General features: G+C 38.5%; 41 protein-coding genes, 1 tRNA gene and 1 CRISPR repeat array. Of the genes, 9 read left to right on the top strand and 33 right to left on the bottom strand.

All coding sequences use genetic code 11. From position 1 onward, the window contains the following. Positions 1–30: 30 nt before the first annotated feature. Positions 31–539: direct repeats of the CRISPR family, unit length 47 nt; unit sequence GTTGTGAATTGCTTTCAGATTTGTATTTTTAGATGCTGATTCGCAGC. 70 nt (positions 540–609) lie between these two features. The 3 genes from cas2 to cas9 are packed head-to-tail and all read right to left on the bottom strand — an operon-like array spanning position 610 to position 5,990. Beyond that, positions 610–915: a CRISPR-associated endonuclease Cas2 gene (cas2, locus tag LVD51_RS17445; RefSeq protein WP_236972650.1), complete on the bottom strand. Its 306-nt coding sequence runs from the start codon at positions 913–915 to the stop codon at positions 610–612. A gap of 28 nt (positions 916–943) precedes the next feature. Beyond that, positions 944–1,843 carry a type II CRISPR-associated endonuclease Cas1 gene (gene cas1 / locus LVD51_RS17440; protein ID WP_236972649.1) on the bottom strand — a complete coding sequence of 300 codons (900 nt, stop codon included), beginning with the start codon at positions 1,841–1,843 and terminating at the stop codon, positions 944–946. A 1-nt stretch (position 1,844) separates the two neighbouring features. Further along, positions 1,845–5,990 (bottom strand): type II CRISPR RNA-guided endonuclease Cas9, encoded by a 4,146-nt coding sequence (cas9, locus tag LVD51_RS17435; protein WP_236972648.1) that lies wholly within the window; start codon positions 5,988–5,990, stop codon positions 1,845–1,847. A gap of 572 nt (positions 5,991–6,562) precedes the next feature. Here cas9 and LVD51_RS17430 point away from each other — a divergent pair. Then, positions 6,563–7,261 (top strand): DUF6438 domain-containing protein, encoded by a 699-nt coding sequence (locus LVD51_RS17430; protein WP_236972647.1) that lies wholly within the window; start codon positions 6,563–6,565, stop codon positions 7,259–7,261. A gap of 125 nt (positions 7,262–7,386) precedes the next feature. Here LVD51_RS17430 and LVD51_RS17425 read toward each other — a convergent pair whose 3' ends face one another. Genes LVD51_RS17425 through LVD51_RS17410 form a run of 4 tightly spaced genes read right to left on the bottom strand, consistent with a single transcriptional unit; the run spans position 7,387 to position 13,049 of the window. Further along, entirely contained in the window at positions 7,387–8,130 is a 744-nt protein-coding gene (locus LVD51_RS17425) for a TIGR02757 family protein (RefSeq protein WP_262912804.1), read from the bottom strand. A gap of 41 nt (positions 8,131–8,171) precedes the next feature. Next, complete coding sequence (gene infB / locus LVD51_RS17420) at positions 8,172–11,294, bottom strand: translation initiation factor IF-2 (protein WP_236972646.1); 3,123 nt, start codon at positions 11,292–11,294, stop codon at positions 8,172–8,174. Between the two features lie 53 nt (positions 11,295–11,347). Continuing rightward, the gene (gene nusA, locus LVD51_RS17415) at positions 11,348–12,589 is read right to left on the bottom strand and encodes a transcription termination factor NusA (RefSeq protein WP_236972645.1); all 1,242 of its coding nucleotides are present in this window, start codon (positions 12,587–12,589) and stop codon (positions 11,348–11,350) included. Between the two features lies 1 nt (position 12,590). Continuing rightward, the gene (locus LVD51_RS17410) at positions 12,591–13,049 is read right to left on the bottom strand and encodes a ribosome maturation factor RimP (RefSeq protein ID WP_236972644.1); all 459 of its coding nucleotides are present in this window, start codon (positions 13,047–13,049) and stop codon (positions 12,591–12,593) included. A gap of 93 nt (positions 13,050–13,142) precedes the next feature. Here LVD51_RS17410 and LVD51_RS17405 point away from each other — a divergent pair, with 93 nt between their 5' ends. Next, positions 13,143–13,967, top strand: coding sequence for a purine-nucleoside phosphorylase (locus LVD51_RS17405; RefSeq protein ID WP_236972643.1), 825 nt, complete (start codon positions 13,143–13,145; stop codon positions 13,965–13,967). 27 nt (positions 13,968–13,994) lie between these two features. On the opposite strand, the gene porU2 is transcribed toward LVD51_RS17405, so the two are convergent. Continuing rightward, positions 13,995–18,878, bottom strand: a complete 4,884-nt coding sequence (gene porU2, locus LVD51_RS17400; protein ID WP_236972642.1) for a putative type IX secretion system sortase PorU2 — start codon at positions 18,876–18,878, stop codon at positions 13,995–13,997. A gap of 63 nt (positions 18,879–18,941) precedes the next feature. Between porU2 and LVD51_RS17395 the strand changes: the two genes are divergently transcribed. The 3 genes from LVD51_RS17395 to LVD51_RS17385 all read left to right on the top strand — a co-directional run bounded on the left by LVD51_RS17395 (position 18,942) and on the right by LVD51_RS17385 (position 21,630). Continuing rightward, a complete protein-coding gene (locus LVD51_RS17395; RefSeq protein ID WP_236972641.1) occupies positions 18,942–19,505 on the top strand; it encodes a hypothetical protein in 564 nt (187 codons plus the stop codon). 162 nt (positions 19,506–19,667) lie between these two features. Further along, positions 19,668–20,834 carry a S1C family serine protease gene (locus LVD51_RS17390; protein ID WP_236972640.1) on the top strand — a complete coding sequence of 389 codons (1,167 nt, stop codon included), beginning with the start codon at positions 19,668–19,670 and terminating at the stop codon, positions 20,832–20,834. Positions 20,835–20,907: 73 nt separating this feature from the next. After that, entirely contained in the window at positions 20,908–21,630 is a 723-nt protein-coding gene (locus LVD51_RS17385; RefSeq protein ID WP_236972639.1) for a ComF family protein, read from the top strand. Here LVD51_RS17385 and LVD51_RS17380 read toward each other — a convergent pair. Continuing rightward, positions 21,618–21,875, bottom strand: a complete 258-nt coding sequence (locus tag LVD51_RS17380; protein ID WP_236972638.1) for a 4a-hydroxytetrahydrobiopterin dehydratase — start codon at positions 21,873–21,875, stop codon at positions 21,618–21,620. The genes LVD51_RS17385 and LVD51_RS17380 overlap by 13 nt on opposite strands. A 35-nt stretch (positions 21,876–21,910) precedes the next feature. Continuing rightward, entirely contained in the window at positions 21,911–22,960 is a 1,050-nt protein-coding gene (locus LVD51_RS17375; protein WP_236972637.1) for a M42 family metallopeptidase, read from the bottom strand. Positions 22,961–23,052: 92 nt separating this feature from the next. Here LVD51_RS17375 and LVD51_RS17370 point away from each other — a divergent pair, with 92 nt between their 5' ends. Next, entirely contained in the window at positions 23,053–24,549 is a 1,497-nt protein-coding gene (locus LVD51_RS17370; RefSeq protein ID WP_236972636.1) for a lipopolysaccharide biosynthesis protein, read from the top strand. A gap of 6 nt (positions 24,550–24,555) precedes the next feature. Here the strand turns inward: LVD51_RS17370 and rsgA are convergent, their stop codons facing one another. From rsgA to pelA, 10 genes are all read right to left on the bottom strand, one after another. Continuing rightward, positions 24,556–25,524 (bottom strand): ribosome small subunit-dependent GTPase A, encoded by a 969-nt coding sequence (gene rsgA / locus LVD51_RS17365; RefSeq protein ID WP_236972635.1) that lies wholly within the window; start codon positions 25,522–25,524, stop codon positions 24,556–24,558. A 3-nt stretch (positions 25,525–25,527) separates the two neighbouring features. After that, the gene (locus tag LVD51_RS17360) at positions 25,528–26,295 is read right to left on the bottom strand and encodes a geranylgeranylglyceryl/heptaprenylglyceryl phosphate synthase (protein ID WP_236972634.1); all 768 of its coding nucleotides are present in this window, start codon (positions 26,293–26,295) and stop codon (positions 25,528–25,530) included. A 216-nt stretch (positions 26,296–26,511) separates the two neighbouring features. After that, a complete protein-coding gene (locus tag LVD51_RS17355; protein ID WP_236972633.1) occupies positions 26,512–27,033 on the bottom strand; it encodes a hypothetical protein in 522 nt (173 codons plus the stop codon). Positions 27,034–27,807: 774 nt separating this feature from the next. Continuing rightward, on the bottom strand, positions 27,808–28,191 hold the full coding sequence (locus tag LVD51_RS17350; protein WP_236972632.1) for a VOC family protein: 384 nt from the start codon (positions 28,189–28,191) through the stop codon (positions 27,808–27,810). A gap of 179 nt (positions 28,192–28,370) precedes the next feature. Next, positions 28,371–29,183 (bottom strand): AraC family transcriptional regulator, encoded by an 813-nt coding sequence (locus tag LVD51_RS20160; protein WP_236972631.1) that lies wholly within the window; start codon positions 29,181–29,183, stop codon positions 28,371–28,373. A gap of 263 nt (positions 29,184–29,446) precedes the next feature. Continuing rightward, entirely contained in the window at positions 29,447–29,875 is a 429-nt protein-coding gene (locus tag LVD51_RS17340) for a DUF1330 domain-containing protein (RefSeq protein ID WP_236972630.1), read from the bottom strand. 193 nt (positions 29,876–30,068) lie between these two features. Next, a complete protein-coding gene (locus LVD51_RS17335) occupies positions 30,069–30,437 on the bottom strand; it encodes a VOC family protein (protein WP_236972629.1) in 369 nt (122 codons plus the stop codon). Positions 30,438–30,461: 24 nt separating this feature from the next. Further along, positions 30,462–30,962, bottom strand: a complete 501-nt coding sequence (locus LVD51_RS17330) for a DUF7000 family protein (RefSeq protein ID WP_236972628.1) — start codon at positions 30,960–30,962, stop codon at positions 30,462–30,464. Positions 30,963–31,066: 104 nt separating this feature from the next. Beyond that, positions 31,067–31,417, bottom strand: a complete 351-nt coding sequence (locus LVD51_RS17325; protein WP_236972627.1) for a TfoX/Sxy family protein — start codon at positions 31,415–31,417, stop codon at positions 31,067–31,069. Positions 31,418–31,543: 126 nt separating this feature from the next. Beyond that, positions 31,544–32,641 (bottom strand): pectate lyase, encoded by a 1,098-nt coding sequence (gene pelA, locus LVD51_RS17320; protein ID WP_236972626.1) that lies wholly within the window; start codon positions 32,639–32,641, stop codon positions 31,544–31,546. A gap of 466 nt (positions 32,642–33,107) precedes the next feature. Here pelA and LVD51_RS20050 point away from each other — a divergent pair, with 466 nt between their 5' ends. Continuing rightward, entirely contained in the window at positions 33,108–33,230 is a 123-nt protein-coding gene (locus LVD51_RS20050) for a hypothetical protein (protein ID WP_262912800.1), read from the top strand. 896 nt (positions 33,231–34,126) lie between these two features. Here the strand turns inward: LVD51_RS20050 and LVD51_RS17315 are convergent. From LVD51_RS17315 to LVD51_RS17305, 3 genes are all read right to left on the bottom strand, one after another. Then, the gene (locus tag LVD51_RS17315; RefSeq protein ID WP_236972625.1) at positions 34,127–34,555 is read right to left on the bottom strand and encodes a hypothetical protein; all 429 of its coding nucleotides are present in this window, start codon (positions 34,553–34,555) and stop codon (positions 34,127–34,129) included. Between the two features lie 130 nt (positions 34,556–34,685). Further along, positions 34,686–35,264: a hypothetical protein gene (locus LVD51_RS17310; protein WP_236972624.1), complete on the bottom strand. Its 579-nt coding sequence runs from the start codon at positions 35,262–35,264 to the stop codon at positions 34,686–34,688. 112 nt (positions 35,265–35,376) lie between these two features. Next, positions 35,377–35,898, bottom strand: coding sequence for an RloB family protein (locus LVD51_RS17305; RefSeq protein WP_236972623.1), 522 nt, complete (start codon positions 35,896–35,898; stop codon positions 35,377–35,379). 82 nt (positions 35,899–35,980) lie between these two features. On the opposite strand from LVD51_RS17305, the gene LVD51_RS17300 reads away from it, so the two are divergent. Then, positions 35,981–36,169 (top strand): hypothetical protein, encoded by a 189-nt coding sequence (locus LVD51_RS17300; RefSeq protein ID WP_236972622.1) that lies wholly within the window; start codon positions 35,981–35,983, stop codon positions 36,167–36,169. A gap of 280 nt (positions 36,170–36,449) precedes the next feature. Here LVD51_RS17300 and LVD51_RS17295 read toward each other — a convergent pair whose 3' ends face one another. From LVD51_RS17295 to LVD51_RS17250, 10 genes are all read right to left on the bottom strand, one after another. Beyond that, positions 36,450–37,742 carry an AAA family ATPase gene (locus LVD51_RS17295; protein WP_236972621.1) on the bottom strand — a complete coding sequence of 431 codons (1,293 nt, stop codon included), beginning with the start codon at positions 37,740–37,742 and terminating at the stop codon, positions 36,450–36,452. 80 nt (positions 37,743–37,822) lie between these two features. Then, a complete protein-coding gene (locus LVD51_RS17290; protein ID WP_236972620.1) occupies positions 37,823–38,686 on the bottom strand; it encodes an SDR family oxidoreductase in 864 nt (287 codons plus the stop codon). Between the two features lie 51 nt (positions 38,687–38,737). After that, positions 38,738–39,319 carry a Crp/Fnr family transcriptional regulator gene (locus LVD51_RS17285; protein ID WP_236972619.1) on the bottom strand — a complete coding sequence of 194 codons (582 nt, stop codon included), beginning with the start codon at positions 39,317–39,319 and terminating at the stop codon, positions 38,738–38,740. A 158-nt stretch (positions 39,320–39,477) separates the two neighbouring features. Further along, positions 39,478–39,551, bottom strand: a tRNA-Arg gene (locus tag LVD51_RS17280). 94 nt (positions 39,552–39,645) lie between these two features. Further along, positions 39,646–40,713 carry a T9SS type A sorting domain-containing protein gene (locus tag LVD51_RS17275; protein ID WP_236972618.1) on the bottom strand — a complete coding sequence of 356 codons (1,068 nt, stop codon included), beginning with the start codon at positions 40,711–40,713 and terminating at the stop codon, positions 39,646–39,648. A 55-nt stretch (positions 40,714–40,768) separates the two neighbouring features. Beyond that, positions 40,769–42,592: an ABC transporter ATP-binding protein gene (locus tag LVD51_RS17270; RefSeq protein WP_236972617.1), complete on the bottom strand. Its 1,824-nt coding sequence runs from the start codon at positions 42,590–42,592 to the stop codon at positions 40,769–40,771. A gap of 48 nt (positions 42,593–42,640) precedes the next feature. Beyond that, positions 42,641–43,993, bottom strand: coding sequence for an acetyl-CoA carboxylase biotin carboxylase subunit (gene accC / locus LVD51_RS17265; RefSeq protein ID WP_236972616.1), 1,353 nt, complete (start codon positions 43,991–43,993; stop codon positions 42,641–42,643). A 37-nt stretch (positions 43,994–44,030) separates the two neighbouring features. Beyond that, positions 44,031–44,543 carry an acetyl-CoA carboxylase biotin carboxyl carrier protein gene (gene accB, locus LVD51_RS17260; RefSeq protein ID WP_236972615.1) on the bottom strand — a complete coding sequence of 171 codons (513 nt, stop codon included), beginning with the start codon at positions 44,541–44,543 and terminating at the stop codon, positions 44,031–44,033. A gap of 4 nt (positions 44,544–44,547) precedes the next feature. Beyond that, on the bottom strand, positions 44,548–45,114 hold the full coding sequence (efp, locus tag LVD51_RS17255) for an elongation factor P (protein WP_236972614.1): 567 nt from the start codon (positions 45,112–45,114) through the stop codon (positions 44,548–44,550). A 44-nt stretch (positions 45,115–45,158) separates the two neighbouring features. After that, complete coding sequence (locus LVD51_RS17250; protein WP_236972613.1) at positions 45,159–46,157, bottom strand: beta-ketoacyl-ACP synthase III; 999 nt, start codon at positions 46,155–46,157, stop codon at positions 45,159–45,161. 323 nt (positions 46,158–46,480) lie between these two features. Between LVD51_RS17250 and LVD51_RS17245 the strand changes: the two genes are divergently transcribed. Beyond that, the gene (locus LVD51_RS17245) at positions 46,481–50,764 is read left to right on the top strand and encodes a T9SS type B sorting domain-containing protein (RefSeq protein ID WP_236972612.1); all 4,284 of its coding nucleotides are present in this window, start codon (positions 46,481–46,483) and stop codon (positions 50,762–50,764) included. Positions 50,765–51,111: the final 347 nt, after the last annotated feature.

Here is a 51,111-nt window from a genome sequence, read left to right as displayed (position 1 = left end):
AATGTAGACTTTGGTTCTAATTTCACGGACGTTGTGAATTGCTTTCAGATTTGTATTTTTAGATGCTGATTCGCAGCTGAAGATGGAATACAACAAGCATCGTCCATGTTGTGAATTGCTTTCAGATTTGTATTTTTAGATGCTGATTCGCAGCTTTTTTTACATTCTTAATCCATTGCATGGGGTTGTGAATTGCTTTCAGATTTGTATTTTTAGATGCTGATTCGCAGCAGCTGTATTGCTGGCGGCAATTAAATATGTGTTGTGAATTGCTTTCAGATTTGTATTTTTAGATGCTGATTCGCAGCTTGCAAGATTATAGGAAGCTATGAGAACCGGTTGTGAATTGCTTTCAGATTTGTATTTTTAGATGCTGATTCGCAGCCGTTGCCTTTGATTGCCGTCAAGATTATAAGTTGTGAATTGCTTTCAGATTTGTATTTTTAGATGCTGATTCGCAGCGATTGAAGGCAATAGAATCCATGCCAGCACGTTGTGAATTGCTTTCAGATTTGTATTTTTAGATGCTGATTCGCAGCAGAACCAATGTAAGTCATTGATCTACTGCGAATTAACATCTTGTTCTAGAAATTAAATTCCAACATAATTTTAAAACATTTCTAGCTGCTGAGGAGGATTTTCAACTGCTGTAGCCCTTTTACCAAAAAACAATTCCATATTACCAAACTGTTTATCCGTCACGGTCAAAATACCTACATAGCCATTAGAAGGTAGGTTTTTCTTCGTCCGCTCTACATGGACTTTAGCATTTTCAATGGAAGGACAACAGCGTAAATAAATACTAAATTGAAACATCGTAAAACCATCAGCCATTAATTTTTTCCTAAACTTATTAGCAACACTGCGTTCTCGCTTGGTCTCCGTCGGCAAATCAAAAAATACAAAAACCCACATAATTCTATATTGTCCTATTCTCTGGAATTTAGTCATAAAGGCTGGGATAAAGGATTTTTCGTTTCTTCCCTTCATAACATCGATAAAGAGAATGACAGGTGCGCAACATGGCGTTCATTAGTGGACTACGCTTTCCATCTATCAACACATCCATCATAGGGATTTGTAACAGCTGCCGCTTTATACCAGTATCCAAAATAAAATTATACCCAATTTCATCCACTAATTCGGTGACCAAGCGATCCACCATGGGCCGATAAGGCTCCATAATGTCGTCCGCCAAACAATAAGCATTGTATTTATTTTTATGAAAAATACCTAAACCAGGGTGTAGACCAGTAGCTACCAAAGATCGAGCCGCAATCGCCCTTAAAATCGCATACCCATAATTTAGCAAATTATTAGGAGGAAGACCATCACGGTCTCGTTGAAATTCATCTATACCAAACAAATGCTGCCAATAATGAGCCGCTGCAAATGCTTCGTGGTTTTTCGCATCACCGCTCTGTACTTGCTTAGACCAATACTCCAATGTTCGACCATCTTTGCCTAATCTTTCTAGCACCAAGCCTTGATTCCGAATCTTCGTCCTCACCGTCTGCTGCCACAACTGTTTCTTGAGTGGCTTACTGACTTCAACCTGAATTTGTAAACGCTGACTCTGTTCACTATGTCCTTCCACCGCGAGCATCAAACCACAAGGCATATGGCGCTGATCACAAGTAATCAACACTACCTTTTGCGCTGTTAATCGCTGCATCAGTCCATGGGTCAAAGTAATCTGTGGATGTTCTAATACGATAATGCCTATATCTTCAATAGGCAGTCTTGCGGCCTTCTTTTTTGAATCTTTATAATCTACGACCATCTGCTGTTGCTCAGTCCGCAAATAGACGGGATTCCCAAAAAATATGGTGCGCTTTATCATATCAATATTCCCCGATTTGAACGATATCTCCTAAATGGTTTGTTCTAATTTTAATAATATTGCCAATATTGACTAATCCTGTTCTAATCCAAGTTTTCCAATGTAATTCTTTTATAGTTTCAACATTAGTTTCTAAATGATGCCTAAAAAAATAATCCTTACTAGTTATCTTCTGAACTCGAAATAAATGTGGACTTATCAATCCATAGTTTTGAGGATCAAATAAATCCACTTCGTGGGGATCAAACTCCTCCGTGGGAAAAAGAAACATCTCGTTTTGCTTCAATGTAAATAAAAACTCCCAACCTTCATCTGCCTTCCAATCCCGGTCAACGACAGGTAATCCCTCATTTACTCGAGCTACAGCCTCATACAATGAAACCACCTTCTCCTGGAGTTTTCCTTTATCATCTCTGTAGATGGCTACATGGTGATTGTTGCCTGTACTCACAAAATCTACTGGCTGTGGTCGCTGATCTTCATCTAAGATCAATTGACCCAAATGATCTTTTTTCTGATGCAATGATTCAACTTCCTTAACTCCAGTAATCGTTACTCGTTTAATAGCAATACCTTTTTCTTTATTCTGCCAAATGGGGTTCTTCTCTAGATCTCCAAAAGCTAATTTGGCATCGTTATTACAAGTGGCTAAGTGATCATTCAACAATTTTTTAATCTTATCATCTACCACCTTATCTATTTTCAAATCGGGTGCCACTTCCTTTCGAATCGTATAATAGGTTTCCATACTAACCGTCTTCACTTTTTCAGGTATGACTTCATTATTCTCCGTAACTATTGGTTTTTTTGTTGGTGAGTTTTTACCACCAAAAGCTTTCTTGGGATTCTCATCATTTTCAAATAAACATCGTTCTAAAGCATTTCGATAAACCGGATTGGTTACTTGCGAAATTTTTTCCATATCCCACTTAGTCCCTATTTTCTCTTCCTTGACCACAGGTCGCAACTTACGTCCGTAGATTGTTTCTTTATGCAATTGCCCCCGTGGGGTAAGCGTCAGCTGGTCTTCCTCGCATCCTTTCACCCTGTTAAAATTACGTGTTACCACCTTATTCTTAGTTTTAAAAGATACTAGGACACCTTCTAAATGGCGTTTGGCTTCTTGTCTAAAATTTTCCATCGGAGGAATAAACTTCCGTTTTTGATGCCCCTTACCATTTACATAATTTTTTGTGATTATATTTTTTTTACCCTCAAAACTATGATCCCTATTAGAGTCAGCATTTAAATTGTTAATATATTGCACATGGTTGTATGTCGTAAATGCCACGGTTAAAGCATCTAATGCATGATGTCTATGATCGTTGCGTTTCGTCCAATCCTCGATTTTTTCTACTTTTTGACCATATTTTCTCTCCTCCATTGAAGTTCGACCTGCAGCGCGGTATTTTGGTAGATTTAATTCCTTCATTACATTGATCAGATTCCAATCTTCTCTCAACAAACTCGTTATTTTGCCAGTAGAAGTATTCACAGTGTCTATTACTTCCTCCAACATTTCTTTGGCTTTCTTTGCTATGTATTGGCTATTTCTCAAATCCCTTTCAATAAAATCTTTCGGAATGTCTTCCTGTCTCATAATCAATTTGCGATATTTAGTTCGACTAATTTTTTGAAGACTGTAGAGCAATTCCACCCTGGACAAATAGCCATCTAAGTTTTGAGTCTTAATTTTTTCGATATAATCTAAAGCTGTCATATTACCTTTCTCTCGATTAATTTTACTAAAGGCCAAGGTTTTATTGGCAAATGAATCATCAAATAATCGAGATTGAGGAATGATGTGCTCTATTTCCACGTCCTTGCTATACAACATCTCAGGTTCAATGTGTTTATTGGTGTATATAGTATAATATCTCAAACCACTCAATTCCAAATAAAGCTTATACTTTATTATATCGCCCCGTGTAGGATTGGCTATATTAAAGGGAGGTTTACGTAGGGTTTTGACATAATCTTCATGCAGCCTTTTAGCCGCATTGATATTTTTTGTCATTTCAGATCGCTCTTTCGCTGATTTTTTCAATTCACGAGCCAATTCTATCCTTACTTCGTCTGGTTTCCCATAAGTATCAATGACTTGATTGACCAAGTTTACCATTTGATTCAGTATTTTTTCCACTACTGGATTACGCAAACTATTCTTAGGCAATATTTCAAGATAATCAGATAATACTCGTTGCGCTCTTTCCTCTTTATTCAAAGAATTAGAATGATTATAACCAGCTAATTTTGAAGCATCGGAATACAACAACCCCTGCTTAAGACCAGGCAAAATTTTCCGAATAGCTTTAGAACTCAAATTACCATAATCATTTTGAAAAACCACTTGAGCCAACAAGTGAGTATGGTCAATCTTAAATCCAAATTTTTGATGTAATACTTTCTTTAATGCCACACTGGATTGTCCATATTTTTCAACATCCTCAACTGCGATCTTTCCCATATCATCTTCTGCAGAATATAACAAATGCCATAGTTGAAAACTTTTCTGTTTTTGATATTCTTTTGTTTCTAAACTAGAGTCATAATCTAATACAGAAGGATCAATACCAATCACAGGAAAAACAGCTTTTAATTCCTCCAAAATCTCTGAGGTTTTTTTCTTCGCCCAATCAAAACCATATCCCTCCATTTCAGCAATCGCTTGATATACATTGAAGAGAGCTTGATTGCTTCGATTGCCCTCTATGTCAGATTTTATATTTATTGTCCAATCCTTCTCTTTCCAATTAAAGAATTTAAATAATTGAGATTTCTTCATATTCCCCCTCAAAAACAATTCTTCAAACAAAGCTTCTCTTTCGCTTGCATTTAGTTTATACTTCTCCCCTGTAGTATTATTCCTTAATTCCAGCAGATTGATTTGTTGTCTTATTTTAAATTCTTGAAACAGCGGTGATGATTTTGGAATAGCTCTTGGGCCGATAATTTTCTTTTTCTCTTTTCCATCTTTTGTAATAGTAATCGTCTTTTGTTCAAATTCACATAAACCAATCAAACCTTTCTGAGATTTTAACCGACGTTGATAAAAAATGACTACATCTCGAATTTCCGATTTCAAATCCTCATTTAATTGAGGATAGTACTTTTGTTGGGTTGACCATATTTTTTCAAATTCATCGAGATAATCCTGCCGATAGAAAACTTGACCTTTTAATCGAGTATGAGAATCCTCACATACTTGTTGATATAAATACTGTCCAAAAGTTAAATCGTTAAAATACAATATTTTACTCCTATCACTTATTGCCCCAAGATAACCACTAGAACTATTAAGGTTATGATTTATCTCTGTAATGACATAGGCCACCTCCTCTCTTGTTAAAGCCATATGTAAAGCATCATTCCGCCACTTATAAGCTTGCAACTTTTTATCTTCACGAGATCCTACCTTATTCTCTGCTGTATTAAATTGATATTGATGCCACCACATAGCTGCCGTAGCTTTCTGCCCCTTACCAGCAATAGCCATTCTAAATTCATCAGTGAGAATATTTGGATGAAATTCCTTTTGAAATTCCCAGACTGCATCCAATTCACGTTGTAAATCGGATCTATAAAAATCAGGGATATATTGTTTTCCAGACTTTAATTGGTTATAAACATATTGTCCAGGCAAAAGATTATTTTCATACATTTCCTTAGCTACAGCCATTCCATCGATTAGACTTCCCTCCTCTTCGTTTTTGGCTTTACGGCTACTCTTGTAGCCACGCTTTTTATTAATAGATAGTAGGACTCTAGCCAATTCTTCTAGACTTACTTTTTCAGATGCGGCCTTAGCTCTTATTTTTAAACTCTCAAATGTGGTGTTCTTCCCCGTTTCTGCCCAATGAAAGTTAGAGTCTATCCAACCTGCATTTGCCATTACTTCTATGAGGTTTTTTCTTCGTAACTTGAATCGTTGAAGATTTCTGCGGGCCCCTCGTTTAAGTGTGCGATCAGCATTTAATGACAAAGGATTCCCTTTTTCAAAATCACTTTGTTCATCTGCACTCAAAGGATTTACCCTTACTCCTAATTTTATTATTCTTGAATTTTCACCTTCTCTATCGGCTTCTTCAACCAGAGCCCATCCAATAGAAGTGGTACCTAAATCTAAACCCAAAATTTTCTTCCCCATTATTGATTCTTTAATTATAAATTCATATATTTGGCTTACAAATCTTTAAGCAATTCACAATAAGGATTATTCCGTTGTGAAAACATTTAAGTCGCCTCGTCTTATATTTCGGGGCATTTTTATTTTGTTTACCTACATTTTTTTTTCCCTTTTTTTAATTCTCGTCTATATTTGACCATATTGACGAATTTTATTATCCCCAACACCGAATTAAAAAACTTAAAATATCGAAATAATATAACACACCCGCATTATCACTAAGTTATTAAACACTAATATAATTAATATCTCTACAGAAAGCAATTTTTACCAAATAATAAAAACATATGATTGCAAATTAAAACAAGGCTTATCATTTAAGGATTTTTGAAAAAAAATGGCGGTTAAACAAACTTTTTTTAATCATTTCCGGTTAACCTAAATACTAGATAGTGGTTTATGTCAGTTGGGTTGTAGGGATCTTAATTCGCCCTCTCCTATAAGATTCCGTTACTTTTGAGCTAGAAGTGCAAGAAAATGAAAGCGTCAGTTTTCGCTGACATAAACCAATTTTTTCATCCTAATATCCCCTCGTGCAAGCCTATACCATACTCACCATCACCCTATTGTCCATACTTACAGCCTGTACTAGTCAACGATCCATGCAAAATACATCAACCAAGGACACTGTCCTCCTTACCTATCACCGCAATGGCTGTTACGGATTTTGCCCTGTCTACCAGGTGGAAATCAAAAAAAATGGTCAAGGTCAGTTTATTGGACAACGATACGTATCCATCATGGATAGCATGGACTTCGAACTCAGTCCCCCCTCATTGGCGGAAATAGAAACCATTCGCCAATCTCAAGAATATATCGACCTCTCCATTACCGAATCTGATCAGATCATCGTAGATGCCGCCAGTCTCTATTTCAAAGACCATGTAATGAATAAAGAAGGATTGATCAAAGGAATAATCCCACCATCTATTAAAGCATTAACCGCCATCGTAGATCGGAGATTAAAAGAATTGGAATACATCCCCGGCAATGGAGAAACCGCCATCGTCCAAGAAGAAATTATCGTACAAATAAAACCCAACCAAGACTTGCATACCATCAACGGCGAATACAAAACCTTTTCACTGTTCTATCTAAAATCATTGGGCCAAGATATCGCACTATATAAAATGATACTGCCCAAAAATAAGGTGGAGGCTGCCCTAGAGCAGATCAAACAAATGCCAAACGTAGTGGAAGTGCAGAAAAACCATACGCTGTCCCCTAGATAATGAGGTAATTGAGTAGGGATAAAGCCATGATTATAATAGCCACAGGAAGATGGATCGAACCTCCAATACCGATGAGAATTCATACCCAATAGATTTCAAAATGAGGGCTATAAATGGACTTCGTATTACTGGTCGAAAGGTTTATTCTTTTGCTCCATACCCATGGTAAATAAAGCAAAATCGTATTTCACAGGATCATCGGCATCCATCTTTCGGAGCTCATCGGTGAGTAGCTCTACCGAGGTCCAATCCGCCTTGGTCCGTGTCAACAAACCCAACTGCAAAGCGATGCGGTGAACGTGTACATCCAGAGGGATATACAATTGCCGAGGAGAAAATTCTTGCCATATTCCGAAATCTACATTGTTTTCATTGGATCTGACCATCCACCTAAAAAACATATTCAGCCTTTTACATGCAGAATTCTTGGCCGGTGTTGGTACGTGCTTTTTCGTACGATCCAAGGCATATTCGGAATTAAAAAATCGCTGCCGAAAACCTATAAAACCATTTTTCACCCCAGTAAACTCATCGTTCTCATCTCTAAAAGCCCATTCCAAACTTTGATGTTCGGCGTAAAACTCTTTGAGAAAATGAATAAAATAAAGGGTATCAGCGGGCTGAAAAGTTCTGTGTTTAAACTTTTCCAAGGTCTGTAAATCGCCTTCTTCGTGATGTTTAATAAAATCATAGGGAGAATTGTCCATCATTTCCATCAACAACAGTGATTTATTGATAATAGTCTTGCGCAAACCCCATGATAGGATAGCCGTAAAGAATCCAGCTATTTCAATATCCTGCTTTAGTGTAAACCGATGCGGGACTTGAATAGGATCGTCGGCACAGAAACGAGATGTCTCGTAATGCAGTGCCGCTTGATCTAATCTTTGTTTTATATCTGTAATAGACCTTAGTTTAGAGTTTGTTTAACCTCGATTACTTCGTAGGTTTCCAAATTATCCCCAGGTTTGAGATCATTAAAGTTTTTCACGGTAACCCCACACTCGATACCGGTCTTCACTTCTCTAACATCCTCCTTGTATCGTTTCAATGAGCTAATCTCCGCAACCGCTCCTTCTTTGGACGGATAAACAACAATTCCATCCCGTATGACTCGGATAAAGTTGTTTCTGTTAACCGTACCTTCCAATACATAACAACCGGCAACGGTTCCAATTTTGGATACTTTAAAGGTTTCACGCACTTCGAGTTGAGCAGTAATTTTCTCCTCCTTCGTCGGCTCCAACATACCCTCCATGGCCATGGTAATCTCTTCGATGGCATTGTAAATGATAGAGTATGTCTTGATTTCCACACCTTCTTGTTCTGCCAATTTTCTGGCGTTCAAGGAAGGTCGAACTTGGAAACCGATGATGATGGCATCGGAAGCCGTCGCCAACAATACATCTGATTCGATGATTTGACCAACGCCTTTGTGTATTACATTTACCTGGATAGTCTCTACACTCAATTTGATCAAACTATCTGCCAATGCCTCTACTGATCCATCCACATCCCCTTTGACAATAAGGTTGAGTTCTTTAAAGTTACCCAAGGCCAATCGTCGTCCGATCTCATCCAAACTAATACGTTTGGAGGCTCTATTGGTTTGTTCTCTAATGATCTGAGCACGTTTGGCGGCCAATTGTTTGGTCTCTTGCTCCGACTCTAATATCTTAAATTTCTCACCGGCTTGAGGTGCTCCACTAAGACCCAATACCAATACAGGTCGTGAAGGTCCAGCCGTTTTAACTCTCTTTCCATTCTCGTTAAACATCGCTTTTACCTTACCAGCGTGTTCCCCAGCTACCATGGCATCTCCGATTTTCAAAGTACCATTTTGAACCAACATTTTCGATACATATCCACGTCCTTTATCCAAGGATGCTTCTATTACAGTACCGTAAGCTGGTCGATTGGGATTGGCTTCCAACTCGAGCAATTCTGACTCCAGCAATATTTTCTCGAGCAACAAATCGATATTGGTACCGTTTTTGGCAGAAATTTCCTGTGATTGGAATTTTCCACCCCAGTCCTCAACCAAAAAGTTCATTGATGCCAATTCTTGCTTGATTCGTTCTGGATCAGCTCCAGGTTTATCAATCTTATTGATGGCAAATATTATAGGTACACCAGCTGCTTGAGCGTGACTAATGGCCTCCTTGGTTTGAGGCATTATTCTATCGTCGGCCGCTACTATAATCACTGCAACATCGGTCACCTTAGCACCCCTTGCCCGCATAGCGGTAAAGGCTTCGTGACCCGGTGTATCTAAGAATGTTATTTTTTTATTATTTTCTCCCACCACTACCTCGTAGGCTCCAATGTGCTGGGTGATACCACCGGCTTCACCACCGGCAACATTTTCCTTTCGAATATAATCCAGTAATGAGGTCTTACCGTGATCCACGTGTCCCATAACAGTCACTATCGGTGCACGTGATTCTATATCCTCGGGATTGTCTATGAATTCGTCCTCAATATCGATCTTCTCTTCCGCATCCACAAAAGTCAACTCGTGTCCGTATTCCTCGGCAACCAATTCAATGATTTCAGCATCCAATCGCTGATTGATAGATACAATTACCCCCATATTCATACAGGTCATAATCACATCGGTAGCCGATACATTCATTAGGTTGGCCAACTCTTGAACTGAGATAAACTCAGTCACTTCCAACTTCACGTCTTCTTCTTGCAGTTGCTTTAACTCCTCTTTCTCTCGAATATTCTCCCGCTTGTCGCGACGTGTTTTTTGTCGCTTATTCTTACCAGAATTGTTCAACCTGGCCATTGTAGCCTTAATTTGGTCTTCAATTTCTTTGTGGGTAACTTCTTTTTGTTCTTCTTGTTTTGACTTAGATGGTCTACCTCCTCTAGTCGTCTTTCTGTTAGCACCTCCACCAGATTTGTTATCTTGGGTCACCACTTTAGTACGACGTCTTCTTTTCTTGCGCGTAGCTGCTTCATCAGCCTCTTTACTTCCCTCTTTAGCTGTTCCATCAGCCTTCTTGGTAGTATCTGTTTTTACATCTTTTTTGCGAGAATCCTTTTTGGATTTTTTAGGCTTTTCGAATTGGGCAGTATTTATCTTACCCATAATCTTCAATCCCTTCAACTGTGGAGCATTGGCGCGAATTAACCCTCCATCTTCAGATTTCTCTTCATCGGCCTTGGCAGCTTCTTCTGCTGCAGGCTTTTCTTGCTCGACTTTTTCGACTGGTTTTGATTCAGCTTTATCCGCTGTACCGGCCTTTTTGACTTCTGGCTTATCCGCTGCTGGTTTTTCAACCACTACGTCTGCCTTTGGTTTTTCAGACACTTCTTTTGCCGCTACTTCTTCCTTGGGTTTTACTGGCTCTTTGGCCACTTTTTCCTCTTTGGAATCCGGCTTAGCAGGCGGAGTTTCGACAGACTTCTCTGTCTTTTTCGCCTTCTTCTTAGGAGTGAGATCAATCTTACCTACAACTTTCAATCCCATTTTTTCTGGGCCTGACTCTACCGGTTTTTTGACTTCTTCCTCCTCTTCCTTCTTCTCTTCTTTTTCCTCAATAACAGGGGCTACCTCCTCTTTTACTGGAGCTACTTCTTCCTGCTTTACTTCTTCTACCACTGGAACCTCAGGAGCTTTTTCTTCCACGACTGGGACTTCTTGCTCAACTACTGGTTCTTCAGCTACAGGTTCTTGGATTACTTCCACAACTTCTTCTTTGGGTGGAGCTGGCGGTACTTCTTTTTTAGGTAGTACAGGATCCACTGGACTTGGTTTAGGAGCTGGTGGAGTTACTTTTGCTTCCACCTCTTTTTCTACTTCGTCTTTATGTTGTCTATTGGTCCCGATTATCAACTGATCAGCTTGTTCTTTCACGGCCATTGAGCCCTGAAATTCATGCACAAGCAAATCATACATTTCGTCGGAAACCTTTGCCGTCGGCTTATTATCGATATCAAATCCCTTGTTAGATAAAAAATCTACAATGGATCCGGTACCAACATTTAATTCCTTAGCAATTTTTACTAATCTTTTAGACATTCAGTTTGTTATATTTATCCTGCAAAATAATAAAAGTGGAAGCCAAAACCTATTTATTCTTCTTCAAATTCAGCTTCCAATATTTTAATGACTTCTTCTACCGTTTCTTGTTCTAAGTCTGTCCTTCTCACCAATTCTTCGGTACTTAAGTTCAATACGCTTCGAGCAGTATCACAACCGATGCCTTTCAATTCATCGATTACCCACTCTTCTATTTCATCTACAAATTCGTCCAAGTCGACATCGTCCACTTCAAATTCTTCGACATCTCTATATACATCAATTTCGTATCCGGTCAATTTAGAGGCTAATTTAATATTATATCCTCCTCTACCAATGGCCAATGATACCTGATCGGGCTTCAAATATACCGAAGCTCGCATTTTTTCTTGATCCAAATCGATACTGGTAATCTTCGCTGGCGTCAGTGAACGCTGGATAAACAATACCGTATTATTGGTAAAGTTTACAATATCAATATTCTCATTTCTCAATTCACGCACAATACCGTGAATTCTAGATCCTTTCATCCCTACACATGCCCCTACTGGATCGATTCTATCGTCATAGGACTCAACCGCCACTTTGGCACGCTCTCCAGGTAGTCTTACTATGTTCTTAATGGTAATCAAACCATCTTCTATCTCTGGCACTTCTTGTTCCATCAATCGCTCTAAGAACATATTGTCAGTACGTGAAACAATTACAGCGGGATTGTTGTTCCGCACATCCACTTTTTTTACAACTGCTTTTACCATATCGCCTTTTCGGAAGAAATCTCCCTTAATCATATCGCTCTTGGGTAATATCAGTTCATATCCTGTGGCATCGTCAAATATCAACAATTCTCTCTTCAAGATTTGATTCACTTCTCCGTTAATCATCTCTCCTACACGCTCTTGATATCTATTGAAAATATCATCTTTTTCGAGCTCCATAATTCTGGAGATCAAGGTTTGTCTGGCAGCCATAATAGCTCTTCGACCAAAATCAATTAGGTGAATTTGTTCATAACATTCTTCCCCTATCTCATAATCTTCTTCAAAACTTTTGGCTTCGGTAATAGATATCTCCGTTTGTTCATCTGTCACCTCACCATCGGGTACAATCTGTCTCACCCTCCACAGCTCTAAATCTCCTTTCGTTGTATTGACAATGATATCGAAGTTCTCATCAGATCCATATTTCTTTTTGATCAATGTTCGGAAAACATCTTCCAACACTCTGACCATCGTAGGTCTGTCTATATTCCTTCCCGTCTTAAACTCGGAAAAAGTATCAACTAAATTGACCATTTTATTTAAATTTAATTTGTACTAATGATTTTTGAATCACATCAAAGGACAAGGTCTCTGTCGCTACTTCTCGCTTTGATTTTTGAATATTTAAAACAATTTCCTCTGGCTGAACCGACACTAATTCTCCGATTAGGGTCCGTCCGTCCACTAAATCCACTTTTAATTCTCGTCCAATGTTCTTTTTATATTGTCGAACCATGGTCAATGGCCTATCTAATCCCGGTGATGATACATCCAAACCATAATGTTCTCCCAATAACAACGTATCGTCTAGATACGACTCAATTTGACGGCTAAAAGCCTTGCACTTAGGAAGGGTCATTCCTGAATCACTATCCATATAAACTGTTAGATAATTTCCTCCCGCATTGTATTTAATCTCTGTGACAAAACAATCTTGAAAATCAGGTTCCATTATCTTTTCTTCGATAACCTTTCTTATTTTATCTTCATCCATATTATATAATTAAAAAGAGGGAACACCAGGTTCCCTCTCCTACTACAGTGCAAAAGTACTGAAAAACAACGAAAAACCAAAAATAAAATATATATGTCACTGATTTCAAAACTTCAAATGGCTCAAACCATCATCCAAACTCGAATAAATCAATGGCCCAAGCAAGCAATTTGGCTAGGATCTGGCCTTTCAGCCCTCATTAAAGATTTTGAAATACATAAAAAAATTCCATTAACCGACCTTCCATTCCATGCTGTCGCCAACCTTTCACACATGGACAATGGCCTGTATTTGGCTACGATATCACATAAACTCTGTTGGATTGTCGGTGGCAGAATACACCATTATGAAGGATACAGTGGTGAAGAAATCACCTTTCTTATTCGACTTCTAGCCTATGGCGGATGTGATAGATTTTTATTGACCAATGCTTCGGGAAGTGTTGACCCACAAATCTCCAAAGGCAGCTTGGTATTGATCGATGATCATATCAACTGGTCCTTGCCCAGTCCTTTAATCGGAGAAAATGAAGCGACCTTGGGACCCAGATATCCGCAAATGTTGGATGCCTATGATGAAAAATATCGCAAAGTATTATTAAAATTTGCTGCGCATCACCATATCCAATTGCATTCCGGCATTTATCTTGGAGTGTCCGGTCCGCAATTGGAGACCAAAGCCGAATACCAACTTTTTCACAAATTAGGAGCTCATATCATTGGCATGTCCACCATCCCTGAAGTCATCGCAGCACGTCATATGAACAAATCCGTAACCGCTCTATCCATGGTATCCAATGATATCTCAGACATACAATCTATGCACGTCTTTTCCATGCAAGAATTTTTACAATCGATTGAAGATAAAAAATCAGATATCCTATCCCTTATCGATTGTTGGCTCAATTGTACAGAATAACCATTGTTAGGACATGGTAATGGTCCGCTATCTCAACTTAACAATTTTACCAATATTGTCTTTAAAATATTGATCCACTTCCGATATCTGATGTTCGGTAAAATTCGAATTTTCCATATCTCGAACAATCACCTTATACAAATAGATGCCTGGAGCCAGATTCTGATTGTAATTATCTTTTCCATCCCACACATAATTCGATAAATGACTGCCAATGTTCATCGTTCCAAACTCCTGCTTGGTGATTTCCTTAACCAAACGTCCACTCGGCGTATAAATCAATATTGAAAAATACTCGGGTTCTACAGTACCAGTCAAAGTATAGGCAAATCTCATGGAATTGACAAAGGGATTGGGATAAGGCAAAAATCTACTTATCCTACTTTCATTGATTATTTCGAATTCAATACTGTAATCTGCATCTTCAGAATTATTGTATTCATCCCTAGCTCGTAATTGTAGGCTATATATGCCATCCTCACTAAATTCTGAATAATATTTCAATACAACACGATCATCTAAATAGTCGACATCTAATTTGGGATCGGACTCCAATATATTGACTTGAGATCCATTGGGGTATTGAATGCTAAAATCAAAAGCCAATGGCTGACCTAAATTATTTTCCCCTATTTCTGCAATTTCCGCGACAATCACTGTTTTGGGAGATACTATATCGCGATTGAGTATATATTGATTGTCAAAAGTCACTTCAATTTTTGGCGCCAAAATATCTTTATTGAGCTTAACCACTGTGAGGATTGAATTATTATATTCCACCGCCTCATCAATCTTATTGGATGGATCTACCACTATCTTAAAAATAAAGTCAGAATTAATTTCTGAAGCTAAATCAATTTCAAATGCTCGATAGGGAGACAGCTCATCCGTGCTCAATACCAAGGTCTGTTCCCAGTGATAACTCTGGGTGATGATTTCATATCCAATTTCAATAGAATCAGCTTCTACATCCTCTATCCCGATTAGTTGATAAGCCACATATAACTTTCGCTTAGCTAGAGCTTCTTCACTATACAATGGGGTTTTGTCAACATTGCTGACACTTAAATCAATCTTGTAATCCCCCCTAACTCGCCAGTGCTGAATACTGGGAATAGACCGAAGGGCAAAATCACTTATCTCCGCAGCCCATCTGAAGCGATCAATATTTTCATATTCCAACTGATTCAAAGTCGTTGAATTTTCATAGTTTAAGGACTGCGGCTGTCCATCTCTTACCTCAATGACACCTGTGTATTTGACCAGATCACTCTCTTCACCGTTGGTATTCTGAAGAGATATTTCAGTTATATTATCCAGATAAGATACGTAAGAGGAGGACATACTGGCGTCGGTATGAGGTGCTTCGAATATCAATATATCATTAAAAGCCTCTCCGGCATTCAACAAACCTTCGTAAAGGACTTCCCCGCCTTCGCGATACATAAAAGTAAAAGTTTTGCGATCATCTTTTTCCAATTCTCTAATTAAATTAGATCCCTTGGATTCGAAAAAATTAAAAAGATTGACGCCCTGATGATTCACAGAATCCAATGCCCAAGTATTTCCTTGAGGGGAATCACCTTCTGTACTATTCCACACTAGCACCAGGTCGCCCGGTTGAGATTCTGTTTTGATTAAATCGATAAGTGAACTTCTCTGATCTTCCTCAGATACTATAAAGCAAAATGTTTTAAGGATACCATCACTCTCTAAAGGATGATAACTATTGTACAGTCCAGGGTGAGGATTCTCGACAAAATCATTGATGGACGGTCTAAAAATAGATACGTTGATTCCAGGACCTATCATTCGGGAATACGTCCTACTTATCTCGGCATTGTACGTAGCATCGGCCTTAAAAGGCCCGTGTATTAAATACAACTCATTTTTTATGGTTTCAAAATGAAAACCCTCATTGTCAATCGTCATTTGAAACAAACTATCCTCTGCAAATTGACCGAAGTGAGATTGGTTCCATCCCGTCTGTCCATTGATACATACAAAGGAATGAGTGGCACTAAAGAGCGAATCTGAAACTCCAGATACTCGCCAATAGTAAACTTTGTTTTCCTCAAATGTCAATGGATTGTCAAAGGATACCGTAGCCAAATCGGAAGACTTTTCAATTGATTTTTTAAAACTGGAATTAAAAGTTGGAATGCTATCTATTTCTAAAAGATAATTAACCTCTGACTGTCCTATATTCCCATTAAAAAATACGAAACTAGGACCGGTTGTCGGCACAATGGATTCGTGGTAGGGATACACCAGTTGTAGAGCTGAATTGCGAACATAGATCTCATACCCCAATTTATTTTCAACGTATAATACATTGTTTTGCTCTCCCCCAATACTGGGAAATTCAGCGATTTCCTTATTGGGATCTAGAGTTAAGAAAACCAAATTCCTTCCCTCCATATTATCTAATACCGGAATATCTATCGTCACATAATTATCGTAACCATCAGCCACAAACTTTACCGTATCTACTACTATTCGCTGACCATTGGGCAACTGGACTTCTACTGCCATACCGATGGAATCATTGCGATTGATTCCCAAATTTTGAACTGAAATCGTCAATTCAATTTTTTCGTCCAATAATGATGGGATCTCTGGCTCAATAGATGCAGAATTTTCATTAAAAGCATAATCGGGGCCTGTAGCGTGATAGGATTTGAGAGCTGGATCACCACAAAAAGTAAATACCGATATTAAATGACTATGGCTCAACCCCAGTTTGGAATGGGTAGTGGCCAATATTTCCCCCAATGATTGACCGTACATATTGCCGCCAAATTCGTCGTAAAAGACATTGGCAAAATTTTGAAGCGTATGTAAGTATTCTGAACTCGCCGTACTTAAGAATGCAATAGATCCAATATCTGGAGTGAGAACAAATAACTCAGATAAGTTTTTGGTCTTTAAAAATATATTTCCACTCGAGCATCCTAGGGCAACAAAAATGGGCAATTTCCCTTGATTTTCATACTCTCCAATATTGTCGATATCAAAATCCAGAGCGGATGAAGCACTGTGTCCCAAAAATGATATTAGAGCTCCTCCCCCATTGATTTGCTCATAGATTTCTTCTTGTTCCGGAGATTCATCTGTACCAAAACTACTCTTGTAATAGGAAACGACATTGGCAGCGAAAGAATCCTGTTCAATCTTTTCGCCCACAGTATCCATAGTTCTGGCTATCGTTGCATATATTCCGCGATCACCTCCATTGAAATGAAATATTTTTTTCAACCACCTTCGGTCTTCTATATTCTCTGGATGGTTGACTACAGATTCATACTGCTTTATCTTTTCGAGATAAGTCAATATCTCATCTGGACTCACTACTGGAATTCTTCCTACAGCATATAGGGGGATAGGATTAAACCGATCAGAAACCAATAAGTTATCCGAGCCATAATATCCAAAAGTAGGGACAAAGTGCACTGTATTTTTCACTTCCTTGTATTCGCTGGTCTTGCGAGCATAGCTATAGGTCACCCCTTTCCCAATAATATTGACAAAGCGCAGGGGTAGGTTGTTGTTGGAAATAGATTGAATAAAATTTCTAATCGCGTAGGGATTCCCTTCTATACCATATATAAACTGATCTCGCAACTGATCGATATCGGCAATCAACACTTTGTATCCCCCCCCAATGGTAGACGATCTATAATCGGCGTAGGCCTGAACAGCATCTCCACCACTGGTCTCTTCCCGCAACACGGAATTGGTAATGATTAAATAATCAAAATCCTCGATTAAATAATTTTCAAAATTTATTGGCTGTATAGATTCAGTTGTTACAGCATGGTTGCCAAAACCATATACTGCATTCGGCTGATTGTCGACAGTAAACACCACAATATCATCACTGATTCGACCTCTATAAGCTCGACCATTCACATAATCAAACAACAATTCATCGGCATATTCCATTCCAAAGGTCAGATCTTGTAAGCCCGCAATATCTCCCAATGAAAAGACTTGATGTTGACTACTCGAATATTTTTCTGAATCCATTTCATAATGGGCCTTAAAATAGGAGAAGCCAGCTCGTTCTGTAGAAAGCTCACAAAGCAATCGAAGTTTGGTAGTGGAGGTTAGTTCTGACGCTGACAGGGTTAAATTTACCTTTTTTACTTGCTGAGGTCTGTTGTTTTCTACCTTGGTCACCCATTTATCTTGTAAATACACATCGTATACACTGGTTCGGATATCTCCCGCAGTGCCTATTTCTATCCTTACACTATCGCTTGAGATATTGCTTACCGGGATGGAAACATTGACTGAATTGTCTTTTCGGAAAATACTGGCATAGCCTTCTAAATCTATAAAATCGGGTTCAAAAACACCGGAGTAGGCTTCGGTATAATGTCGATCAGAAAAAACGGTAGTAGAGATAACATTTACCCTAGATCGTTCCATGCCGCCATTCAATTCTGATATGGAATATCGACGCCCGATCCCTTGGCTTTCAAAACTCAAAAAATAAACACTGGTGTCGGAAAACAGACTGTATTCGGGATTGAGCAATTCGGTGGAGACATCCTCAAACATAAATTCTTCATTGTAGCCCCGGTTTTGCTGACCGTAAAACAATATATAATCACCGGGATTCAATCCCCCATCGGAACTGATAAATACGGGAACTTCCTCACCATTGTGATGCAATCGCACATTTTGACTTAATAGCTCATCTTCTTCTATCCCCAAATTGGAGAGGGCTTCGTAACTGATTTTTTTCCAACCATCTTCCCCCACAGGGATTCGGTAATAAGTCTGATCGTAGTCAATCCACTCATTGCCATACAAGGTTTGTTGGCCTGGACTAACAATTTGAGCATTGCCATAAACCACTGCGAACAGAAACATTGCAATACCAAAAAAATTCTTTATCTTCATCAATATTTCATTTGGAATATTCAAAAAAGTAATTTCATAATCCTTTGAAAGTGAGAAAGACAAATGATGTGGTTAAAAAATAAAATAATTCTTTCAGCCCTGGCTGTACTTCTTTCACAAATATGTTTCTCACAAAACAAAGATAGCGATTTTTATTTCAACGAATATTTTTCCAGTTTAGTAAAAAAAGTAGGCTTAAATATTGAAATAGATTCACTTAAAGGCTATGTTTTATCCAACCAAAATCAACTATTTGGAAATGAATGGGATCTTGTATTGACTCATGCCGGGGAACAAAACATTGTATATGTAAAATATCACCCCAACTCCAATCACCCTCCTATTCACTTTTCACATTTGGTGACCAATGTTATGGAAAATACAGAAAGTAATTCCACAGCCTTTTATACACTAGATCCCATCTTTATAGCAACCGTTCTCCACGCCAATTGGGCCAATGATGCAAGGTTCAAACCCAAAGAATACGAGAACCATACTGCCTATGCCAGAAGTTTTTACAACGAAACCAGGCAAGACCAAATAACTATATTGCTCATAGGCAAAGACATTCCCTATCTCTCTACACCAAAAGAAATTCAAGCCTTCAAATTCCAACCTGTTGAATAATAACAAATTACATTTTTCTAAAATCATTTTACAGAAAAAAATGTTATCATAGTATACCAAGACCATCGTCATTACCATTGAATGTATGGTATACTTTAATGTAATAATGTATCTTTGTAACAGTTGTATTATTTGAAAAAAGAACAAATAAATATGGTTTTTATGAAAAAATTTGGAGGATTTATTCTTGCCGGAATTTTGGGTGGTTTACTGGTATTGGCAGGTGATCACTATTTACACCCCAGTAAACCAAAACAAATTGAAGAAATAAAAAAAGATTTTACTTTCCCTACGACCCCTGTCAGTCAGCGGAGTCCTCAAAATATGGATCGAGATCTGACGGTAGCAGCGGCCAAAGCCATGCCTACGGTAGTCCATATCAAAGCGGCGGAGAGCGAAGACAAAGCCAAGCAGCGATACAACGAAAAAAACAGGCAGCGATACAACGATCCTTTTAGATTCTTTTTCAATGAACCTTTTAGAGGACCAAAGGTAGGTTTCGGCTCTGGAGTCATCATCCAAGAAGATGGCTATATCGTGACCAATGATCACGTCATAGAATTCGCCGACCATTTTGAAATCACCATGAACGATAAGATGACATATACGGCAACTGTCATCGGAAGAGATCCCGATGTCGACTTGGCGGTATTAAAAATTGAATCAGATCAAAAGTTTGATGCCATCGAATTGGGCAACTCCGACGATGTCAAAATCGGAGAATGGGTATTGGCCGTAGGCAATCCATTTGACCTAACCTCTACCGTAACCGCCGGTATCATTAGTGCCAAAGGGAGAAGCAACATAATAGAACGCGAAAACGCCATCGAGGATTTTATCCAAACCGATGCCGTAGTCAATCGCGGCAATTCTGGAGGAGCCCTCGTCAATGCCTACGGAGAACTTATAGGCATCAATACTGCCATAGCCTCTCCAGATGGACTCTATGCTGGATACGCTTTTGCCATTCCCATCAATATTGCTCGACAAGTAATCGAAGATATTATCTCCGGGAAGGCCCCTAAAGTGATAACCGGTGAAACCACTGGTCGTCCCTATATAGGTTTCGAATTGGAACCCGTTACCCCTGAAGTAAGTGCCTATTACAAGTTGCCTAGCGATTATGGCTTATTTGTGTACGAGGTAGACAAGGAAGGACCAGCAGATAAAGCAGGCATCCAAAAAGGAGATATCATTTTGGCAGCGAATTCCAATAAAATGGAATCTAACAATGACTTCTTGCGAGAATTGGATACTGTGACTGAAGGCAATTTAGAACTTATCATCAATCGAAAAGGAGATATAATAAAAATAAAAATACCGATTTAGATCCATACCGTCTAGTCTACTGAATGCTGGTCATTTGACCAGATATATTTTGTCAATTTTAATCTGTGTTCCAATGAATACTCCTTCATGGAATATATGGCGTGGCGTACAAGATATTTTATTTCCTCCTGTCTGTCTATTTTGCTCTGAAGATTTACAATACAGGAAGGAGGAAATTCTTTGCCCATTATGCAGGGCCCATTTGCGCTATTCCGACACCCACATTGTCCTACACCGCGACCTCATGGAAAGAATGAATGATTATTATAGTTTTGAATGGGTGTTTTGCAAGTATAGATTTCCCAATCTCAGCAAAGTAAAGGAATTGATCTACCATTTTAAATACAAAAATCTCAATTACATCGGCTATATCGAAGGCCTTCACTACGGTCACATTATTCAATCCAAATTGTTATCCCTTGAAATATCCCATCTTATCCCCATCCCCATTCACTGGCGCAAGCAACTGTCTCGAGGATACAATCAATGTATACCTCTTACTCAGGGCTTGTCCGAATCTACCAATATTCCAATGATCGTGAATTGGCTGTATCGAAAAAAGAATACGAAATCACAAACCAAACTCAATAAGACAGAGCGATTACAGAATATGAAAAACGCTTTCGGGCTTCGACGACGGAATCTAGCCATCACCGAACAGCCTCATTTTCTCTTAATAGACGACGTACTCACTACCGGCATCACTCTTTCCGAAGCTGCCATCTGCATTCATCAACGCTATCCCTCAGCTAAAATATCCGCCTGCACCCTAGCCTATAAAGACTATACCGACTGAGATTTTTCTTCGAGATATAGCTTTGAAATGGCGTCCGCAAGATCTCTATCCTTCTGGGTCACTTTATTACCAGCTTCATGGGTACTCAATTTAAATAAAACCTTGTTGTACACATTGCGCCAATCGGGATGGTGATTGAGTTTTTCCGCTATTATAGCCACCTTTGTCATAAATCCAAAAGCTTGAATAAAATCGGCAAATTCGAATGTTTTCGAAAGGTATTCTTCTTTTTCTAGCCAGCTCATCGTTATGGATTTATCGGTTAATTAAAATATTTCTTTTACACAAACGACCAGTCGTACTGATCCAAAGTCGTCAATGCTTGTTTTAGCAATTCAATGGAAGCATTGACATCGTCGATATGAACGGTCTCAATAACTTGGTGCATATTGCGAAGCGGGATTGATATTCCACCAGTAATGGCTCCCATCTTCCCAAATTTTTGAATAGCTGCCGTATCCGTTCCTCCTGCAGGCAATATTTCATTTTGCCATTTAATGCCTTGTGCATCGGCCGCTTCTTTCAAAAAGCTCACCATTCTATAGTCGCAGATCACACTGCCGTCTAATATTTTTATAGCCGTCCCTTTACCCAATTGAGTAACATTCTCATGAGGTTGAGAGCCCGGCACATCGTATGCAATAGTCACGTCTAAGTTGAATCCAAATGCGGGATCAATGTGACCTGCAGCATTGATAGCACCTCGTAAGCCCACTTCCTCTTGAACCGTAAATACCGCATAAACATCATAGGGCAATTCCCTACCCTTCAAAGCCCTAAGACATTGAATCAATATAAAGACCGATACCCGGTTATCCAGGGACTTACCATTGTAACAATCTCCCATCAAAATCAGTTCACGCTCCCGTGTTATGGTATCTCCTACTCTTATCTTCGCCTTGACTTCTTCTGGTTTAAGACCAGTATCTATAAAATAATCTTCAATTTTAGGCGCCTTATTGCGATCCTCTGGACTCATAATGTGGATGGGTTTCGTCCCCATTACCCCAATTACATCTTCGCGGCCATGGACAATTACTCGTTGAGAGGTCAGTGTCTTGGGATCAAAACCACCCAAGGGTTGGAATTTAATAAATCCTTGGTCATCGATATGGGAAACCATAAAACCAATCTCATCCATATGGGCGGTAACCATTACAGCCTTTGCCTCTTTTCCCTTTCTCTTCCCGATCACACTACCCATAGAGTCGACATATACTTCATCCACTAAATCGGTAATCTCAGCTATAATCATTTTCCGAATGGCTTGTTCATAACCCGGTACTCCAGGACACTCAGAAATTTTTTTTAAAATTTCAAAATCAGTCATCTATTATAATTTTTAGAAGGCTAAAGATAAGAATCCTTATCTTTTAAAACGAAATACTATCTTCGCATTTGGTTCACAGATCAGAAAATTCTATGGCAACAATAAAACGACTCGCAAGCGATACCATGTGGTATGGACTGAGCAGCATGGTAGGACGTGCCATCAATATTTTACTTTTTCCCATAATCACCGGAGCGCTGTCTGTTGCCGAGTTTGGGAGTTATAGTTATCTCTATTCCTTCGTAGCCGTTGCCTTTGTCATGTATACCTTAAGATTGGAAACGGCCTATTTTAGGTTTGAAAAAAATCCGAGCAAAGAAAATAGTCACTACAGTCAATCCCTTATAGTGATTGCTGGACTTTCGATGATATTGAGTGGATTGATATTTGTATTTGCTACACCGATAGCCGCCGTACTTGGACTACCACTGTCTTATAGTCCATTTGTCCAGATGTTGGCCATCATATTACTATTTGATGCCATCAATGAAATTCCTTTTGCCAAACTGAGATTGGAGAGTAGACCTCGTCGTTTTGCCTTTATCAAAATCACCATGATATTGGTCAACGTCTTTATCATTGTCTTTTTATTTAAGATCTGCCCAGCCCTCATCGATGCGGGATATACCGGATTTGAAAAAATCTATCGTCCCGAGCACAATATGGCTTATCTATTTGGCGCCAATGTCGCTTCTAGTTTTTTTGCCTTTATCCTGTTGTGGTCCCAGTGGAAGTCTTTTGTCCTAGAGCTGAATATCAGTATCATCAAGAAAATGCTTAAGTATTCCCTGCCATTGACCATCGTGGGATTGGCGGGTATCATCAATGAAACCACAGATCGAATATTTCTGCGCAAAATACTACCCTATGACAGTGAAACCGTCTATGAGATCATCGGTATTTACTCCGGAAATTATAAAATAGCCATGTTTATTGCCCTGTTTACCCAGGCTTTCCGCTATGCTGCAGAACCCTTCTTCTTCCAACAACAATACAAATCCGACTCCAACATTCTTTACGGCAAAATCACCACCTATTACACAATTTTTACGGCCTTTGGTTTTTTAGCCGTCGGTCTTACCCTTCCTTGGCTTCAGGATTTTATGCTGGACAAACCCGACTACAAATCCGGCTATTGGGTAACACCTGTCATCCTGTTGGCCAATCTGTTTTTGGGCATTTATTACAATCTCAGTGTTTGGTATAAATTAACCGATAAGACCCATTATGGAATGGTGATATCATTGATAGGAGCGGCCATTACCATTGTGGGCAATATTGTATTGATTCCCATAATCGGATATATGGGTTCGGCCTTTACCACCCTTCTTTGCTACGCCGCTATGACAGTCATTAGTTTTATTATGGGTAGAAAACACTATCCATTCGCGATTGAATTTCCCAAAATTGGCTTTATTCTGTTTCTCACCTTTGGATCGTATTTGATATATGAAATATTATGGCATCACTCGACATTTGACTCTGGATGGTGGATGGCAATGCGCATAGTATTTTTCTTCATCCCCCTCATCATCTACGCTTACTGGGACAGGGAACAAATTATACAGATCCTTAAAGGCAAACTATAGGATTTTTCAATAATGGGTATGTCGCTCCCAATAGTTTTGATCTTCTATTTCGTCTAAAATGGCCAAATAATTATCGTATCTAATGACAGAGATATAACCATTTTCTATGGCTTCTTTAACGGCACAACCCGGTTCTTGGCGATGGACGCAATTCGAAAATCGACATTGTTGAGAATAAACAAAAAACTCTCTAAAATTATGAGCTACATCCTGAACCTCTAAGTTGTTAAATCCCAAGGTCTTTATCCCTGGAGTATCGATAAATTTGGTAGAGCCCGCATGGGTATTTTCTTTGAAATCAGGGCTGTACATCTCTGCAAATGTAGTAGTATGTTGACCTTTGCCCGAATAATCGGACAAATCCCCCTCTCGCAGTGTCAATTCTGGGGCGAGATAATTGAGAATAGAACTTTTACCTACTCCGGATTGACCACTTATCACCGATGTCTTATTCAGTAGGGCTTCCTTCAATTGATCCATTCCATTACCTGTCTTTGCAGAGACGGCCATGGTTTGATATCCGATCTGTTGATAGACTTCTTCCAAGACTTCCAAGACCTCTAAATCTTCAGCAGAATACAAATCCGACTTATTGAATACGATGACAACTGGTATATTATGTGGCTCGGTTACCAATAAAAATCGATCGATAAATCCCGGCTTTAGTTCAGGATTTTTAATAGTTACGATAAGGATGGCTTGGTCAATATTGGCCGCCATCAAATGCATAAAATGCTTCTTTCGCGGACTTTGACGTAAAATATAATTTTTTCGTTCCAAAATAGAAACAATGACTCCACTCTCTTCCTCTACATTCTCTATTTCTATCATTACCTTATCGCCTACGGCCACAGGATTGGTCAATTTTTGTCCATCTAATCGAAACTTCCCTTTTATCCTGCATTGATACAATTCCTCATTCACTGAAACCGTATACCAGCTACCGGTTGATTTTATTACCACACCCTCCTTCATATTCTATTTTGGTAGTGAAATTTTATCGTTTAAAATTTCCATCGCAGTGGACATTTCCTTTAAAAACTCTGGATTACTTTCAATGGCATTGCCTACTACAATTATATCAGCTCCGGCTCTACAGATGTCAATGGCTTGTTCTGCACTTCGAATGCCTCCACCGACAATGATGGGCAGGTCGATTTCTTGTCTCACTCGCTTAACCATTGATACAGGGATGGAGTCCAAGGCTCCGCTACCGGCATCCAGATATATAATCTTCAAACCCAGTTGTTCCCCCGCCAGTGCCGTACAGGCCGCTATATCTTCTTTGTCTCTCGGGATGGGAAAAGTATTGCTCATATAGGATACAGAATTGGGCTTACCACCGTCAATCAACATATATCCTGTCGGTAAAATTTCTAGATTGCTCTGCTTCAGATATGGAGCAGCAATAACCTGCTTACCAATCAACAATTCGGGATTGCGTCCCGATATTAGGGACAACAATAAGACGGCATCGGCATGACGAGACAGCTGATAGGTATCTCCTGGAAATATAATAATGGGAATGGATAGTTGAGATTGGATCTTTTCTATACAAATATCCATATTGTTTTGAACCATTAGACTTCCCCCCATAAAAATATAATCAACTGGATATAATCTAATTTGACCGATCAATAAATCTAAATCTGAACTCCCCAATTTATCGGGGTCGATCAACAAAGCAAAGCACTTTTTATTATTGCGCCTATGCATGTTTAAATCTTCCAGTATCTTACTTTTCATATAAATCAAAGATAGATAAAAATGTGATTGTAAAAATAACTCCCCTATAATATATATTGAGGAAATTCGATATCGATATATTACACTGCACTGGTCTTGGTCTACTATGGTTGCAATTCCAATTTTCTAATTATATATTGATACAGTATAAAACCTCGACATCTGGATTTTATTTCAAAGACAGATTTATCTATATCATTCAAACAACTTCGAAAGCTATGCAGAAAGAATATCTTTTAATAGGAGAAAGTTTTTATAGTTTTTATTGAAATTAACCATAGAATACCATTTTGAATTATTAGTCAAACGATATAAGTATCCCTCATCACTTTGGGTTAGAAGATCTATTTTTATCTTTTCACCCCATGATTTCCATGTCGACTTCACTTTTAACTGAATTTCATTCTCGTTATCAATTATTTTCATGGACTGAGTTAGGGGATTAGATTGCAATTTTTCTTTTAATGTCATCAAATTGTAATGCGAACTAATCCGAAGCCCCTGATTGGCAGATAATTCTGCGGCCACTGGATCTTTCATACTCAATGATTTAATATCTGATTGATACACAAAGCCCAATATCAATGATAGTAATATTCCAAAAACGATAGAGGATATCATCAATACCAAAAAATTTATTTCATTGGCCAGCACTATGTCAAACAACCATGAAATGATAAAATAACTAACCGCAGTTAGGATAAAAAATTTGATATAATATTGCGTCGCATACTTCATTGGGTCAATGTTTACTAAAGTGATATAATAATTACAATAAAGTCGGTCTTGGACATCTAATACGAATGATACCTTATGCCTTTATTATTAGATTCGCCCTTAACTAATTCCAAAATTTTAGAATATAAAAATGGAAATCACCGAGGACAACTTCATTGTAAAATGTGCAATAAAAAATACTTTGTCTTCAAAAAGTTCATGGTTCAGTATACTTCGTAACCTTCGGTATAAGTCTTAAAATAACCAATTAAAATTACGAGGATAATGAATCCAACACATGACCGAATGAGACATATATAGAGTCGGCTTCACGATCACGGTATTCTATACGAAATGTATTTCGTATAAGTCTATTGGGGATAGATTTGATCGATATCTCTCACCGCAATAAAGTATTGGGATGAAAAATATTTCAATCCTAAATTTAATCAATATTTTACAATTCTACAAGTTGAAAAATGATTACCACCAATTCTATGGTCTGGAATAGCAACCTAATAATATGATTCCATCCATTGGAGTGTTAGGTAAAGGCTGGATCGGGATTTTCCACTAATCTCTATACCAGGTCAAGAAATAAATGTTAGCCTTGGGCCAGCTTGAGATTTTCCGTAGATTTACCGTAGATTTTCCCTACGTCCTAATTGGACCAGGCTGACTACAACCAATGAAAGTGTAGGTTATAAGTCGAGGGAATATTGGACTTCGATTGATCAGCCTTCCAATATTCCCCCAATTAAGATCAAAGATATTTAAAATGATTCATCGTTATATTCAGCTCTCTTCCGGCGCTGTATAAGACACAATATCAATTCCGATACCATTGGGATCGACAATGGAAAAATGTCGATCTCCCCAAGCTTCATCGCGCAAACTCACCTCAATGGGAATCCCTCTCTCCTGGAATTTCTGGTAATAGCGATCGACATCGTCGACTTCGATAGTCAAGAACATTCCTTGCCCACTAAATGGTTGTTGAAAAATGGGTTGTTGACTGGGATGGTGAGGTTTTAAAAAAGCGAGTTCTGCCTGTTTATTTTCATTGTGCAACAGCAAATAGAACTCATTTTCGAAGCTGACCCCAAAATTTAATTCTTTGATATAAAAATTCTTAGTTTCTTCTAATTTCTCGGTTACAATTCCTGCATTTAACTTCATCTTTAAGTGGTTTTAATTTTACATAAAATTTAAATTATCAATTATTTTACCAAATGCATTTGGTATTCATCCAACCTTATCGAATTCCTAAACCGCCATCAAGGTGGATTTATACGAAATACATTTATACTTCAAAGTTAAATGGGGGAATCAGTCTACCATTGTAAAAATCGGACATTTTACCGAAAGGCCTGCATAGGAGTGACACCGTATAGACTTTTAAAATCCTTGATAAAATGAGCTTGATCATAGTAGCCTAAACCGTAAAACAATTTATTGTGCTTTAAACTTTGAGCAGAAGGTTTGGCGTGAAGAATATTTTGAAACCGGATCACTTTGCTAAAAGTTTTGGGTGATGTACCTATATATTGGTTAAAAATCCTCCTCATTTGACGATTACTTAAGCCGGTGTTTAGATCGGATTCGGTTTCTACTACCCCGTATTTCTTTAAGATGAGGTGCAGGGCTTCATAGAATCGCATATCGTATTTGAGGTCGGCTACCGCCAGTGCCTCATAAAAGATTTGATTCAATGCTTCAGTGACGGCGACAAAATCCTGACCTCCAGAAAGTCTTTGTTTTAAAGCCGTTGAAATTTGAGGTAAAACACTGGCCAATTCCACTGTTTTATTACTCCATTCAGATGCATTTACATTAAAAATTTGAGGCAGCATAGAAGGGAAAAATCGAATCCCTATATAGTCAAAGGAAGGCTGTAGTGGAAATGCAGTATATTTTTTACAAAACCCCATGACAAAACTCTCCTCCGGACAGGTATTGTCAAAAAAAATATCGATGCACCCATCGGCGACCACTCTATATACAAAGGGATTAGATAGGGGCTTCGTCGTCTTGAGCTGCCAAAAACAATAAATCGAATTTTGCAAACTGGGCTGAGGCAGTATTTCATGGTAAGACACCCATTCATCGGTGGCCAATATGGTAGGCTGAACCGGTTTATAATAATGCCTTAATAATTCAAATTCTTTCACTGCGGTTAGCTATCTATTCTATAATACTATTTGAAATAAATATAGGTATTCGATAAAGTATTATACGAATTACATTTTATAATGACGGAAAAGATTTTGAGAGTATTTGAAGTTTGACGAGGCTAAAAACACAGGCATAGCCGTAGCTACGGCGAGTATTTTAAACGAAGTAAAACTTCTAATAAATCGAAAGATTACCGTCAATTATAAATGTAATTCGTATTAAACCTAGCATTGACTTAAATATTATATCCAAGGCCGTTTTATGGAAATGACAATTCCTCAATGGGCAACAATCTTGAATCGACGAGCGCAGCATTGCGATGACCTACTCCTTTTAAATATTCCTCGTTTTGGGCAAATTCCATAAATGCAGCCACACTGGCATGTTTCACCAACAATACAGCATCCCAATCTTCTGCTGCTGGGCCAATGAGAAAAGGTCCCGCTTTGCCATAAAACAACACTTCACTGCCGGCTTTTTCTAAAAATGGCATGGTATGATCCATATACAATTGATAGGCTTCTTGACCGGACCGAGGCGATTGATTTGCCAATTTAGGAGATTGACTATAATCTGCCACCTCTGCAAATTTTAATAAATTGAGCATTACTACTTCGCCTTTAATGCCCCTTCTGTAAAATTCAATGCCTGCCTCTTGGCTAGCATCCAAATAGGAATCTCTAGTCATATTCTAATATTTTACTTCAATTTCTATAAAAGTCTATTCCATAACTCCCCACTCTATTCAGAGTTTATAAATATAATTATACGAAAATGTAGTAAAAAATATAATTAAAAAATAGGTTAATAAATCATCAATTGATTTATACCTATACCCCATTGATGCCATTGTCCGCCCTAATTCCCAAGATCTTCGAAGTCTATTTCTCCGAATGTAATCCCACCTTATTCCCCTCACAATCTTTAAAATGAGCCATAAAACCGTTGGCTCCAATCGATGTCTTAGGAAGCAAAACCTCTCCTCCAGCAGCCTCTACTTTGGAAAGTGGGCCACTCAAATCCTCTCCCCCATTGAGATAGATTAAAGAACCTTTCATCGATGGCTCATATCCTTGGGATTGAACGATACATCCACCTATCCCATTTTGGAGATCTGCTGCAAAAAAAGCCGACTTCATTCCGGCCATTTCCATCACCTGCATCTCCTTCCCCAATATTGTCTCATAGAATTCTTTTGCTTTATCAAAGTCCTTTACTGGTATTTCAAACCAATTAACAGCGTTTTTCATATTTGTATTTTTATTCTAATTATCTTATCCATGTTGTAAATCTCCCATACTGTGATGTATTTCTTCCACAAACAGTACGAGGCTCTTATCAATGGTATCGGTTAATTCATCTTTTTTAGAAAAATTGGGATTTTCCACCAAGAAATATTGGATAATGGCGTGTTGAGGATCCAGACAGAGTGGAAATATATTAAAATTGCGTTTTTTTAAGTCCTGCCAATATTTGCGTTGATAGTTTTTATTTCTAGCGACCAACCATACTTCGAATCGCCAAGCCCTGTGGTTAAAGACTATGGCCAATTTCAATCCCTTGGGTTTAAAATCCTTAGGGGTAAATGAAAAATAACTCATATCCATATACCCTTGATACAAATTACCCACTACATAATCTTCGGGATATCGATGGATAAGTTCAGTTCTTAAAGACGCCAAATAATCCATAAGTTGTCTATACCCTCTTTGAATTTGTCCTACTTCTACTTGTCGTCGATATTCGAGAATATCGGCCTTATTATATTCCTCCATAATTAACACCTAGATATTTCAAGCAGTTCTGTGGGTAGACAACGTCCTTTAATCCCTGTCACTGCCCATATTTTTATTCCTATCACCATAGTCAATTGTAATGATTAGGATTTTTTCTTCTTTTTACTCGATTTTGCTTTTGGATTAAATTCAAGACATTTTTCGATCCAAAATTCTAAATCTTTATCCATATCAAATCCCTCTTCAGTTATAGTTAGATATCCTTTCATGGGACGACTGCCATTGATCATTTGTGAAGCACCTGGTTTTTGTACCAATTCATCAAAATTTTCAATACCTACCCGAGCCATTAATCCCCCTTTGAAAATGCCAATACTCATCTTTTCATCCACCATCCAAGTTATTCCTCCCATCATTTCTTTTTCATAAAAATTTACCTTTTTACGTTCCATATACAAGGTAATCTTGTCCGCTAAATGCCTATCATATGCCATGACGCCTGATTTTAATTTACTTACAAATATTCAACGACAACAATTTACTTCAAAATATCACCTATTCCACCATTTCCTTCCTCATACAGGCAACATTTGATCTTCATAGTCTTATATTTAGCCGATTTATGGTCTATTTTTCCATTCACTCACCAATTCACTCGGATAGGAAGTATACCAACTATAGCCATTCCTTCTCTCATAACCAATATCAGCTAACCTGTGCTTTTTGACTCCATCTCTATCGCAGAAAAAAGGTTTACGGGTTTTCAAATCATAGAATCTGGCCAATAATGGTTTGGCATTGGGATCGCTAAAAACAAATCGATCTAATTCTCCATCCTTATTCCTTATTTTTTCCACCTTCACTCCCTCTATTTTAACATCTTCCAACCATTGAATAGCTCCATCTATGGCGGCGACAATCCTATCTGATGGTTGATCGATACTCATTAAAAACTTGATAATTCGAATAGATTCGGCCCCACTAAACGACTCCAACTCATAGCTTCTGGCTTTGGCTGGAGCCAAGGTTACTGCATCGTGCTGAGCGCACCATACCGTAGGTTGGCCGCGGTCGACAATCTGTGTATTCAGTATACATTCTATACCCAAGTCATAGGCCTGCTGCACTCTGCGTTTTACAAATGGATTTAAACGCAATTCTTTTAAATCTTTAGCGTCCTCGATAATATCTCTTAAAAAATACATGATATTCACCATGGCATTATCGTTGTAGGTGATATGGTCAGAATAGGTTACCTCATCTGCACGCCTAGAGGGAAAAAACTGAGGCCAACCCCCGTTTTCGTATTGTGCCTCCAAAATATATTCTATGCCATTTTCAATAGCTTTTCGATATTCATGGTATTTGTGATGACTGAAAACCTTGGCCAAAAAACGCAATTCGGTAATGGTTGCTCCATTGTCAAATGTGGCCCCAATTTCGGATTTTCCCGAATAGAAATCAGACTTCTGTTCATCGGTGAATTCATGGTGAAAAGGCTGATTTTTCGGCCAGCCACCGACATCTTTTTGCGCCACCAACAAATTGTCTGCTACTGCAAGAGCTTGAGCGGAACTATACCACTCTGCTGGCATTTTGCTAGCCACATAATCCCAACTCAGAGAAAGGTAGTCTTCGGTATGGTGATTGGTTTGAGCAATTAATGCCACCACATTAAATGTAAAGAACAATGCAGTGGTATATATAAATTTCATCATGACAATTAATTTTTTGGAAATTTTCATTGTAATCGCGGCTATTAATATACAAATAACCCATGATTAACATAAGGCATCAGAGCAATATAGCAAATAAATATTTGCACAACGTAAAAACAACCCAACAAATAGGCATTCTCCTTTAAAAAAATAGCCTCACGATGAGTGATACGAATTACATTAATAATTTAAGGTAATCTTTCAGTCCTGTCTTTACGGGGTGGTGTGATAACACGGTATATGGTCAGCAAACAACATTTTACCATCAAATTCAATGATTGATGTGAATTGAATGACACCATGTATGGTGATCCTTATGGATTTGTCACACTTTTTGCCCAGCATCTCTTATGTTCCCCGCTGGCGGGATGACTGAATGCAGTTGCACGAAGTGCAACCCAATTGATTAAATACGACTGAAATAAGTAGACCAATAGGTCTACCAGATGGACTAAATGTCCATCTGATGAAGGAGCCGAAACCTCCGCGTTTCGGGAGGGCTGGGGATGAAGGAACCGAGGCCATTGCGCCGAGGCGTGACTGCCCCGTAAATCTACAGCAAACATCATTTATCTATCAAATTCAATGATTGATGTGAATTGAATGACACCATGTATGGTGATCCTTATGGATTTGTCACACTTTTTGCCCAATCTATCCTATTATATCATTACAGGGAATGAAAAGAAATGATCTCTTCGTGTCTGAAGATTGACAATGCAAAAAGTCCGCCAAATCAATTTTGTTTGATGCCAATACACCTCACCCATCCGAGGGAATAATCCCTCGGTTCCCTCATCAAATGCCTTTAGTAGGCATTTGGCTCTTTGAGCTGCATTCGGTCATGCCTCTACAAAATGGCGTGATTACCCCGTAATTCGTTAGGGTTTAGCCACTGGCGTTGGGCAAACCAATCTAATATAACAAGAGAAAAGTCCTGAAAGGACGTAGTCTAATAGCATAGGGTGAAACCCTATGAAAAGGATGCCTTCCTAGAAAAAAGTCCTGAAGGGACGAGGGAATTCATTTCTATCGTCAGCAAACAACATTTTTCTATCAAATTCAATGATTGATGTGAATTGAATGACACCATGTATGGCGATGGTCATGGATTTGTCACACTTTTTGCCCAGCATCTCTTATGTCCCCCGCTGGCGGGGGTTAGGGGGTGGATATGCCATGAAATTTGTATTAATATTAGATTACCGAGTATATCGTCAGCAAACATCATTTTTCTATCAAATTCAATGATTGATGTGAATTGAATGACACCATGTATGGTGATGGTCATGGATTTGTCACACTTTTTGCCCAATCTATCCTATTATATTATTACAGGGAATGAAAAGATATGATCTCTTCGTTTCTGAATTTTGCTTTATGATATTCGATCATTTGTTTTAGCTAGTAATTCCCATATAATTTCCTCCTACCGTTATTGGACATAAGGAGATAAAATCTTGTTTATCTCAATATAAGGTTGGTCTACAAAACCACCTTAGTCGGAATAGGTTCAATCGCTATACGCCACAACAACAATGCTAAAACCAAGGTCACTACAGAAAATATCCTCTCAAAATGAGTCACTGCCAAAAGATTGCCTAGGGTATTTAGACAAAAATAACCGCTCAGTACAAACATGGCAACCTTCAAATATCGCTGATATTTACGGTATTTCTCCCCACGAGATCTCATCCATACCAATACAAAAAACAAGAGGGATACTAAAAGAGAGATAATTTCAAAATTACGCAGTTCTGAATATGTTTTTAAGCGCCCGCCCCACAGAAAATCAAGAGGTAGAAAATCAAAAAAAATCATGGCTATCAATATTGATAAATGAAAGCAAACCAATAATCCCAGGATTGCCAAACAACTCTTAATAGCCCGTTGATAGGACAGTATTTTTTTCATTTTGCAATAAAATTTGATCGATTAATATTATCTATGAAATTGTTCATAAGTAGTTATATTTTCATCTGTAATGACAAATGTATTTAGTATTACTAGTTTAATTATACGAATTAAATTCGGTCGTACTCCTTCACCCGATAGGTTTCTCATTATTCTTCTTCCGAAAAGCCTGAACAATAAAGAGGACAATAACCATCATAAATCCAAGAAAAAATAAGGTAGTTACCATACTTTTAACAATGGTAAAAAAATGACTTGCCGACATGGTAGAGGTCGACAAATTAGGGTATGAATTCAATAATAAAATAATGCAAATATTTTCTAAATAATCCGCCGTACCAGCTATTATGGGAAGTATACAAAAATACCGCCATGGACCATCGAGTTTGCCCAATCTATAGAGTAAATATCCCATTAACCATGCATAACTAATGGCAAAAAGTCCTGGATAAATCATATCCCAAGGGATCTGGCTCAACAAATAATCACGACGACCATTCTCCCCCAAGGCAGAAAATAAAGACCTAATGTAGTCCGGTGAATATCCCGAAGGCATCATATCTAGTATTTTCATCCCTCCACTACTCTCCATAACTTTGGGGATGGAGTAAAACAACATAATCATATAGACGATGTTGGTGACCAACAATAGCCCAATCACCTTCGGCGCCGACATATTTCGACTGATTACTCTCTTAATTAAGTTCATATTGTTATGGTTATATCCAATTTATCAAAACACCTCTCCACCTATTCACAATATAACAATCAGACGTCAAATAACATGGAACAATGATAAATTATACACTAACCCTCTCTCATTACTCATTCAATTCCAGTAATTCCTCCACCAATTTCCACACCATTGTACATGGATTCTGATTGGCATAATCCCAACCCTGCCCGTAAGATAATGCAAGCCGTTTACCATAGCGAATAGCATTTGCTTGATTACCATACTCTTTTAATAATGCATACATTTCCTCACTATTTTTCTTATATCGGTAGTCATTGCCAAGTATTGGCTTTAGATTATTCTCAATTAAACTTGGATAATCCATACGTGACATTGCATTTTCTAAGTATTGAAAATGTAATAAATACCATAATTCGAAGGCCTCATTACTCCATGCGCAACCAATTTCAGGTTGATGATCTTTACAGCGGTAGACAGCACTATTGAAATTGTTGGCAGAAAAACTATCTCGGTCAAATACCACCCACAATCGATCTATATTCCTATTAAAATTTTTTTCGTATTCATTTTGTAACCGTAATGCTTCATTTAATAGAGATTGAGTATTTCTGCCCGTTCCTTTTACATCAATCTGATAAGCTGTCATTACTCCTTTAGGTAAATACGAATTACATTTATAATTGATAAGCTCACCCACCCACGACACGGAGGTGAAAGAGCATGACAGAATGAAGTTACACGAAGTGCAACCCAATTGGTTAAATACGACTGAAATAAGTAGACCAATAGGTCTACCAAATGGACTAAATGTCCATCTGATGAAGGAGCCGAAACCTCCGCGTTTCGGGAGGGCTGGGGATGAAGGAGCCGAGGATCCCACCCCTCCGGTGAGTGGACAAAAGCACCAGAGCCCGTAAATCGGGCTCTGGCGAGAGAAGTCATGCTCACCGTAGCATGACGAAATAACATTACATTCGTTGATAATATTTAGAAATATTACGTCTAGGCGCAGTGAGAATTCGCTGTCGAATTTTATACACTCTAGTCGCAGCCCAGTGCCAACTCCACCCGGAACGCTGAGGTTCCGGTTCCCTCGCCAAAGGTCGATTTACGACCTTTGATCCTTCAGATTTTGCTCGGTCATCTTTCGCTTTTGCTCTTGTCGTGCAAACCGCTTTTGAATTTCATTAGGGATTTTTATTTTTCTTGCCATTCGGTTATCATATTTGAAAGATTCCCAATAAACGGAATAGCTCCATAACGTCCTTCAATATAATCTTTTTCAAATGAACGATCTTTTCGAATTGTCTTTCCTTCTTCTTTATACTCTACCAATGAATACATATCCGAAGCCCCAAGCCGATCCTTTTCGACAAAATAAATTTGATCTCTTCGAAAGCTACCATAGTTCAATAAATTAGTATCATGGGTTGCAAAAATAAGTTGGGCATTTTTAGGGTTAAACTTTTTAGAGTGTATAAGACGAGTAACAGCTAAAGTTAGCAATGGATGTAAACTAGCATCCAATTCATCAATTACCAGAACTCCCCCCTCATTTAAAACATCAAAAATTGGCCCGGAAATATTAAAAATTTTATTGGTACCTGATGATTCTTGACTTCTCATATCGAACTCTACCTGACCTACCGCTTGGCCTTGATCATTAAACTTTTTATGTATAGTCTTAATATCGATTTTGAATGCTCCTTCAAGATCAGTTAACAATTGCCTCACAATACTTTCGGGCATATCTTTAGGAAGCTCTTGTGGATCAAAAGGCTTTTTATTTATAGCAACATCCTGAAATCCCAAATCTAGGTTATTATAAAAATTGAGCAACCTAAAATTTGTATCTTTGTTTTCCAACATTCTGAATGTAACGCTTTTATACCTTTCATGAGAGAGACCGGAAATGGTAATAAAATTATTAAACCAATGCATTATCTTTTTAGCCACTTTGCCATTAAACTGGTCTACTACCGAAAGAAATAGTGCATTATCTCTAGTTCGTTCTTCTAAATCTTTCCCTTCTGGAAAATTATTCATCACTTCAATTCCATCATTCTCTCGTAAAAACAAGGGTTTTTCTGCATTTTTAATAGCTTCAAAAAGCCATTCTGAATGTACTTGATCATCATCCACCTCAAAACCATATCGATATCGAATATTATCAATAATAAAAATAACCTCAAAAAGGGAAGGCAATTTTTCTGTTTCTGTACTTAACAAAAAGGGAATTACCCCCAACTCATCCATGGAAGATTGATTGAAAGAATGTAATACCATTCTCCTCATCGTAGACATCGCTTTGATAAAATTACTTTTACCACTGGCATTGGCACCGTAAATAACAGCTCCTTTTAATAATTTGGTCTTCTTAGTTAAAAATAAATTTTCATCAATATGCTCTTTGATTGATGTCGCAACAAGACTTAACGTTGTTTTCACTTTGAATGAAAGAAAATTACCCACTGAAAATTCGAGTAGCATACTTAATAATTTATGAGATTAATTCACAAATTACATCAATTCAAACAAAAAATTACCCAAATATGAGATTTTTTCTCATTTTATCCTTCCACCCTCTTAACTTCCGAATTAAAAAAGTCCTCCAGTCGATGCCTCCCATATTTAGGGGCTATATTATCAATAGCCATAGCTGATAAAAAAAACTCTATGGGACCATAGGTTTTAGATGAAGTAAAAATTCTTAATAACCAAATTATAGCTCGGCGAATTCCATCGGGGATATGAATGATTTTCACGGGTTTATCCCATGCCTTTAGCGCGAGGGCAGCCAATTGATTTTGGCTTAAAACATCGAGGCCACCAACATTTGCTTCCCATACTCCTTCCTCCATTTTATCAACACAAATCACCGCTAGGTCCTCACCGTGAATGGGATTGAGCTTTAACCGTCCGTCGCCAAACAGAAAGACCCTTCCTCGTTTAGCCATTTCCAGAAAATCTCTCATATCTGAAAAAAATCCATTGGGTCGAATAATACAATAGTTTAAACCAGAGGATTTCAATCTATCTACAAACTTTTCCTTTGCTTCAAATATTTTCAGTCTTCTAAGCTTATCCCCATTAATGGCAGAGATGTATTGAAAAGAAGATACATGGTCAGCTATGGCCTCGGACAACAAATTGGCATTTCCTTCATAATCCACATCCATATAAGTCAATCCTTCTTTTTGACGAGTAATGCCAATGGTAGAGAACACCCAATCAATATTTTTAGTTACACCAACTAGACTTTGGGGATTGGTGATTTGTCCGACAAAGAAATCATCCACATCATTAAATAGTTCTTTCTGGCTATCTTTCCGGATTAGCACCCTAACCCAATAACCTCTTGATTTTAATTCTTTTACTAGATATTGTCCTAAATAGCCTGTGGCCCCAGCCAATAAAATTCTTTTCGCATTCATTGTTTTTTGTACAAAAATACTGGGCAAAGACAAGAATTCTATTGATCATAGTTAAGATCGCATTTTCTTATTGATGCGCGATTTAATTCTGCTCAAAGCTTCGGGTGAAACGCCAAGGTATGAAGCGATATACTGTTGTGGTACTCTATGAAATAATTCCCCCTGATTACTGAGCAATTCTAGGTATCTCTCTTCAGCTGACTTTGTCACAAAAGAGGCAATGATTTTTTGACAAGTGATAAGTTCATTTTCGGTGGCCATCCTAGCGATTACTTCAAACTTGGGAGCCTCTCTTAACAGAACTTCAATTTTAGATTTCTCGAAAATAAAAATTTCACTATCCTCTACGGCTTGATAATTTTCGAGAGCTGGAACATTGAATGTAAAACTTTCTCCCGCGCAAATAAACTTCCCTTCTGTATAGAAAAAAGCGGTTTTATCAACTCCGTCCACATTGTAAAAAAGCCGAACACAACCTTTGGTCAAAAAGTATATTTCATTGGATATTTTTCCCTCGGTGAAAATATTCTCATTCTTTCGGTATTCTTTTTTTACCACTGACTGCTTAAGCAGTGATATTTCGTCTTCCGTTAGAGCAGTATAAAGCTTAATATTTTGGATTAACTCTTGCATTGATTTATATGATTCTTCGTCCCCAATTGTTATCGCCAGTCATAATACAACTATTTAGAAAAAACAAAAAATATATAACAATAACGATAGGCAAAAGAGGTGGATAGTTAGCTATAAAATCAAAAGAGGTGAAACCGTTATCCGATTTCACCTCTTTGTGACCGCGGGAGGATTCGAACCCCCAACCCTCAGAGCCGAAATCTGATATTCTATCCAGTTGAACTACGCGGCCGTTTTAGAAAGCTCTGCAAAAATAGCTATTTTTTAAATATACAATAACCTTAAAGCAAAAATATTTATAGCTTGGAATCTTCCTACCGATAATTTTACGGCTTGAGCACAGTCAATCTTTTGGTAATGATGCGTCTACCATAAGAATCGACTAAACCGTAAAGATAGGGTCCTTTTTCAAAATTAGAAACATCGATCTGTATGGCTTGGTTGCCGATTACATCTACTGAGGTCCGATATTTCTCCTGCCCCAAAATATTGTATATAACCACGGTGTACAGTCCGGGTTTCAATTGATTCAATTCAATATTTACCGTGCTCAATGCCGGATTGGGGAAGGCGTATATATCCGGTCGCAAATTGTTGCTTACTATAGTTTTTTCGGAAAGATATTCACGTACTTCATACTCCAAAAACATGGGTTTTCTATCGTATGGATTGATCTTCACCATAGCTACCGGCATGGCCTTATCGGGATCATAAAAATTGATATGGGTACTTATGGCGGCCCCAAATAATTTGACCATATCCACATAAGGGGTAAAATCTTGCCAATCCTTATCGCCCACCTTTAAGAAAAACTTATAGTTTTTATCACTTCTCACCCATTCCCTAAATACATTTTGATAGGACAATTCATACTTTAAACTGCCAAATCCGTCTATCATTTTAAAATCCTCCGACTCGATTTCTATCCTTATACTATCGGCTGCTACGGGCAATTGAGTTCGCAAACTTCCATTGAGATATTCCACGGGAAAAGAGATCGTAGCGGTGTATTGTTGTTCTTTTTCTTGGTGATACCTATGGGGATAATTGGCCATCAATACTGGATCGCTGTACATCACATCTACCGGTATCATTTGACCTTGGATATAGAATCCGTATTCTCCGAGTAAGTATAGATTGTTATTGACATTCTTAAAGTACAATTCCCTGCCATCGTATTTTTTCAATACAAAATCGGCAGACTTAAACTGCTGATAGGAATGTCCCTGTCTGGGAGACAGTATTTGATCTGGTCTCAAAAAAGGAGCTCGGGCAACACTCACATCATAGGTAGCGTTTTGTCCCTCATCGCCCACTAAAATATTTTGCGGAATTCGATCGACAAGCATAAACATAGAATCGCCCAATGATGGCATCCAATTCTGTGCCAACACCTTCGCAGTTTTACTAACGGAAAAGATTAATAATATAAGTAAAAATCGATTCAAATTATTTAAAGCTCTGAAGTTCAACAAATTTTTTATAAACACCGTCGGCATCTATCAAATCATCATGTCGGCCTTGTTCTATTATCCGACCTTCTTCCAATACCACTATTCGATCTACGTTTTTGATAGTTTGTAAACGATGGGCAATCACTATAATTGTCTTATCATCGCCCAAGCTTTCGATAGCTTTTTGAATGGTGTCCTCAGACTCACTATCCAAAGCACTCGTAGCTTCGTCCAATATCAATATTGGCGCATCAAAATATAAAGCCCGTGCCAATACGATGCGCTGCCTCTGTCCACCACTCAACTTTCCACCACCTTCTCCAACAATAGTATCTAAGCCCTTTTCCATATGTTTAACGAAGGTCCACACATTGGCCTGGTGACAAGCTTTCATCAATCGTTGGTCGTCGTGCTGTACATCGTTTAAGCAAATATTATTGCGAATACTATCGTGAAACAATACCGGTTCTTGGGATACGATACTGATGTTTTGACGAAACGAGGTTTCATTGTATTCTTTAATATCTACATAATCAAATAAAATACGCCCCATAGTAGGCTTCTGAAACCGACAAATTAAATCCACTAAAGTCGTCTTTCCAGAACCAGAGGCACCGACTAAGGCAATTCGTTCTCCTTGATTGATCTCCAAATGAATATCCTGCAATACAAAGGATTCTTCATTGGGGTATTTAAAATTGACACCGTCGATGGTTATCAGATTTTTCAATCCTGCAAACTCAAATTCACCACTGGTCAATTGGGTTTCCTGATCGGATTTCAGCAATTCATATATCCTAGAAAATGCTCCCATCCCCTTCTGGTAATTATAATAAGCAGCAGAAAAAGACTTGGCGGGATCAATTATATTGTAAAACGCGAAGATAAAAGTGATAAAAGTACTGGCTTCCATAGCTCCAGTAAATACCTGGCTACTGCCCAAATACAGCAATACCGCCACTACTGACACTCCTAAAAACTCGGACAATGGCGATGCCAAATCTTTGCGAAACAATATCTTGTTGCGCAACACACGAAAACCTTCGTTGTAGATGGCAAATAATTTATTGACGTAATCCTGAGCGTGATAAGCCCGAATGGTTTTGATGCCGTGGATGGACTCTTCGGTAATAGACAACATGGAACCCACTAAATCTTGCGCTCCTTTGGAATCCTTTTTCAACCTCCTACTCAAGCCGCCGATAACTACGGCAGTAAATACTATAAGTATCAATACGTATAATGTCAGGGTCGGACTGACATATAACATATAGCTCAAACTTCCGATAATAATAAGGGGAGAGCGAATGATGGCTTCCAATACCGACAGCACACTGGATTCAAACTCCACTACATCGCCACTGATAATGGTCAACAAATTGCCCTTGCGCTCATCCTTGTAAAAGTTAAAAGGTTTTACCAACAAAGTATCGAATACCCTTTTCCTCAAATCTCTAACCACACCATTGCGCAGAATAGCGATAAATACTAGGGCTACATACCTAAAAACATTTTTCACCAAAAAATTGACCACGATTAACCCACAGACAAATAGCAGGGCTTGATCTTTGCCATTGGCTTCGATAAAGGCATGTAAATGGTAATTGATAAAAGGCATTAAATTGTCCATCGAGAAACCATCTGGCTTAACGATATCCGTTTTATTTACCTGATCAAATAAAACATCAAAAAAAGGCTTTAGAACGGGAATACTAACAACGGTAAACAACGCAACCAGAATATTAGCTAAAAAATGCCCTCCCAAATACCATCTATAGGGTTTTAACAGAGACCATATTTCTTTCTGCTCACTTCTCACTGGGGTATTTACATTTTACATATCTACAGAACTATTGAACGATAGATATTATTCTGAATCTTCCGGTTTCAATTCGAAATGATTCATAAAATCAGTATCAAAATCACCTGCCCTAAACCTTTCATCTTTCATCAATTGCTTGTGAAAAGGTATGGTAGTCTTTACCCCTTCTACAATAAATTCATCCAAAGCACGCTCCATCTTCTTAATGCACTCTTCTCTGGTTTGTGCTTTGCAAATCAATTTGGCAATCATCGAATCATAGTAAGGCGGTATTACATATCCCGCATATACATGGGTGTCTACTCTCACTCCTTGACCTTTGGAACTGTGGAATCCGGTAATTTTACCCGGACACGGTCGAAAATCTTTAAAAGGATCTTCGGCATTTATCCTACATTCCATGGCGTGAAGAACAGGGGTAAAGTTTTTGCCAGAGATTTTCTCTCCCATGGCCACTTTAATCTGTTCTTTGATCAAATCGTGATCGATAACCTCTTCGGTAACCGTATGTTCTACTTGGATCCTAGTATTCATTTCCATAAAATAGAAATTCCGGTCTTTGTCCACCAAAAACTCAACCGTACCTACACCTTCATAATTAATGGTTTTGGCCGCTTTGATGGCAGCACGTCCCATGCGATCTCTCAACTTAGGAGTCATAAAAGGACTGGGGCTTTCTTCCACTAGTTTTTGATGTCTTCGTTGGATGGAGCAGTCTCTTTCACTAAGATGACTTACTTTACCGTATTGATCACCGATAATCTGGATTTCGATGTGACGAGGCTCTACTATAAACTTCTCTATATATATACCGTCGTTACCGAAAGCCGCACCGGCTTCTTGTCTTGCTTTATTGAAGTTTTCCTCAAACTCCTCTTCCGATCTGACTATCCGCATCCCTTTTCCACCACCTCCAGCGGTAGCTTTTACAATTACGGGATAGCCCATTTCAGCTGATATTTTCAAACCATCAGCTACAGATTCCACCAAGCCTTCAGATCCCGGAATAGTGGGCACTTTGGCTTTTTTCATGGTTTCTTTTGCCGTAATTTTATCCCCCATCAATCGAATGTGTTCGGGAGATGGGCCTATAAATTTGATACCATAATCGGTACATATTTCTGCAAAATCGGCATTTTCAGCCAAAAATCCATACCCTGGATGGACGGCGTCGGCATTAGTTATTTCCACCGCAGCCATTATCTTGGGAATATTTAAATAAGACAAATTGCTTTGAGGAGGTCCTATACACACTGCCTCGTCGGCAAATCGAACATGAAGACTTTCTTTGTCAGCCGTAGAATATACCGCTACGGTTTTTATCCCCATTTCTTTGCAAGTCCTTATCACTCTCAAAGCGATCTCGCCTCGATTTGCTATCAAAATTTTATTGAACATATCAGAGTTATTCGTTAAAAAAAATATGCAAGATCCACTAATTAGGATCTACAAGGAAAAGAACCTGATCGTATTCAACAGGCGCTGCATCTTCAATCATGACTTTTACTATTTTGCCACTGATTTCAGACTCAATTTCGTTAAACAATTTCATTGCTTCTACGATACATACTACACCGCCTTTTTCTATTTGATCTCCTACCTTAATAAAAGGTGGTTTGTCCGGTGAAGAAGAGCGGTAAAAAGTACCTACCATAGGCGACTTTATCTTAAGCAATTTACTTTCATCAGATTTGGCCTCTCCACCATCACTATCATCACTACCACCTTGGTCTACAGCTTGGCTTGAAGTAGCCACTACTTGATCTGCTGGAGATGGGTTGTTGGTTTGACCACCAGACATGTGAATAATAGGAGTTGTTTCTTTGGTCTTTTTCTGATATTTATCTGTCTTGACTGCTATTTCAAATTCTCCATCTTTCATTTTAAATTCAGAAAGATGAGAATCGCTAATCAATTTTATTAATTCTGTTATTTCGTTGTAATTCATAGTATTATTGTTTAACTCTTTCAAGATAGTTTCCAGTCGCTGTATCAATTTTCACCAAGTCGCCTTGATTAATAAATAAAGGAACGCGAACCTCGGCATTGGTTTCCACCTTTGCAGGTTTGGTTGCATTGGTTGCGGTATCTCCTTTTACACCAGGCTCGGTATATGTAATCTCTAAAACCACATTTTGTGGCAATTCTACTACTAAAGGACGTTCTTCAGCAGCATGGAATAAAATATCAACCGACATTCCTTCCTTCATAAAATGAGCATAATCAACCATTTCTTTATTTATTGCCACTTGCTCATAAGTATCATTATTCATAAAGTGATAAGAATATTCATCCTCATATAAATATTGGAATACTCTGCGCTCAACTCTAACTACTTCAACAGAATGACCAGCAGGAAATGTATGATCCAACACCTTACCTGTGGTTATACTTTTCAATTTTGTTCGTACAAAGGCATTTCCTTTGCCCGGTTTTACATGCTGAAAATCTATAATTTGAAATAAATCATTGTTAAAATCAAGGCATAAACCTTTCCTAATATCTGATGTATTTGCCATAAAAATTTCGTTTATACTATTTGATACTGTTACAAAATAATAAATTAATTTGAATCATAAGCCCAAGTTAAATAAATGGATCCCCAAGTAAATCCCCCACCAAAAGCGGTAAATATCAACTTATCCCCTTTTTTTAATTGTTTCTCATAATCCCACAAACACAAAGGCAATGTGGCTGCCGTTGTATTTCCATATCGATCGATATTGACCATGACCTTTTCTTTAGGTATTTCTAAAAAGTCGGTCAAGGTATTTATTATCCTCATATTGGCCTGATGTGGTACTACCCAATCGATTTCCTCTTTCGTCATATTGTTGCGATCTAAGATGGTATTCGTCGCAGTTTTCATACCACTTACTGCAGCTTTGAAAACCGGTCGTCCATCTTGAAACACATAATGATCTTTATTCTTAACCGTCTCTGCTGAGGTAGGCAATAATGATCCCCCTCCTCTCATATTGAGATATTGAGCACCATTGCCATCACCGTGTAAATCCGCATCAACAAAACCATTGTCGTCTTCACTTCTCTCTAAAAGTACGCAACCCGCTCCATCTCCAAATAAAATACAGGTAGATCGATCTTCATAATCAATTATTGAAGACATCATATCTACTCCGATTACCAATATTTTCTTGTAAGCTCCCGATTCTATAAATCTACATCCCGTGGTCAATCCAAATAAAAACCCAGAACATGCCGCTCCCAAATCAAAGCCCCAAGCATTGGTTGCTCCCAATTCCTTGGCTATGGTATTGGCCGTATCCGGAAATCTCATATCTGGTGTTACCGTAGCACATATTACTACTTCAATATCCAATGGATCGGTTCCATTTTTTTTCAATGCTTCTTTTGCGGCATTTACGGCCATAAAAGAAGAGGCCTTCCCAGGCTCTTTTAATATTCTTCGCTCTTTAATTCCAGTCCGAGAAATGATCCACTCATTGTTGGTATCTACCATTTTTTCCAAATCAAAATTGGTCAACTTGGTCTCTGGCACATAGCCACCTACTGCTGAAATGGCTGCTTTATATATAGCCATAATTGTATACTGATTTAATTTTACGCCTGCAAGGTATAAAAATTAGTGGATAGAATGGACAATAAATTCAAATGGTCAGCATTGATCTGCACCACATTATATCGACGATTGGTAAAAATATAAATAAGTTTAATATATAATTTTATATCTCAAAATCATTTAACCGCTAAGGGCCTAGATCGTGTACTGATATTGGAAATTGAAACTATTAAGTATTAAAAAATCAACTTTTGGTAATAAAGAAAAATAACTCACGTTTTTTACTTAGTTCATTAAAACTATTGATCTATATTTGTGCTCTTAAACATTTCATATTCAACTTTATGAGAATACATAATTTATTATTAGTCATCTTATTGGTTTCCTCGAAATCGGTCTTTGCCCAAACAGTAAATTTTATACACATCCCATCATCCCCTGTAATAGAGAGCCGTGCCAACTGCCCTTCTATGGATGCTGGAACGGCAAGTCTTCAACCATTGACCCCCAATGTGACCCCGTCACCCCCCAATGAGGTAACACTTTGTTATGGACAATCGATAAGAATTCAACACGATGGCAATTATAATTTAACCGAGGATCCAGATCCCTCCACACCAGCAGGAATACGCTATGCCATATTCACGGCCCAACCCACTACTACTGCCGTAGTTAATAAAGCTAACCTATTGGGTGAAAGCAATATTTTAAAACGAAATGATACTTTAATTGTCGCCTCTGCCGATCCCTATGGCAATTTTATAGCCAATAACGATGGCAGCTTTTTGTCGCAATTAGGATTGACTGGTCCGCAGACTTTGTGGTTTGCCCCCATCACGGTTCACAATATTAGTGGAAATCCTATAGATTTCTTTGAGACTGATGATGCTTGTATCCAGATCAATAGCAATAGTGCTTTTTCTATTACCTATCTCAATGAGTTAAATTATACGAATACACCATCTTCCACTACCGATGGAAGCATTACGGTTACAGGAGGATTACCAGAATTGGATGGCAGCAATTATACCGTCACCCTAACCGACAACGATACCGATATGGATGTTCCATTGACGGGATCGGGATCTAGCTTTAACTATGCCAATATAAATCCTTCATCCGCCCATACGTTGACCATTGCCGATGACAATGGTTGCCAGCGATCCTTTATTCTTTCTTTTGAGCCCGGGACACCCATAGTGGCTACAATTCCCGATATGCAAGTAGCCGAAGGCAGTAATTTTTGTATCCCGGTAACCGCGAAAATGTTTAGAGATGTCGGTTATTTTTCTTTTAGCTTAAAATGGAATCCCGGCATCATCGAATTAGACACAACTAATTCCAAGGCCAATACAATAAGCAATGTAAACCCTATTTTGATGGGATTTACTTTGAGTTCTTATAATGCCGACAATGCGGCAAACGGAGTTCTTACCCTACTCTGGTTAACCCCTTCTGCTTTGGTCGACGTCCCAGATGATGAAACATTGTTTGAAGTGTGTTTTACCGCCAAAGGTCAACCCGGTCAGTCTAGTCCAGTGACCTTTGAAGATAATCCAACGGCCATTAATTTTGGTACACTATCCACACCCATTCCTTATACCATGGAATCTGGGAGCGTAACCATTGCCCCGCAATCCGGTTTAGATTTCTCTTATTCTGCTTGTGCAGACGCGGGAGGAAACAGTACATTGGACGTAACCATATATGGAGGTATTGCCCCTTACAGTTATGGACTTGTAGGTCCATCTCCACAGGCCAGTATGACATCCAGTCCCAACTTTCAATTAACTGGGCTTTTAGCGGGTAGCTATACCTTAACCATCACCGATGGCGATGGCAGTATGACGAGTAAAAATATAGATTTAAGCGGGAATAATATAGTTCTCAATCCCATGATTACCGCCAACAATTGTACCGATGTCAATCCTATGGGGCAAGTCTATTTAGAAAACATCGATCCAACAGCCTACAGTATCGAGTGGGTCCACAACGGATTAACCTATTACGGAATGGACACATTGAAAAATATTGAAAGCGGTAATTTTACCGTGACGGTTACCGACCAAAACAACTGTAGTGCCACAATATCTGACGTTATTCCGGATAATCAACTCGATTATACCGTAAACATTACCAATGCAGCAGCCTGCGACAACTCTGCTCCGGGTCAAGCAGACATTACCATAACCGGTGGCACACCTGGCTATACCATTAGTCGGACGGGGTATAATGCCACGACATTGGGCAGCCATACCCTAAGTTTTTATAATTCTGACTCCTATCGGATTGCCGACATCAATGGTTGTGCCGTTCAATTGGATTTTGCCGATGAAGGTGGGTCACAAACTTTCACTATTGACACATCATTTCATAATCATATTAGATGTTCTAATCCTGGCTCTGCAGTGGATTCTATCGGTGGACGATTTCGTATTAATGTTACAAGCACTATTCCGGGAGAACATTTTATGGATGCTGATGTCTTTAGAAATGGCATACCCTATTTAAAACCGATGATCGTCAACCCTTTGGCCGGATTTATTTGGCTACAAGACCTTGAAGAAGGGGATTATGAGATAGTGATTAGAGGAAGTTGTGGATCTAGAGCGGTGGATTTTGAGATCAGAGATTTACGAAATAGTTTCTTGGCCGATGCCATGGTCACTCCTATCGGTTGTAATGGAGGCACGGGTAGTATAGATATCACCATGACACCTGCCAAATCTACATATACCTTTGACTGGTCCAATATGGCCACTACGGAAGACTTAACTGGCTTGGCCGCTGGTGAGTATATGGTTACCATCTTGGATCCCGAATCCAATTGTAGTTTAGAAAGAACTTATACCATTCAAGAAGGCTTGAGTTATACTAAGTTAGAAGAAGCCATTCCGTGTGATCCATCTGCATCGGTATCAGTAGGGGTTACTATTACCTCAGATTACAATACCATTACATGGGACGGTGGAGAAACTACAGAAATAATCACGGCTACTTCACCTGGATATTATCCCTTCACGATTACCTTAAATGACGCTACATGTGCCGACATCAGAGATTCTATCTTAGTAGAGTCCTTATCTGGCGGTGTAGATATTACCATGTTCAACTCCACTATTGTCAGTGAGTGTAATACCCCAGATGCCTTTGTATCGGTCAATCTCAATGTTCCATTAACCGATGTTGACTTTTCATGGGATGATGGCCCATTAATGACAGGTAAAAATGACTACAGGGTATACGATGATGAAGACCATAACCTAAAGATATACAAAGACAATTGTGTAGCCTTGGATACCACCTTTTCAGTTGACTTCATGGGGCTTATAAAAATTGACAGTGTAGTCACAGATATTAGTTGCAATGGAGCCAACGATGGAAGCATCGATGTCTTCACTACTGGTGGAGGAGGTGCAGGCTTTAGTTACCAATGGTCACATATTCCGGGTGGACCAAGTCCCATTAGCTATCGATCACTCAATAGTTTAGGACCTGGCACTTACGATTTACAAATCATGGATTTATCGCCACCTACTGCCAGTCCATGTCCAGCTATAAATTTAAGTTTCACCATAACCGAACCAGCAGCATTAAGTGTAGCGGTATTAACCGATCAAGTAGTGATGCCTACCTGCCCTGGAGATTCCAATGGTATGATCCCATTGGAAATGATAGGTGGCACACCTGGCGACATTGAAGTATTGTACTCATTTTCTGGTGGATCGATGACTACTGACCAATTATCGATAGACAATGCCAGAGCCAGTAATTATACCATTCAACTTACCGACGCCAGAGGTTGTGAGGCCAATACCACTTATACTTTAATGGAACCAGAAGCCATATCGTTTAACATTCCACCGATTGAAGAGCCGTTATGTGCAGGATATACTACAACAGTTTCCATTACTAGTGCCATGGGTGGAGCGGGCACTGATTACCAATTTGCTATCAATGGCGGCATTCCAAGTCCTCTGGGTGGCACCATAGACATTACAGGAGGAAGTCATACCATTACGGTTTTTGATGCCAATGGTTGTTCCTCTGATCAAGATATTGTCATCAGAGATCCCAATCCTATTTCTGTAGCCTTTAACACCGGAGACACCATTCAGGTTTCATTGGGTGAGACTACAGATATTACGGCTCGAGTAACGGGAGAAAATCCGATAGTCACTTACGACTGGATGCCTACCGAGCTCAATATGTTGGCTACGGACAACATGGTTAGTTTTACCGCGATATCTAATTTACCCATCACTTTAACCGCCACAGATTCCAGGGGATGTATGGGAATAGGAGATGTTTTTGTATTGGTTAGAAAAACCAGGGATTTGGGTATCCCCAATGCATTTACTCCGAACGGTGACGGCGAAAATGAAACTTTGACGGTGATTCCAGGACCTAGTGTTCAAAACATTAAATCTTTGGCAGTATATGACAAATATGGTGCTTTAGTGTGGCAGAAAGAGAATATCAATCCCAGTCAGGCAAATGTATCGGGATGGGACGGTGTACAAAATGGCAAGGATGCCAATGCTGGCTTATATGTATTCTTAGTACAAGTAGAGTTTATAGATGGCGAAGTAGTTCAGCGACGTGAAGATGTAATGTTGATAAAATAAGAGTTGTAGATCGACTATAAATCGAAGATATAGAAAACGGTTTCCCATTGTGGGGAACCGTTTTTTTTTATTCTGTTTGTTATATGGTGGTAAGCGACCAAGCCATTACGTCTTTATGCAGTAATTAATCGAGAGGAACCTTTTGTAAAATGAACAGCTTAATCAATTAGGTTCTATCATAGAATACTCAGTCATACCCAGACATCTTTATAAATAAGTCCTGAAAGCGGCGCACTGAGCTTGGTCGAAGTGGACGTAGTCTAATAGCCGGTAAGCCATCAACTAACTACGTATTGATCAGGGTATAAAAAGGCTATAAATTTGCTTCAAAAGAAGTAAATGAATAA

It is taken from the genome of Membranihabitans marinus (genome assembly GCF_021729155.1).
GTDB lineage: Bacteria > Bacteroidota > Bacteroidia > Chitinophagales > Saprospiraceae > Membranihabitans > Membranihabitans marinus.
Note: the sequence above shows the minus strand (reverse complement) of the source record. Positions and strands in the feature narration are given on the sequence as shown.

Bases quoted from the DNA above. Each gene is read 5' to 3' on its own strand.
- cas9 (WP_236972648.1), bottom strand. From the start codon at position 5,990: ATGGGGAAGAAAATTTTGGGTTTAGATTTAGGTACCACTTCTATTGGA.
- cas2 (WP_236972650.1), bottom strand. From the start codon at position 915: ATGTGGGTTTTTGTATTTTTTGATTTGCCGACGGAGACCAAGCGAGAA.
- rsgA (WP_236972635.1), bottom strand. From the start codon at position 25,524: ATGAAGGAGGGTGTGGTAATAAAATCAACCGGTAGCTGGTATACGGTT.
- LVD51_RS17355 (WP_236972633.1), bottom strand. From the start codon at position 27,033: ATGAAGTATGCGACGCAATATTATATCAAATTTTTTATCCTAACTGCG.
- LVD51_RS17350 (WP_236972632.1), bottom strand. From the start codon at position 28,191: ATGAAGTTAAATGCAGGAATTGTAACCGAGAAATTAGAAGAAACTAAG.
- pelA (WP_236972626.1), bottom strand. From the start codon at position 32,641: ATGATGAAATTTATATATACCACTGCATTGTTCTTTACATTTAATGTG.
- cas1 (WP_236972649.1), bottom strand. From the start codon at position 1,843: ATGATAAAGCGCACCATATTTTTTGGGAATCCCGTCTATTTGCGGACT.
- LVD51_RS17385 (WP_236972639.1), top strand. From the start codon at position 20,908: ATGAATACTCCTTCATGGAATATATGGCGTGGCGTACAAGATATTTTA.
- LVD51_RS17325 (WP_236972627.1), bottom strand. From the start codon at position 31,417: ATGGCATATGATAGGCATTTAGCGGACAAGATTACCTTGTATATGGAA.
- infB (WP_236972646.1), bottom strand. From the start codon at position 11,294: ATGTCTAAAAGATTAGTAAAAATTGCTAAGGAATTAAATGTTGGTACC.
- LVD51_RS17375 (WP_236972637.1), bottom strand. From the start codon at position 22,960: ATGACTGATTTTGAAATTTTAAAAAAAATTTCTGAGTGTCCTGGAGTA.
- efp (WP_236972614.1), bottom strand. From the start codon at position 45,114: ATGGCAAATACATCAGATATTAGGAAAGGTTTATGCCTTGATTTTAAC.
- LVD51_RS17405 (WP_236972643.1), top strand. From the start codon at position 13,143: ATGTCACTGATTTCAAAACTTCAAATGGCTCAAACCATCATCCAAACT.
- LVD51_RS17290 (WP_236972620.1), bottom strand. From the start codon at position 38,686: ATGAATGCGAAAAGAATTTTATTGGCTGGGGCCACAGGCTATTTAGGA.
- LVD51_RS17305 (WP_236972623.1), bottom strand. From the start codon at position 35,898: ATGACAGCTTATCAGATTGATGTAAAAGGAACGGGCAGAAATACTCAA.
- LVD51_RS17250 (WP_236972613.1), bottom strand. From the start codon at position 46,157: ATGGCTATATATAAAGCAGCCATTTCAGCAGTAGGTGGCTATGTGCCA.
- accB (WP_236972615.1), bottom strand. From the start codon at position 44,543: ATGAATTACAACGAAATAACAGAATTAATAAAATTGATTAGCGATTCT.
- LVD51_RS17410 (WP_236972644.1), bottom strand. From the start codon at position 13,049: ATGGATGAAGATAAAATAAGAAAGGTTATCGAAGAAAAGATAATGGAA.
- LVD51_RS17360 (WP_236972634.1), bottom strand. From the start codon at position 26,295: ATGAAAAGTAAGATACTGGAAGATTTAAACATGCATAGGCGCAATAAT.
- accC (WP_236972616.1), bottom strand. From the start codon at position 43,993: ATGTTCAATAAAATTTTGATAGCAAATCGAGGCGAGATCGCTTTGAGA.
- LVD51_RS17380 (WP_236972638.1), bottom strand. From the start codon at position 21,875: ATGAGCTGGCTAGAAAAAGAAGAATACCTTTCGAAAACATTCGAATTT.
- LVD51_RS17315 (WP_236972625.1), bottom strand. From the start codon at position 34,555: ATGAAAAAAATACTGTCCTATCAACGGGCTATTAAGAGTTGTTTGGCA.
- LVD51_RS17310 (WP_236972624.1), bottom strand. From the start codon at position 35,264: ATGAACTTAATTAAGAGAGTAATCAGTCGAAATATGTCGGCGCCGAAG.
- LVD51_RS17340 (WP_236972630.1), bottom strand. From the start codon at position 29,875: ATGACTAGAGATTCCTATTTGGATGCTAGCCAAGAGGCAGGCATTGAA.
- LVD51_RS17330 (WP_236972628.1), bottom strand. From the start codon at position 30,962: ATGGAGGAATATAATAAGGCCGATATTCTCGAATATCGACGACAAGTA.
- LVD51_RS17295 (WP_236972621.1), bottom strand. From the start codon at position 37,742: ATGCTACTCGAATTTTCAGTGGGTAATTTTCTTTCATTCAAAGTGAAA.
- LVD51_RS17300 (WP_236972622.1), top strand. From the start codon at position 35,981: ATGAAGTTACACGAAGTGCAACCCAATTGGTTAAATACGACTGAAATA.
- LVD51_RS17285 (WP_236972619.1), bottom strand. From the start codon at position 39,319: ATGCAAGAGTTAATCCAAAATATTAAGCTTTATACTGCTCTAACGGAA.
- porU2 (WP_236972642.1), bottom strand. From the start codon at position 18,878: ATGAAGATAAAGAATTTTTTTGGTATTGCAATGTTTCTGTTCGCAGTG.
- LVD51_RS17395 (WP_236972641.1), top strand. From the start codon at position 18,942: ATGATGTGGTTAAAAAATAAAATAATTCTTTCAGCCCTGGCTGTACTT.
- LVD51_RS20050 (WP_262912800.1), top strand. From the start codon at position 33,108: ATGAAGGAGCCGAAACCTCCGCGTTTCGGGAGGGCTGGGGATGAAGGA.
- LVD51_RS17390 (WP_236972640.1), top strand. From the start codon at position 19,668: ATGAAAAAATTTGGAGGATTTATTCTTGCCGGAATTTTGGGTGGTTTA.
- LVD51_RS17335 (WP_236972629.1), bottom strand. From the start codon at position 30,437: ATGAAAAACGCTGTTAATTGGTTTGAAATACCAGTAAAGGACTTTGAT.
- LVD51_RS17245 (WP_236972612.1), top strand. From the start codon at position 46,481: ATGAGAATACATAATTTATTATTAGTCATCTTATTGGTTTCCTCGAAA.
- LVD51_RS17370 (WP_236972636.1), top strand. From the start codon at position 23,053: ATGGCAACAATAAAACGACTCGCAAGCGATACCATGTGGTATGGACTG.
- nusA (WP_236972645.1), bottom strand. From the start codon at position 12,589: ATGGTCAATTTAGTTGATACTTTTTCCGAGTTTAAGACGGGAAGGAAT.